Here is a 54,680-nt window from a genome sequence, read left to right as displayed (position 1 = left end):
ATCTGCAGAATCATTCACTTGGCTTGCGCCTTGTTGGTGGATATCTGAAGCAACCGTATTCCTGGTATCTGGGTCGTCACACATCCAAGCTCTCTGCTAACATTCTCTCCGAAGTCGGATATGTGATTCAGGGTGCTTTTTTCACCGCAATGGTGCTTGTGTCGAATCTTTTTGTAGCCGCATTCTTGCTGGCATTATTGCTTGTAGTGGATCCTGTTCTAGCTATTAGTATGGCTGTCATTCTGTGTGGGGTTTATCTGCTGGTGTATGTGATTGCAAGACATTATCTTGCGAGACTCGGCCATGAGCGCATGGTTGCAAACCAGGGGCGCTATCGGGCGGTAAGCGAGGCCTTTGGTGGAATCAAGGACATCAAGATCGGAGGGCACGAGCACGAATTTCTTCGGAGATTCAAAAAGCCATCGCTCGATATGGCGCGACGAAGCATCTCATCCATGATCATATCGGAGTTTCCATCATTTGCGATGCAGGGGCTTGTGTTCGGTGGCATGATCGTTGTGTTGCTTTATCTTATTTCCGTGCATGGAGGCGTAGAAGGGGCCTTGCCTTTGATTGCGCTCTACGCATTAGCTGGTTACAGGCTTATGCCTGCGCTTCAAGGTATCTATCGTGGCATTACGCAGCTCAAAGTCATGATGCCGGCCACTGAATCACTCCATTCTGATTTGCTGGAGATTCAGGATTCAAGGCGTAATTATCCGGTGACAGACAATATATCTCCGATTACTCCATTGCCGCTCAACAGCAGTATTGAGCTGCGTGATGTGCGGTTCAGTTATCCAGGGACTGACAAATTGGCGCTGGACGGCGTAACGATGCATATCCCTGCATATTCGACGATTGGGCTCGTCGGTACAACGGGCTCAGGAAAGACCACCGTTGTTGATATCATCCTTGGACTTATCAAGCCGTCAAGCGGTTCCTTGCTCGTGGATGGCTGTGTTATCAATCAGAATAATGTCGCATCCTGGCAGAAAAGCGTGGGCTATGTTCCGCAAACCATATTTCTGGCGGATGACACAATCGCAGCGAATATTGCCTTTGGGATTCCTGCTGAGAAGATTGATATTGACGCCGTTGAAAGAGCGGCAAGGATGGCTAATCTCCATGATTTTGTCGTTCATCAACTTAAATATGGATATCAGACCGAGATAGGTGAGCGTGGTGTCAGATTGTCTGGTGGACAGAGACAGAGGATTGGTATAGCCCGGGCGCTTTACCATGATCCGAATGTTCTCATATTTGACGAGGCAACCAGCGCGCTTGATAACGTAACTGAGCATGGTGTCATGGAAGCGATACATTCGCTAGCACGTAAAAAGACAATTATCATTATCGCTCATCGTCTGAGCACGGTGCGTCAATCCGATAAAATATTTGTTATGGATCAGGGATGTGTTGTCGGGTCTGGCAACTATGATGAACTTATAGAGTCTAGTCCTAAGTTTCGTGAAATGGTTGTGACCATTGAATAGGCGCAGAAAACATTTAGTATTACATACGATATTTGATGAATATGAAAATTAGTCTGATTAGCTTTACATGGCGGCCAATGTTATTTCACATTGCGCCTGGGTTGAGAGAATTAGCTGGTCAGATATCAAAGTGGAGTGAATAATCAATTTGTGCAATGGTGTGTTAGAGCTCTGGCTTAATAAAGCGCATCGGAGATGCTGAGCAAGGTAGAGTTTCAATATGGCCAGAATTGTCTTTAGAAACCGAGTTCGTTGACATGATGCAGCGCAGCGACCGTATGTGGATGTGCTGATCGTGTGGTGGAATTTTTGCTTTTAATCGCTGCTCACTTGTCCATCAACAGGAAGTGTAGAATGCGTATCGGTGTAATCATCGTAAATTACAATTCTGGTGCGTTACTGCGGAAGTGTTTAGAGCACGTTAGTCGTCAGACGGTTTCTCCAAGTCGAGTATTAGTGCTAGACAATGCAAGCCATGATGGTTCTTTGGTGGGAGTTGAAGGAATTCTGCCATCATTGCAAGTTGTGCGTATGGATCATAATGTTGGCTTCGCCAAGGCTAATAACATAGCTGCTGACATGCTGGCAGACTGTGATTGGATCGCTTTACTCAATCCTGATGCTTTCCCAGAAAAAAAATGGTTACAAACTCTCATGCGCGCGACGGTTCAATATCCTGCACATGATTCATTTGCATCGAAGATGTTAAGTGAGCAGGACGCGACTATTATTGATGGGGCAGGCGATTCATATAAAGTCGATGGCAGGGTGTGGCCGAGGTTTCAGGGTATGCCAGCAGACGTCTACGGTCTGAAGGAGGAGGAAGTATTTTCACCATGCGGGGGTGCGGCACTGATCCGAAGACGAGTATTCCTTGACCTCGGCGGCTTTGATGTAAATTATTTTTGTTATCACGAGGATGTGGATTTTGGGTTCCGGATGCGTCTACGGGGGTGCCGGTGTATGTATATTCCGAATGCCATCGTGAGGCACGTCGGATCTGCTAGCAGTGGCAAAGGTAGTGATTTTTCTGTCTATTACGCCCATCGAAACATGGTCTGGACATATGTTAAGAATATGCCTGGTCGTTATTTCTGGTACTACCTTCCTTTTCATGTATTTGTCAATTTTGCATCGATTGTATTATTTGTCATGCGCGGACGCGGGAAAGTAATACTGAAAGCGAAAACTGACGCGTTAAAATCACTTCCTGTTATGCTGAGTCAGCGTCGCAATGTTCAGTTGTGCCGATGTGTTAATGCGGCGGACATTATTCGCGCAATGTCACCTATTAAGTATCCTTGGCGCATGAATTAATACAGAGTCCAATGAAATGCCCGTGGCTAGGTTGTTACCACGGGCATTTTCTATAGTCTTGTAGAGTTTCTACCAAGTTAGTCACATTAAGATGTGAGCGAGTTGGTCACCGCAACGTTAGTGATTGCGGCGCGCTTGGTGCACTGGCGGGAGCTGTCCCGCTCAGGAGTCCAATGGATTCTGTTCCCGTAATATATGCGCCAATTGTAATTGCATCGGATGTGATACTGTTGTTATTGAGGTCCAGAACATCGATGCCTGCTCCAAATGCGGGAGAACTGGATTGGAGACGGTAATTCAACGTACTTATGTCCTGAAATCGCGGATCGCTTGTAAAGCTGCTTAGTTCTTTGCCGCCGAGTGCTGCGCGCCATGCTTCTATGCTGGTGTATCGTGTGCCGGCTATGCTCCAACCACGCGGATTGTTGTGATAGATATTGTGGTCGATATTGAAGGGGTTCGTCGAACCACATTCTCCTGCAGAAAAACCCTCTGTTTGAGAATGTGCGATGATGTTGTTTCTAAATCTCACATTACTCATGGTGTCGCCACACCATCCGATCCGGAGTCCATTTCCGTTACCAACTAGCGTGTTGTTGACCACGCTAACATTCTTGGAATTGAGTTCTATGGATATGCCGCTTCCGTTATTGATGGCAATGTTCTGATGGATGCGGTGCTCACCATCAGGATGGGTGTACATGGTGAGTATACCTTTGCCATTGTTGCGTAACAGATTATTGCGTATTGTAAAGTCTCGGTTATCACCGCCTTTTACGAAAATTCCAGCGCCAGAGTCGTAGATTTCATTGTTTTCGATCAGCGCGCCTCGGCTGAAATAAGCCATTATACCTGCGCCATTGTGGTGTACGTTGCCGAAGTTTAGGACATTGAATATGCGATTGTTCCTAAGCACGACGTTGGTGGTATTTTCCAAACGGATTCCATTGTGATTATCTCCGTTCACGCCATTGTCGTATCCATTGATGACACAATCTTCGATCGTAGAGCCAGTCGTTGACCACAACACAACTGGCCCGGTATCGGATGTTGATAGTGCATCGATTTCGTTAATCGTGAATCCTTTCCAGGAGATGTAGTCTCTGGCTCCATAATTACCGTTAGCACCAATCAGCGGTCCCCGTCCGGTTTGAGTCAAGATCACAGTGCCTTCTGCCTGGAAGACAATCGGGTTCGAGGCTGTTCCGCTATTCGCTGGATTGTAGGCAGGGTCGTAGCGGACACCTGTACCGGTAGTGGAATAGGTGCCTGCCCTGATGATAACCGTATCACCTGCGCGAGCGGCCTCGGAGGGATTTGGCGAGCTTCGATTTGTGCTTCCCCACGCCGCACGCCCAATCGTCCGCCAGGGCATTTCGGCGCTGTTGTCTTGATACGAGACATTGTCATTGCCTCTCGTGCCGTCCACGTAGAGCGTCTTTGATAGAGCGGGTGTCGAGAGAAGAAGTAGAAGAGCGATGCTGATAAGTAAGCGATACATGTCCAAGTGACCTCTTAAAATCTGCTGAATGCAGCTGCGGCGCGCAGAGTGTCTGAAGGGCTCCCTAATAAGCCTGTTCAGCTGTTCGGGATGGTTACGGCCACTTCGCATGAATAGGTGCTTCCGCAATAGTTAGAGCCGGTTGCCGAACAATAAAATCCAATGTAACCGGTGTTCACGACTGAGGCATGCGAATAGCTGCCTGAATTGCGCCCCATTTCCACGATGTAACCTTCTACGGTGGTGCATGTGCCATCCAGTGAAGTATTAGGGGCGTTCCAAGCCAGGGTGACTGTCTGACCAGGAGATAATTGGCCAGATGCCTCATTGGAAAGAGGTCCTTGTTGACCCTCTTCGTCGACCGCGCGTACTGCCATGTACCACTGGGATGTTGTCTGGCTTCCGGTGGAACTGTTCCCGCTACTGCTGCTTGTGTTTCCTGCGTCGCATCCGGAGAGAAGTGCGATGGCCAGTGCTGATGTCCCCAGTATACTCAACACGCTGCGATGCTTCATTTTCACCTGCTGACACGTATTTTGTGTCCAAAAGAGGGTGGGCTCATGCACTTTGGCTGAGCTGAAAGGCCCTGGATGAGCTGTTCCCGGGTTGCTTGTGAAATTTTGGGATGCGTCCTGCCGAGCGGGTCGTGAGTCATTGGTCGGAATGTGCTCTTGCCCGGAGCGATTCGCTCGTTGTCCGACTGACGCGCATGTTTGTTCTGTAACAATTTGTTTCATTTCGGTAACCCCGCTGTCGTGGGAAAGTCCCGTAGACCGGTAGCTTTGCGTCCCCGCCTTTCGGCTGGGTATGCCTTTGTCGAGAAACCTGGATCTCAATTGCCTTGGCTAGTGGCTTTCACGTAGGAATAGTCGCTGATCAGGCGATTGGTCTCCGTGATTCAAATCACAGCGTTAGTTGCGCTTCGTCGGGATATTCGTGCCGTTATTCTTGTCGTCGCCGAATCGATGTCGTCCGTCGGAATTATTGACGCTATCTGCGTGGCTGGACTCGGGTATTTGCTCTGAGCATGGGTGCGATTCTGGTTCGATACGTGTGTCTCATTGCTGAGAGCCAGTTCTCTGAATTTTGTGAGGTATGTCGCAAAAACTTACATTCAAATACTGCCCGCTGTTTGTGTCTGGTGGAAAAAGCCAATGTATACAATGTGATATGGATTCTGGCGCGATATTTGCTTTTATGAATACGGAAGTGTCCCTGGGTTCTGTGGTGGGTCTCCGGGGCGATAAATCCACAAAACGGAGTAGTCATGGAGAGGACAATGAAGCCACTTGCCGTATTGAGAGACCTGCTGTTTGCGTCGATTCTGATCGGCGCGATGTCAGGGACTGCCCATGCTTTTGAAATCTGGGACGAGCACCCGAGCGGTGAATTGCACCAGTACATGGTAGTGTATTTCCAGGGTACCTGGAGTGAGGCCAACGAGGCCGTTTCTCTAATCGATGGTGGTTGGCATCTGGCAACGATCACCTCTGCAGCGGAGCAGTCCTTCATCGAGAACAGCCTGTTTTCCCCTGAGGGAGATAAATATTCACGTCTCGGGAAATACTGGCTCGGCGCCTGGCAAGACGCGGATGCGGCAAACGCCTATGAGGGTTGGAACTGGGTGACCGGTGAGGCTTGGGACTACACGAACTGGGATTCCAATTTTGACAGTGATGGCCTGTCCGAGGAGCAGAGGTGGCTGTCCATGCATGAGGCTATGGTCTGGATGTGGGATGATGCACATGAGGACATGGGGAATGTGGCCCGTGTTACGGGCTACATCGCGGAGCGATCTGGCGCCTCTGTTGGTGTGCCTGAGCCCGCGTCGATCATGCTTATGGGGCTTGGTCTGGTTCTGCTCGCCGCATTCAGGCGTAGGGTCTGGAATCAAGGCTGAGGTGTCTCCTCACGACAGTTTGCGCATGTGTTACCCCTGAATCGGGCCGGCTATGCCGGCCCGATTCGTTTGGTGCGATTGTCAGATTGAGCGGGCCAGGGATTTATGGTGATCTAATGGTGCGGCGCGATGGGGTGTCGGTATTTTTGACAGGATATTGTTGTGCTTGATCTTGCTCCGACAGCGATCTTCTCAATTCATGGCAACTGTCAGATCGTATGCGGATAATCAGGGCTTAATCTCTGATCCTAATCACGCGCTCAAGTTGCTCCCGGATGGCGTCAGCGTCAAAGGCTGTTTTTACGAAGGCGCGTGCCGCCTGTCCCATTCTGCTGATCTCCTGAGGTTCCGCTGCCAGCCTGTTGAGCCGCTGAGCCATCCCGATAGCATCGTCGGCGATCATCGCATCCTTCCCATCAACAAATCCGATGCCCTGATTGCCCAGTGATGTGCTCACGATGGCCTTGCCGAGGCAGGCGAGGTGGAGATTCTTGATGCGCACGCCGCCGCCTGAGACGATCGGCGAAATGGCGATGCCGACATGGGCGAATCCGGATTCCAGGTCATCGACGAACCCGTGGCGGATAATTGTGAGGTTGCGGCTGCCCAGTTCGATATGATCGAGGGGCGCGTCCAGCCCGCAGAGGTGTAGGGTGAAACCAGGTTCAAGCCGAGGGGCCACTTCCTCGCAGAACCATTTCAGTGCATCAACATTGGGTTGGTGGAAAAAATTCCCTACAAACAACAGTTCCCTGGGCGATACAAGTGCGGTGGTCTCTGGAATGCCATCGCACTGAAAGTGCACAGGAATGGATTTCGTCCGAGACCGGAGGTGAGGATAGCAGGCATGCAGATATGCTTCATCTTCCGGGGTCAATGCGATGATGCGGTCTGCGCGAGAATAAATGGTAAGACCGATGAGGTAACAGGTAGCGATACTCAGTGCCAGCCGAATCGACTCCAGGCCATGGGATTCGTTGAAATCCATCACCAGCTTGCGAATCAGTACCTCATGATCTCTGAGTATCACGGGATAACTCGGGCGTGGCTGGAGTGAAAGGAACAGGCCGGGGCCTATGAATTCGATCAGCAGACGTTCGCAATCGTGCAGAGAGGTCGCTGCGATCGCTGGCTTGAGCAGTAATGGTCTGCACTGGTCAGGGACCGGTATGGGATAGGTCAGGAATGCGGAAACCTGCGAGCGTAGTCCAGATTCGCGGTCAAGCTTCAGGAGATCTAGCAATGTCGGGTTGAAACGCTGCTTCAATAGATCCTGCAGTCCGGCCAGTGCCTGCGCGCCACCACTGCGATTGCCTGGTTCGAACGGCGCCAATACGGTGAGATCGTTGGTGTCACCCTGATTATTTTTTTTGCGGGGTACCAGCAACAGCAGAAGTGAGGCCAGGGTCAGGGGGATCCAAGCAACGAATATGAGCAGTAGTGCGGGTAGCTTGGTGGCCTGTCTGAATTTGTGTGCTAGGCGTCTGTTGACTGCCATGGGTATCGGGTGTCCACCAGTGTCCGAGTTCCGTTCCCGGGTATTTTGAGCGAAGCTAGCGAGAACTGTTCGTTGAAGGGCAGGCTCTGCTTCCTCCTGGGATTCGTTTACGGTGATATGACTGTTAGGCGATGATTAAGGCTGAACAGGGTTATTCATCGCCCAGGCCGCAATGTCAGGCGCTGCCGGTCTTCTTCATTCCTATCGAAATAAATGTGTACTGGTGTTCGTATGGGTGCCAGCGTACCACTTTGTCCTGGCATCGCAGATCCAGATCGCTCGTCAGCCCAAGGCCGTAACCTTTCGCGATTTCTACCCCCTGTAGAATTTCATCACGATCAAAAACATGAATCGGCGCGCCATAGGCCGTGAGGCCTTGAGTGTCGGTCGGAGTTTCGAAGTAATCGGTGGATGTGATCAGTACTCCGCCAGGCTTGAGGATGCGGGACATTTCGCGGAAGTAGGCCTCCAGGTCGACACCGTGTTCTACCACGCTTAAACAGGCGATGGCATCGAAGTGTCCGTCAGGGAAACGGGTTCGGGTGATATCGCCATTTTCGAACTGGATACTGCCTTGGCGAAACGGCTTGTCAAATACCAGGTTGATGCCATGAAGATTGCGGTACCCGTAGAGGTAGAGCCACGGCAGGAATCGTGAGTAGGTTTCCGCACCAGCATCAAGTACGACCGCATCGGTGGTTGTGGCCTCCAGGACCGCTCTAAGTGCCGCCAGCGTGTCCCAGGTTTTGGGTGCGTCTTCACAAGGCGGTAATTTGAGGGAATTGGCTTCGGCCACGCTCTGCGAGACTTCCTCCTGGCTCATGAGCGCCCGGTTGATCCGGCCAGTGGAGGGCCAATCTCGCCGCGTGCCGCCCCAACGCAAGCGCATGTAAGCGTCGAAGCCCCACTGGGTGTTCAGCAGCGCCTCCCGGATTGAACTGCGAGAGCGCGATAGGGTTGAGGGCTGAGTGCTTGCTTCGGTGTCCATGGGCAAATTTCCTTGCGAGTTATCAGCAGTTTTTACCATGTTCGCGGTTACGTAGAAACCCTTGTGTGACTGTAGGCGCCTATCGCAGGTGAAGGTGCAAAAAAATGACCATCATAATCTGGTAACGCATCACCATGACGCTCTTTCCCGAGACCAATCGCGGGGCTGTCGGCCGCCAGGCGGTAATCCCCTGCGGCAGGGTTCAGGAACTTCGGGTCCAGGCCTTTGATCGTGCCTTCTTCCATGGCCAGGCGACGATCATGGTGCGGACCCCTGTAGCGTTGGCGGTCCCGGGCATACCAGAGGTTCCATCCCAGGGTGAAGGTTTCCGGGTGTGAGTTGCGGCCGGGGCTCACATAGCCCCGGGTTTCCGAGGCCTTGAACACGATCAGGTTGTTGATGAACTGCCCGTCGCGCCCGATGGCCAGCTCCGGGTGTTCCTCCAGCAGGCGCACGATGTACCCCTGGGGATCGATGAGGGTGTTGTGGGCGGCCAGACACTCGATGCAGCCTGTGAAGGCGATCGCGGTATCGCCCGAGCGATAGAAGATGTTGCTCAGGACCCGGATGCGTGCGGCCTCGAAGGGGGCGTCCAGCGGGCGGAAGTACGGGGTACCGGTGTGTCCGCCCAGGTTGACGGAACGTGCCGTGACGCCGATGAAGCGATTGCCGTGGATAAGGATGTCGCTGCTGCCGCCCTTGGTCTGGACGGCGGTGCCGGGGGTCTGCCGGAAGGTGTTGCCGGAAATGAGCCCGTGATGGCTGCCGACCATGTCGATGGCCTCGCCTTGATCGCAATTCGCGAATTCGCTTCCCAGGATCTGGAAGTGGTCCACACCGCTTAACTTGAGGCAGTCGTTGTTCTGGCCGCGGCCGACATCCTGGATCTTCAGGTGTCTGAGGATGATGGGGCCAGCGGGTGACGCATAGTCACCACCATCGTCGATGCTGATGCCGTGGGGGTAGGTGTTGCGAATGTGCAGGCCTTCAATGACCACGTAGCGTGGATTGCTCAGGTGAAGCCCGGCGATCACCTCTTCGGTCTGACTGCCGTCGATGATGGCATTGCCCTGGCCGAGGATGGCGATGGGGGCTGACGCCAGACCCTGGAGTTCCGGGAGTGTGCCCAGGGGTGGGTACACGCCTTCGCCAAGGTGGATGCGGGTGCCAGGCGTCGCGTCTCTGGCGGCCCGACTGAGCGTGGCGAAGGGGGCGTCGGGGCTGCCATCGCCGCTGGTATCGTCACCGCTCGTGGCCACGTAGAGGTCTCTCGTGTACTGCGCATCCCGATCAAAGGCCTCCGGGAGTCCGGGGATGGTTTCGGTTGCGCGCCTGGGCGCCATGGGCTCCGCATAAACGGCGTCGGCGCTTCTGCGCGCCTCGAAGGATTCCCGTTCGCACCCCTGCAGCATCAGAATGGCCAGGGGCAGGAGGAGCAGGGCGGGGATCAGTGTCGGGTGGGGCCTCATTGGGGGCTCATGATTCTGGGTCCGGTGTCGGGGCAGGATTGTGCCAGGCTTGCCTGGGCAGGGCTTTGATCCTGACATCTGGCGGGTGTCGGGTCTACCCCGGTTCCAGGCTGGTGCGAAGGTTTGATCTGAGGCGGTCTGCATGGGGCGGCCCATGGCCGCCCTGTGTGATAGCCGGGCTTGCCGAATCACTGGTACCCTCTGTTTTGCGCTGAGTCCTGCGGGATGACAGCGCTGCAGCACCGCGGGGTATCGGCAGCGGCCTGGTCTTGATGCGGTGCGTGGGTATGGGTTTTGCTGTTTGAGGGCGTCCGGTGGATCGTGACCGGGTCTTTATAATGCGGCTGTTTCTCGGCATTGACCCGGATATTTCACCATGGCGTTTCTGGATGAACTATCCGGTTTGTGGCGATGCCCGTGAACACATGGCCAGGGTTAGCTTGATGGACACAAGGATTGAGGGATGAGGCATTCATTACAACCGAGGTGCCTGGTGGATTTGTGCCGGTTTGACGGCGGGAGGGTTTAATGGCCGAGGCTGACACGCGTCCGACTTTGCTGGTTGTTGAAGATGATCCAGGGTTGCTGGGGCAGCTTCGCTGGTGTTTCGAGGATTTCGAGGTGGCGACGGCGACCACGCGCGACGAGGCCATTGCCCAACTGCGTCGATCGGAGCCGTCTGTGGTGACCCTTGATCTGGGGCTGCCGCCCGACCCCGGAGGCGCCAGTGAAGGGATCGCCACGCTGGAGCAGATTCTGACGCTTGCTCCAGATACCAAGGTCATCGTGGTCACCGGCAACAGTGATCGGGAGAACGCGGTCAAGGCCGTGGGTCTGGGGGCCTATGATTTCTATCAGAAGCCGGTCGATGCGGATCTTCTGAACCTGATCGTCAAGCGCGCCCAGCGCCTGTACGAGTTGGAGCGCGAGAATCGCAGGCTTCGGGAGAACCAGGGGGTGTCGCCTCTGCCGGGGCTGATTGCGGCAAGCCCGGAGATGCTCAGGGTGTGTCGGGTTACCGAAAAGGTGGCACCGACAGATGTGACGACGCTGTTGCTCGGCGAAAGCGGCACCGGCAAGGAAGTGATCGCCCGTGCGATTCATGCCCTGAGTCCCCGGAGCGATTTCCGCTTCGTGGCCATCAATTGTGCGGCGATCCCGGACAATCTGCTGGAGTCCGAGTTGTTCGGCTACGAGAAGGGGGCCTTCACCGGCGCGGTCAAGCAGACCCGGGGCAAGATTGAATACGCCGATGGCGGCACCCTGTTCCTGGACGAGGTGGGCGATCTGCCGCTGCCCTTGCAGGCCAAGCTGCTGAGATTTCTCCAGGAGCGGGTGGTTGAGCGGGTGGGTGGCCGGGAGGAGATTCCCGTGGATGTGCGCGTGGTCTGCGCGACCCACCAGGATCTCTCGGCGCTGATCCAGGAGGGGCGTTTCAGGGAAGATCTGTATTACCGCATCAGTGAGATGACCATCAGTATTCCACCCATCCGGGACCGGAGTGGGGACACCCATCTCCTGGCCCGTGCCCTGCTGGAGCGCTACGCAAGAGAGCAGGGGCGGCCTTTGAAGGGTTTCACGCCCGAGGCGCTCAAGGCCATGGAGCGCCATACCTGGCCCGGCAACGTGCGCGAACTGGAGAACCGCGTGAAGCGGGCGGTGATCATGGCGGAGGGTAATCAGATCAATGTCGAGGACCTGGAGCTTTCGCCCGAGGGTGAGGATCCGTTGATGCTCAACCTGCGCCAGGTGCGCGACGAGGCCGAGGCTCGCGCTCTGCGCCGCACGCTGCAGATCGTGGACGGCAATATCTCCCGGGCCGCCGAGCTGTTGGGGGTGAGCCGACCGACGCTGTATGACCTGTTGAAGAAGCATGATCTGAATCGGTAGGGCGTGTGGTGGGTGTTCTGGCGAACGGGTTAAGCCCAGAAATTCTAAAGGCTTTTACTCTCGCGGAGGCGCAGAGACGCGGAGAAGTCGCCATAGGGCGGGCCGTGCCCGCCGCAAAGCCTAAAGCTTGTTCTCTCGCAGAGGCGCGGGGACGCGAGGGTGATCAAGCAACAACAGATATCCTCTCACGGGGCCACAGAGCCACGGAGGAAAGAAGTTGATTGAAAGGTTTACCTACCCCTGAGCGCGTAGGGATGCCCAAGGATGGGGATATGAACCAAGGCAAATCGAAGAGTCCCCTCATCCCTCGGGGAGAAAAAAACGTAGGATGGGTGAAGCGCAGCGCACCCATCAGGCCTTGCCAGCATGGGCACGCGTTGCTTAGCCCATCCTACAGAACTTGGCCTCGTCTAAGAGCGTAGGGATTGCCCAAGGATGGGATGATGAACAAAAGCAAATCGATGGCTCCCCTCTCCCTCGGGGAGAGGGACAGGGTGAGGGAAGCTCGGCGCGACAGCCTGCTGAAAAATGCACGTCTGCTGCGAAAGCAGTCAACTGATGCCGAGCAATTGTTGTGGTTTCACCTGCGAGGCCGCCGCCTGGCCGGCTACAAGTTCCGGCGCCAGGTGGTTATCGAGACCTACATCGTCGATTTCTTGTGCGTTGAGGGCAGGTTAATCGTTGAGGCCGACGGTGGGCAACATGCGGAGCAGAGGCGATACGATGCCCGTCGGAGTGCAGAGCTGGAAACCTTGGGGTATCGGGTCATTCGGTTCTGGAATCATGAGATTTTGGCGGATATCGAGCCTGTGCTGGATGAGATATTCCGTGCTTTGAGGAAACCACCCTCACCCCGGCCCTCTCCCTGAGGGAGAGGGAGAAACCGGTACAGACCGGTAACATCGTTTACAGAATAACCTGGTCACATGGTTTACAGAGTAGACCGGTCATACACAGGGTTATTGCTATACGCTGAGCGCGTAAATAAACTAAGTCTGGTTAGCTAAGTCCTTATTGAGGATCGCATTGCCGCCATGGAAACAGTCAACATTCACGAAGCCAAAACCCAGCTCTCGAAGCTGCTCGACGGTGTCAGCAAGGGCAAGCCTTTCATCATCGCGAAGGCCGGCAAGCCCATCGCACGGGTGGTCAGTATCGATGCGCCTGAAGCGGGGCAAGCGAGGAGGCTTGGCTTCCTGACGGGCCAGGTCCAGGTCCCGGATGACTTTGATCGCATGGGGGAAGAGGAGATCCTCGCCCAGTTCGGGGTGGACGATGCACCTGCTGCTTGATACGCATCTGTTGCTCTGGGCCGCCGCTATGCCGGACAGGCTCTCGCAGGAGGCCGTGGCGCTGATCGAAAACCCGGATAACCGACTGGTGTTCAGCGCGGCCAGTCTCTGGGAGATCACGATCAAGCGTAGCCTGGGTCGTACCGATTTCCATGTGGATCCTGCGCTGTTGCGCCGTGGTTTGGTTGAGAACGGTTACGAGGAGTTGCCCATCACGAGCACCCATGCCATCGCCGTCGGTCATCTTCCACCGATCCACAAGGACCCGTTCGACAGGATCCTCGTTGCCCAGGCTGAATCCGAAGGGATGCTCCTGTTGACCGGCGATGATCAGGTCGCCGCTTATCCTGGTCCGATCCAGCGGGTTTGAATCCGCGCCACGCTGGAGCTTGCTGACAGGTAGTGTGACAACCCGATGCTTGATGTTGTCTTGTCGCAGAGACTGCGGTTAGGTTGGTTTCGTGAAGCTGCGAAAACATCAAAGGCTTGTTCTCTCGCAGAGGCGCTGGGGCGCGGAGAAAAAGCATCCTGATCAAAACAGCCCTCCCCGTGCCTCCGTTATAGGGGAGGATTTCGGTTGTTCATTCCCTGCGTCTCCGCGTCTCCGCGAGAGGATGGGTTTAGGGTGGAGGGCATGGTCCGCCCTATGTTTCTGAGCTCTGTGTCCCCGTGAGAGAATAAAACATTGAGCTTGCCATTCTCGGCCCCAGACCACGGCATCACAGGCCCTTGAACCTCATCCCCACACGTATCTGGCGATATGCGGCCCTGGCCTGGCTGGGGGTCGTGCTGTACCTGACCCTACTGCCCTTTACCTTCGGCGACATGAGTCTTGCTGAGGCCTGGGCGCGGTATCAGAACATCCGCTTCGACGGCAGCGGTCCCCGGGCGCGCCAGCAGTGGGTCTCCAACGTGCTGATGTTCGTGCCCCTGGGATTCCTGTGGGCGGGCTGGTGGCTGCATCGCGTGCGCAGTCCCTGGCTGCAGGGGGGCGGCGCCGTGCTGGTGGCGGGCTTCTGCCTGCTGGTGACCGCCAGCGTGGAGTTCCTGCAGTTCTGGATCCCCAATCGTGGCCCCTCCCTGACGGATATCAGTGCCAATGCCACCGGCGGCGTCATCGGGGTGCTGGCCTGGCTGGTGTCGCGCGTGCCGGTTGTGCGCCAGGCTGCCAGAGGCCTGATCCAGCGTCAGCATGGTCCGGGTGCCTGGCTGCTGGTGTATGTGGCCGCCTACGTGTTTGTGAGTCTGCTGCCCCTGGATCTGGTGATCTCGGCGAGGGAGTGGTCCACCAAGCTGGCCTCCGGCCAGTGGGGGCTGTTCGTGGCCGAGCAGGGCTGCTGGTGGGGCGTGCGATGCGTGACCCTGCATGTGCTCGAGGTGCTGCTGATGCTGCCGCTCGGGCTCTGGGTGGCCTGGAGGATGGATGTGCCCGGTTACTGGTCCCTGCTGTGGGCGGGGGCCCTGGGGGTCTTGCTGGGCCTGCTCGTGGAACTGGGACTGCTGGTCACGGTATCGGGGGTTTCCGAGGGGGCCTCGGTACTGCTGCACGGGCTGGGTGCGGTGCTGGGGGCGATGCTGTGGGCTTGGCGGGAGAGGCTGCCGTGGCAGTGGCTGTCTGCCAACCTGCGCAGTCTGCTGCTGGCGATGCTGCCGGTGTACCTGCTGGTGGCGTCGCTGGTGGTGCTCGCGGGGAGTGATGGCTGGGCGACGCTTGAGGCTGCCATGGCGCAGTTGCAGTCCTTGCGCTGGCTGCCCCTTTACTACCACTACTTCATCGCCGAGGGGCAGGCCATCCGCAGTGTGTTCATGAACCTGGGTGTCTATGCCTTCCTGGGGCTCGGACTGTGGCTCTGGGATCTGCGCCGGCCGGCTGGTGCCGTGGCGCACCGGGGGGCATGGGCTGCGTTGTTTGCCTTTTGTCTGGCCAGCGCGCTGGAAATGAGCAAGCTGTTTCTGCTGGGGCTGCGGCCTGACACGGCGGCGCCGATCCTGGGAGTGGTCTCGGCGGCCGGGGTCTATCTGGCCTTGTGGTGGATGCTGGATGGGTTGCGGTGGCGGCGTTAACCGGATATTGCGCCAGAGCGTCGGGTTCCATGCGTTGAATGAGTCCGTGGCCGCGGCCGCTTGATTCAGGACAGGGGCGGCCTGGAATGTTCCATTCGAGCGCGCCAATGAGTGCCGTGATGGCCAAGCCGCTCACGGATAGCTGACTTGTCCAGCACGGTGTAGGCGGGCCTGCTGGCAGGTGTGGGGTAGTCCCGGGTCGGTATGGGAGAAACACGACAGGTCGCGACATCCAGTCCGGTGGAGATGGCCATCTCCTGAATGGCGATGGCGAAGTCGTACCAGCTTGCAACACCGGCATCCGTCCAGTGGTATGTGCCGGTCAGATCTTGCGAGATCGATCGTAATATCACCTCGGCCAGGCTGGCTGCATGTGTCGGTGTTCCAACCTGATCTTCCACCACCCTGAGTTCATCCCGTTCCTGCAGCAGCCGCAGCATGGTGGTGAGGAAATTCCGTCCATGGGGAGCGTAGACCCAGGCGGTGCGCAGGATCAGGAGGTTATCGCCGAGGATATCCCGGGTGGCGATTTCTCCTGCCAGTTTGCTCTCGCCATAGACATTGATGGGGTTCGGAAGGTCGTCGGGGGTGTACGGGCATGATTTCCGTCCATCGAATACATAGTCGGTGGAGATGTGCACCATCCGAGCCCGCACCGATTGGGCAGCACGGGCGAGGTTGGCCGCACCGTCGCGGTTGATCGCAAAGGCAAGATCCGGTTCATGTTCAGCCTTGTCTACGGCGGTGTAGGCGGCGGCATTGATGACCCAGTGAGGTCTGAAGTGAGCCACGGTTTCTGTCACTCTGTCAGCATCACTGATATCCAGCGTGCTTCGCTCCAGGGCCAGGAGTTCAACGCCTTCGGGCATGAGGTCCCGCAGCGCCACGCCCACCTGGCCTGCTGCACCGGAGAGGAGGACTCTTGTGCCTTCCAGGGCGCGCGAAAAAGTCTCTCCACTCATGATGTGGTCTCTGACATATAGGCAGGAAGCTGGTCCGGGGCTATGTCGGCCAGAAACAGGCCTGCCTGGTCCTTCTGGGACAGAGCCGGTGCATCAACAGGCCATTGAATGCCGATGGCCGGATCGTCCCAGCGGATGCTGATCTCGGTCTGTGGCGAATAGAGGCGGGTGCATTTGTAGGCGAACAGGGCCTCATCACTGGTGACGCAGAATCCGTGGGCGAAACCCTCGGGCACCCAGAGCTGGCGTTTGTTTGTTTCGGAGAGGTATTCCCCCACCCATTGCCCGAACGTGGGTGAATCTGTACGTACGTCGACGGCCACGTCGAACACTTCGCCCTTCAGGACTGAAACGAGTTTCCCCTGAGCACCCGGATGTTGCAGGTGAAGGCCTCTGAGAATGCCGTGTCTGGACAGTGACAGATTGTCCTGGACAAAGGGACCCGCTATACCGGCTTCGGCGTAACGGGATGCCTGATAGGTTTCCATGAAAAAACCGCGTTCGTCCCCGAATACCCGGGGCTCGATCAACAGGACGCCCGGTAGTGTTGTCTCTATGACGTTCATAGGTCGGTGGGGGTTACATGAACACCCTGTCCTCGAGTATTTGCAACAGATACTGGCCGTAGCCATTTTTGCCCAGCGGTTCGGCCAGTCTGCGCACCTGTTCCGCATCGATGTAGCCCTTTCGGTAGGCGATTTCTTCGGGGCAGGCCACCTTGAGGCCCTGGCGTTTCTCGATGGTTTCGATGTAGGTGGAGGCCTCCAGCAGGGATTCGTGGGTTCCCGTATCAAGCCAGGCCATGCCGCGTCCCATGACCTGTACGTGCAGGGCGTGCTGTGCCAGATACCAGAGATTGATGTCCGTGATCTCCAGTTCCCCGCGGCCCGACGGCTTGAGTCCGGATGCCGCCTCGACCACCCGGTTGTCGTAACAGTACAGTCCCGTTACGGCGTACCTGGAACGTGGTCTGGCCGGTTTCTCTTCAAGCCCGATGGCTCGACCTTCCGTGTCGAACTCCACTACGCCATAGCGCTCCGGATCCTTGACGGGGTAGGCGTAAACGGTGGCGCCTTCTGTCCTGGCGCTGGCTTCCCTGAGCAGTCGCTGAAGGTCGTGGCCGTAGAAGATGTTATCTCCCAGAATCAATGTGCAGGCGTCGGTTCCGATGAATTCACGGCCGATCAGGAACGCCTGGGCAATACCCTGGGGCTGCGGTTGCACGGCATACTGAATGGATATCCCCCACTGGCTGCCGTCACCAAGCAACTGTTCGAAACGGGGCGTGTCCTGGGGTGTTGAAATCAGCAGGATATCCCGAATGCCCGCCAGCATGAGCGTGCTGAGTGGGTAATACACCATGGGTTTGTCATAGATGGGCAACAGCTGCTTGGAGACTGCCTGTGTCACCGGGTACAGTCGTGTGCCCGAGCCTCCGGCCAGGATGATCCCTTTCATGTTTGTGGTTCCTCGAGTCCGATTCGCTGCAACCGGTAGCTGCCGTCGAGTACGTGCTGCCACCAGTCCCGGTTTTGAAGATACCACTGTACGGTACTGCGCAGGCCGGTCTCAAAGGTTTCGTCCGGCACCCAGCCAAGCTCCTTCTCGATCTTGCCTGCGTCTATGGCATAGCGCTGGTCATGACCGGGTCGGTCCTTGACGAAGGTCATCAGATTCTTGTGGGGCGGTGGGGGGAGTCGGGCAGCAGGTCGTCCAGCAGATCGCACAGGGTGGTGACCACCTCAAGGTTCGTGCGTTCATTGTGACCGCCCACGTTATAGGTCTCCCCCGTCCGGCCCTGCTCCAGGATACGCACCAGGGCGCGCACATGATCATCCACATACAGCCAGTCCCGGATGTTGCTGCCGTCACCATAGATGGGCAGGGCCTTACCCTCCAGGGCGTTAAGAATCATGTGGGGGATGAGCTTTTCCGGAAACTGGTAGGGTCCGTAGTTGTTGGAGCAGTTGCTGGTCACCACGGGAAGGCCGTAAGTGTGGTGCCATGCACGTACGAGATGGTCTGAAGCTGCCTTGCTGGCTGAATAGGGCGAGTTGGGCTGGTAGGGCGTGTCCTCGGTGAAAAGGCCTGTTTGGCCCAGGCTGCCATAGACCTCATCGGTGGATACGTGATGGAAGCGGAAAGTTGATTTCGACTCGCCGGCTAGTGCGTTCCAGTAGGCGCGGGCGGCTTCCAGAAGTGTGTAGGTGCCCACGATGTTGGTGTCGATGAACTCGGCAGGACCCTCGATGGAACGGTCCACGTGGGATTCCGCTGCGAGATGCATGACACCACTGGGCTGGTATTTGCGAAATACCCGATCCAACCCGCTCCGGTCCCGGATGTCCAGCTGTTCGAATTTGTAGCGCTCATCGCCGGCAACTTCGGCCAGGGATTCTAGATTCCCGGCATAGGTGAGCCGGTCCAGATTCACGACATGGTAGTCGGTATGCCTGATGAGGTGGCGGATGACTGCCGAGCCGATGAAGCCGGCGCCGCCGGTGACAAGAAGTGTTCGTATCATTGCTCACGGGGTCCTTGCGCAAGAACTGGTGATAAGGTTCGCCACAAGATCATGATAGGCCCTGGTCGGTGAACCGGACACTACTGGACTACCAGCTTACGCTCCCAGGCCAGGGCGGTCTCCACGATGCGGTCCAGGTCATCCAGTTCGGGGCTCCAGTCCAGGGTCTGGCGGATGGCGTCGGTGACGGCGATCAGCTGGGGCGGGTCGCCGGCACGGCGTTCGGCCTCGCGCACGGGCAGGGGGGCGCCGTGGGCGCGTTCCACGGCCTCGATCACCTCGCGCACGCTGTAGCCGTGGCCGTAGCCCACGTTCAGCGTACAGGACTCGCCGCCGTCTCTGAGGTAATCCAGGGCGCGGACGTGGGCGCTGGCCAGGTCGGTGACGTGGATGTAGTCACGCACGCCGGTGCCGTCGGGGGTGGGGTAGTCGGTGCCGAAGATGATCAGTTCCTTGCGCTTGCCGAGCGCCGCCTCGCAGGCCACCTTGGTGAGCAGGGTGGCGTTCTTCGTGGACTGGCCGATGCGCCCGGCCGGATCGGAGCCGGCCACGTTGAAGTAGCGCAGGGCCACGTGGCGCAGGTTCGAGGCGGCGGACAGGTCCCGCAGCATCCATTCGCTCATGAGCTTGGAGGTGCCGTAGGGGTTGATGGGGGCGGTGGGGGTGTCTTCCCGGGCGAGCCCGCCTTCGGGGATGCCGTAGACGGCCGCCGTGGAGGAGAATACGAAGTGCTTCACCCCGGCGTCCCGGCAGGATTCCAGCAGGTTGCGGGTGGCGCAGGTGTTGTTGCGGTAGTACTTGAGCGGGTCGGAGACCGACTCCGGCACGATGGTGTGGGCCGCGAAGTGCATCACCGTGTCGATGTCGTGGGTCTTCAGGGTCTCGGCCACCAGGTCCCGGTCGGCTACGTCACCCTGCACGAAGGTGCCATGCAGCACCGCCTCCCGAAAGCCGGTGGAGAGGTTGTCCAGCACCACCACCCGCTCGCCGGCCTCCGCCAGCATGAGCGCCACGTGGCTGCCAATATAACCGGCGCCGCCGGTGACCAGGATCCCTTTGTCTGACATGGTGCTGACTCCCTGAATGATAAAACCTTAAAGGCTTGTTCTCTCGCGGAGGCGCGGAGGCGCTGAGAAAGACAAAAAACCATATCTCTCGCGAAGACGCCAAGAAGAGCTTTTGAAACTGTTCGATTTTTTTCTTCGCGTCTTTGCGAAAAACCAGTTTTTGATCTTCCCAGCGTCTCCGCGCCTCCGCGAGAGTACAGGCCCTTGAATTTACGCCGTCTTGCCGCGGCCGATGGCGTAGTAGTCGAAGCCCATGGAGGCCATGTGCTCTGGATCGTAGAGGTTGCGGCCGTCGAAGATCGCGGGCTGCTTGAGGGCCTGGCGGATCTGGTCGAAGTCGGGGCTGCGGAACACGTTCCACTCGGTGACGATGGCCAGGGCATCGGCGCCCTCCAGGGCCTGTTCAGGGCTCTCGCACAGGGTGAGGTCGTCGCGCTTGCCGTAGATCCGCTCGCATTCCTCCTCGGCCACCGGGTCGAAGGCCCGCACCTTGGCGCCGGCGGCCCAGAGGGCCTCCATGAGCACCCGGCTGGAGGCCTCGCGCATGTCGTCGGTGTTGGGCTTGAAGGCCAGGCCCCAGAGGGCGAAGGTGCGGCCGGAGAGGTCCTCGCCGAAGTGGCGGGTGATCTTCTGGAACAGGCGCTCCTTCTGGCGGTCGTTGACCGCCTCCACGGCCTCCAGCAGGCTGGCCTGGTAGCCCACCTGGCGGGCGGTGCGCTCCAGGGCCTTGACGTCCTTGGGGAAACAGGAGCCGCCGTAGCCGCAACCGGGATAGATGAAGTGGTAGCCGATGCGGGGGTCGGAGCCGATGCCCTGGCGCACCTGCTCGATGTCGGCACCGAGCTTCTCGGCCAGGTTGGCCAGCTCGTTCATGAAGCTGATCTTGGTGGCCAGCATGGCGTTGGCGGCGTACTTGGTCAGCTCTGCGGAACGCACATCCATGACGATGACCCGGTCATGGCTGCGGTTGAAGGGGGCGTACAGGGCCCGCATCAGCTCGGCGGTGCGGGGGTTGTCGGTACCCACCACCACCCGGTCGGGCTTCATGAAGTCCTCGATGGCGGCGCCTTCCTTGAGGAATTCCGGGTTGGAGACCACGTCGAATTCGCCCCCGTTGCCGCGCTCCGCCAGGACCTTCTGGATGGTCTCGCGCACCCGGTCGGCGGTGCCCACCGGGACCGTGGACTTGTTCACCACGATGCGGTACTCGGAGAGGTTCTCGGCGATGCTGCGGGCCACGGTGAGCACGTGGGAGAGGTCGGCGGAGCCGTCCTCGTCCGGGGGGGTGCCCACGGCGATGAACTGGAACAGGCCGTGACGGACGCCCTCGGCGGGGTCCAGGGTGAAGGTCAGGCGCCCGGCACGGATGTTGTCCAGGACCATGTCCTCCAGGCCCGGCTCGTAGATGGGGATCTGGCCCTGCTTGAGGCCCTCGATCTTGGCGGGATCGATATCCACACACATGACATGGTTACCGACCTGGGCCAGGCAGGCGCCAGTGACCAGTCCCACGTAACCGGAACCGTAGATGGTGACTTTCATGGGGGGTATGTCTCCTGGGTGTCAAAAATCCGGGCATCCGTGTTCCGGTTGCCGTATGATTCGCGCTCTTCAGATGGCGCGCATCCTAGCAGATGCCCGTGTCCGCTTCATTAAATGGCTGCAGGGGGCGTCGCAGGGCCGCCCGGGAGCGACGCCCTGGGGTGGATTTGCGGTTGACAGGCCGGGGTCCCTGGCCCACAATTAGCGGCTTTCGTTTTGGAGGGGTTCCCGAGCGGTCAAAGGGGACAGACTGTAAATCTGTTGGCACTGCCTTCGAAGGTTCGAATCCTTCCCCCTCCACCAATGTATTCAGGGCCTCCGGACGGGCCGCGACAGCAGGGCCATCCGGGAGCCATCTTCCCCTGGGGGAAGGATTCGAGCCGAAACAGGGTTCGACGGCATCGCCGGGAGCGATGCCGAACGCCGCGACTAAGCGCGGCAGCCCGTGGCGCATGAATCCCGCGCCGGGCGCCGCCGGTCCGGCGGGTCGTGCAAGACGCGGGTGTAGTTCAATGGTAGAACCTCAGCCTTCCAAGCTGATGGTGTGGGTTCGATTCCCATCACCCGCTCCACTGAACTGATGGCCGCAATGCGGTCCATTAAAGTGTTGTAGAGAGTTCGGCCCATATAGCTCAGTCGGTAGAGCACTTCCTTGGTAAGGAAGAGGTCACCGGTTCAAATCCGGTTATGGGCTCCATGTTTGAGTAGTCTCGGGTACTGGCCACAATCTTCTTAAAGAACGTCAACTGGGGTGTTAGACCATGTCCAAGGAAAAATTTGAGCGTAAGAAGCCGCATGTAAACGTGGGCACCATTGGTCACGTGGACCATGGCAAGACGACGCTGACGGCGGCGCTGACGGTGTGTCAGGCGAAGAAGTTTGGTGGTGAGGCCCGTGCCTACGACCAGATTGACAACGCCCCTGAAGAGCGCGCCCGCGGCATCACGATCGCCACCGCGCACGTGGAGTACGAGTCCGCCAACCGCCACTACGCACACGTGGACTGCCCCGGCCACGCCGACTACGTGAAGAACATGATCACCGGTGCTGCCCAGATGGATGGCGCGATCCTGGTGTGCTCGGCCGCTGACGGCCCGATGCCCCAGACCCGCGAGCACATCCTGCTGGCCCGTCAGGTGGGCGTGCCCTACATCGTCGTGTTCCTGAACAAGGCCGACATGGTGGACGACCCCGAGCTGTTGGAGTTGGTGGAGATGGAGGTCCGTGACCTGCTGTCCTCCTACGACTTCCCTGGCGACGACACCCCGATCATCGTGGGTTCCGCGCTGAAGGCGCTGGAAGGCGACGAGTCCGAGATCGGCGTGCCGGCCATCGACAAGCTGATCGAGGCGCTGGACACCTACATTCCTGAGCCCGAGCGTGCCATCGACGGTGCGTTCCTGATGCCGGTGGAAGACGTGTTCTCCATCTCTGGTCGCGGCACCGTGGTGACCGGCCGAATCGAGCGCGGCATTGTGAAGGTGGGTGACGAAATCGAGATCGTGGGTATCCGCGACACCGTCAAGACCACCGTGACCGGCGTGGAGATGTTCCGCAAGCTGCTGGACCAGGGTCAGGCGGGCGACAACGTGGGCGTGCTGCTGCGCGGCACCAAGCGTGACGACGTGGAGCGTGGCCAGGTGCTGTGCAAGCCCGGTTCGATCACCCCGCACACCAAGTTCGAGGCTGAGGTGTACGTGCTGTCGAAGGAAGAGGGTGGTCGTCACACCCCGTTCTTCAACGGCTACCGTCCGCAGTTCTACTTCCGGACCACCGACGTGACCGGATCCTGCGACCTGCCGGAGGGTGTGGAGATGGTGATGCCTGGTGACAACGTGAAGATCACGGTGTCGCTGATCAACCCGATCGCCATGGAAGACGGTCTGCGCTTCGCCATCCGCGAAGGCGGCCGCACCGTGGGCGCCGGCGTCGTATCGAAGATCATTGAGTAGTAAAGAGCTAGAGACAAGAGGCAAGATACAAGATGCAAGAGGTGGGGTGGCGGGCCACGATGGGCGACACGTCACCTCTTGTCTCTTGTATCTGTTCACTTGTCTCTAGCGCATTTCTAGGCCAGTAGCTCAATTGGCAGAGCAGCGGTCTCCAAAACCGCAGGTTGGGGGTTCGAGTCCCTCCTGGCCTGCCACTTCATCGGGCAGTGCGCTCAACGAAACAGGTCCTTTCACGATCCATGGCTAAGGCGGAAGAAACGCAGGGTTCCGGGTTCGATACCATCAAGCTGGCAGTGGCCGTTGGTCTGCTGGTGGTGGGCGTGCTCGGGTTCTACTGGTACGCCGACGAGTCGCTGCTGTTCCGCGTGCTCGGCCTGCTGGCGGTGGCCCTGGTGGCGATCGGGATCGTGTTCACCACGGCCCTGGGGCAGTCCCTGGCGGGCTTCCTCAAGGAGTCGCGCACCGAGGTGCGCAAGATGGTGTGGCCTACCCGTGCCGAGGCCACCCAGACCACGTTGATCGTGATCGTGGTGGTGATCCTGGTGGGCATCTTCCTCTGGCTGCTGGATATGCTCCTGGCCTGGGGTGTGCGCATGTTCATCGGTACCGGAGGGTAAGGAATACACATGGCTTTGCGTTGGTATGTCGTGCACGCCTACTCGGGCTTCGAGAATCATGTCAAGCGTTCCCTTGAGGAGCGCATTGAGCGTTATGGCATGCAGGACAAGTTCGGCGAGATCCTGGTGCCCACCGAGGAAGTCGTGGAGATGCGCGACGGCCAGAAGCGCAAGAGTGAGCGCAAGTTCTTCCCCGGCTATGTGCTGGTGCAGATGGAACTGGACGACGACACCTGGCACCTGGTGAAGGACGTGCCCAAGGTGCTCGGCTTCATCGGCGCCTCCGCCGACAAGCCCACGCCCATCAGCGACAAGGAAGCCCAGAACATCCTGCAGCGCATGCAGGAAGGCGCCGAGAAGCCCCGTCCGAAGGTGCTGTTCGAGGCGGGCGAGGTGGTCCGGGTCATCGATGGCCCGTTCAACGATTTCAATGGCGTGGTTGAGGAAGTCAACTACGACAAGAACCGCCTGCTGGTGGCGGTACAGATTTTCGGCCGATCCACGCCGGTGGAGCTCGAGTTCCACCAGGTGGAGAAGGCTTAAGAGCAGTGGCAAGTGGCTAGTGGCTAGTCTCAAGGATTTTCCTTGCCACTAGCCACTTGCCACTAGCCACTGAATTACCGGGGAGCCTCGCGGCGCTTGTACCCGCTTAGGAGTAAGTAATGGCTAAGAAAATCGACGCTTATATCAAGCTGCAGGTGAAGGCCGGTCAGGCCAATCCCAGCCCGCCGGTCGGTCCGGCGCTGGGTCAGCGCGGCGTGAACATCATGGAGTTCTGCAAGGCCTTCAACGCCCAGACCCAGGGTCTGGAGCCGGGTCTGCCGATCCCCGTGGTGATCACTGTCTACTCCGATCGCAGCTTCACCTTCATCACCAAGACCCCGCCGGCCTCCATTCTGCTGAAGAAGGCCGCCGGCATCACTTCCGGCTCCGCGACCCCCAACACCAACAAGGTGGGCAAGGTGACCCGTGCGCAGCTGGAAGAGATCGCCAAGACCAAGATGCCCGACCTGACCGCGGCTGACCTGGACGCAGCGGTGCGTTCCATCGCCGGCAGCGCCCGCAGCATGGGCCTTGAAGTGGAGGGTGTCTGAGATGGCAAAGTTGACCAAGCGTATGCGGGCGATCCGCGAGAAGATCGAAGCCGGCAAGCTGTACCCCGCCAACGAGGCCTTCGCGCTGCTGAAGGAGATCTCCTCGGTGAAGTTCGCGGAGTCCGTGGACGTGAGCGTGAACCTGGGCGTCGATCCCCGTAAGTCCGACCAGGTGGTGCGCGGTTCCACCGTGCTGCCCAACGGCACCGGCAAGACCGTGCGTGTGGCCGTGTTCACCCAGGGCGCCAACGCCGAGGCCGCCAAGGCCGCCGGTGCCGATATCGTCGGCATGGACGATCTGGCCGCCGAGGTGAAGAAAGGCAACATGGACTTCGACGTTGTCATCGCGACCCCCGACGCCATGCGCGTGGTGGGCCAGCTGGGCCAGATCCTTGGTCCCCGCGGCCTGATGCCTAACCCCAAGGTTGGCACCGTGACCACCGATGTGGCCACCGCGGTGAAGAATGCCAAGGGCGGTCAGGTGCGCTACCGCACCGACAAGGCCGGCATCATTCATTGCTCCATCGGCAAGGTGGGTTTCGAGCCCGACGCGCTGAAGGAAAACCTCAATGCCCTGCTGGCTGACCTGCAGAAGGCCAAGCCTTCCGCCGCCAAGGGTGTTTACATGAAGAAGGTGACCGTCTCCACCACCATGGGGCCGGGCATCGCCGTGGATCAGGCCAGCCTGTCTGCCTGATCCTGATGTGCGCGGGCGCCACCAGGGGCCCGCGAAAATTTGGGTAGGACTGCCGGTGCCGGGGCTCGCCCCGGCCCGGTATCCGTCCAAGACCGCAGGTGCCGAGGGAGCAGGTGGCCCGAGGCTTAATCGCACTGTCAGCCTGCGCAGACGGTGTCACCCGATTCAGGACTTCCTGCTGAGGGGCGCCGTAAAGGTGATCGGACCGATTCCGGTCCGGTTGTATGACTCAGCGACGGTGGTGTGAAAACCCCGTCGTCAAACAGGAGGTAGGTATCGTGCCACTGAATCTCGAAGACAAGAAAGCAATTGTCTCCGAAGTGGCTGCGGTGGCTGCGAGTGCTCATTCCGCGGTGGCAGCAGAATACCGCGGTCTGACCGTCACAGAGATGACCGAGCTGCGTGCCAAGGCACGTCAGTCCAACGTCTATCTGCGGGTGGTCAAGAACTCTCTGGCCCGTCGCGCGGTTGAAGGTACCGATTTCGCCTGCATGCAGGAAGGCCTCGTGGGACCCCTGGTCCTGGCCTTCTCGCAGGATGATCCCGGTGCCGCCGCCCGTCTGGTCAAGGATTTCGCCAAGGAGCACAAAAAGCTCGAGGTCAAGCTGGTGTCCGTGGGTGGACAGCTGCTCGGCCCCGGTGAGCTTGAGCGGCTGGCCAGCATGCCCACCCGCGACCAGGCGATCAGCTTGCTGATGGCCGTGATGAAGGCGCCGCTCGACAAGTTCGCGCGCACCCTCAACGAGGTCCCGGGCAAGCTGGTTCGCACCGTCGCCGCCATTCGCGACCAGAAACAGGCTAGCGCCTGATCGCTACCGTAGTTTATTGAATCGGGTAACACCGTTTAGGAGAACATCATGGCTGTTTCGAAAGAAGACATTCTGGAAACCATTTCCAACATGACCGTGCTGGAGATCGTCGACCTGATCTCCGCCATGGAAGAGAAGTTCGGCGTGTCCGCCGCTGCTGCCGTCGCCGCTGCCCCCGTGGCCGCTGCCGGTGGTGAGGCCGCTGCCGAGGTCAAGGACGAGTTCGACGTGGTGATGACCAGCTTCGGCGCCAACAAGGTGGGCGTGATCAAGGTGATCCGCGCCATCACCGGTCTGGGTCTGAAGGAGGCCAAGGACATGGTCGAAGGTGCTCCCTCCACCGTGAAGGAAGGCGCCAACAAGGACGAAGCCGAGAAGATCAAGAAGGAGCTGGAGGAAGCCGGGGCCAGCGTCGAACTCAAGTAATAGATTGGTTAGTAATTGTTTCGCGACAGTTTCGCGTGACGTTTGGAGGCTGGCGGTGTCCACACCGCCGGCCTCTTCCTGCTTGCACCGGCGCTCGTTCCGACGAGTGGCTGGTCACCGGATTCTAGTGTGAGGAATCACAATGGCCTACAGCTACACCGAAAAGAAACGCATCCGCAAGGATTTCGGCAAACGCCCCCAGATCCTCGATGTCCCCTACCTGTTGACCACGCAGCTGGATTCATACCGCCAGTTTCTGCAGGCCGACCGCAGCGAGGATAATCGACAGGACGTGGGCCTGCACGCGGCGTTCAAGACGGTGTTCCCCATTGTGAGTTACTCGGGCACCGTTGAACTCGAATACGTGAGCTACCGCCTCGGCAAGCCGGTGTTCGACGTCAAGGAGTGCCAGCTGCGCGGCATGACCTATGCCGCTCCCCTGCGCGTGCTGCTGCGCCTGGTGATCTATGACAAGGACGCCCCTGCGGGCTCCCGCGTGGTCAAGGACATCAAGGAGCAGGAAGTCTACATGGGCGAACTGCCGCTCATGACCGAGAACGGCACCTTCGTGATCAACGGTACCGAGCGGGTGATCGTCTCCCAGCTGCACCGTTCGCCGGGCGTGTTCTTCGACCACGACAAGGGCAAGACACACAGCTCGGGCAAGCTGCTGTTCAATGCCCGCGTGATCCCCTACCGCGGTTCCTGGCTGGACTTCGAGTTCGATCCCAAGGACAGCGTGTTCGTGCGCATCGACCGCCGCCGCAAGCTGCCGGCCACGGTGCTGCTGCGCGCCCTGGGCATGGAGACCGAGGAGATCCTCGCCACCTTCTTCGAGACCAACACCGTCAGCATCACCAAGGACGGTTTCGACATGGAGCTGATCCCCGAGCGTCTGCGCGGTGAAGTGGCAGCCTTCGACTTCAAGGTGAAGAACAAGGTGCTGGTGGAAAGCGGGCGTCGCATCACCGCCCGTCACGTGCGCGAGCTGGAGGCCGCCGGGATCAAGTCCCTGGAAGTGCCCGCCGAGTACCTGGTGGGCAAGGTGCTGGCCCACGCGGTCATCGACGAGGACAGCGGCGAGCTGGTGGCCAACGCCAACGACGAGATCACCGATGAGCTGCTGAAGAAGCTGCGCGCCGCCGGCATCAAGTCGTTCAAGACCCTGTACACCAACGACCTGGACCACGGTCCGTATATCTCCACCACCCTGAACATCGACACCTGCCGCTCCCAGCTGGAGGCGCAGGTGGAGATCTACCGCATGATGCGTCCCGGCGAGCCCCCCACCAAGGAGGCCGCGGAGAACCTGTTCAACAACCTGTTCTTCACCGAGGAGCGCTACGACCTCTCCGCCGTGGGCCGCATGAAGTTCAACCGTCGCGTGGGCCGCGAGGAGATCACCGGTCCCGGCGTGCTGGACAAGGACGACATCCTGGCGGTGCTCAAGACCCTGATCGACATCCGCAACGGCAACGGCCAGGTGGATGACATCGACCACCTGGGCAACCGCCGCGTGCGTTCCGTGGGCGAGATGGCGGAGAACGTCTTCCGTGTCGGCCTGGTGCGCGTCGAGCGCGCCGTGAAGGAGCGCCTGAGCGTCGCCGAGAGCGAAGGCCTCATGCCCCAGGAACTGATCAACGCCAAGCCCGTGGCGGCGGCGGTGAAGGAGTTCTTCGGCTCCAGCCAGCTGTCCCAGTTCATGGACCAGAACAACCCGCTCTCCGAGGTGACCCACAAGCGCCGCATCTCGGCCCTGGGCCCCGGCGGCCTGACCCGCGAGCGTGCCGGCTTCGAGGTGCGCGACGTGCACCCGACCCATTACGGCCGCGTGTGCCCGATCGAGACCCCTGAAGGTCCGAACATCGGTCTGATCAACTCCCTCGCCGTGTATGCACGTACCAACGATTACGGTTTCCTGGAGACCCCCTACCGCAAGGTGGAAAACGGCAAGGTGACCAACGAGATCGTGTACCTGTCCGCCATCGAGGAAGGCCAGTACGTGATCGCCCAGGCCAACGCCAGTCTGGATGCCAAGGGCAACCTGGTGGACGAACTGGTGTCCTGCCGCCACGCCAATGAATTCACCATGTCCACCCCGGACAAGATCGAGTTCATGGACATCTCGCCCAAGCAGATCGTGTCCGTGGCCGCCGCGCTGATCCCGTTCCTGGAGCACGACGACGCCAACCGCGCGCTGATGGGCTCCAACATGCAGCGCCAGGCCGTGCCCTGCCTGCGTGCCGAGACCGCCGTGGTGGGGACCGGCATCGAGCGCACCGTGGCCATCGACTCCGGTTCCTCCATCGTCGCCCGCCGTGGCGGCGTGGTGGACTCCGTGGACGCCGCCCGCATCGTGGTGCGCGTCAATGACGATGAGACCGAGGCTGGCGAGCCGGGCGTGGACATCTACAACCTGACCAAGTACACCCGCTCCAACCAGAACACCTGCATCAACCAGCGTCCGCTGGTGAACGTGGGGGACGTGCTGGCCCGGGGCGACGTGCTGGCCGACGGTTCCTCCACGGATCTGGGCGAGATGGCCCTGGGGCAGAACATGATGGTCGCCTTCATGCCCTGGAACGGCTACAACTTCGAGGACTCCATCCTCATCTCCGAACGCGTGGTGCAGGAGGATCGTTTCACCTCCATCCACATCGAGGAGCTGACCTGCGTGGCCCGCGACACCAAGCTCGGGCCGGAGGAGATCAGCGCGGACATCCCGAACGTGTCCGAGAGCCTGCTCTCCAAGCTGGATGAGTCCGGCATCGTGTACGTGGGCGCCGAGGTCAAGCCCAACGACATCCTGGTGGGCAAGGTCACGCCCAAGGGCGAGACCCAGCTGACCCCGGAAGAGAAGCTGCTGCGCGCCATCTTCGGTGAGAAGGCCTCCGACGTGAAGGACACCTCCCTGCGCGTGCCCTCCGGCATGGAAGGCACTGTGATCGACGTGCGCGTGTTCACCCGCGACGGCGTCGACAAGGACAAGCGTGCCCTGCAGATCGAGGAGGCGGCGCTGGCCGCCGTGCGCAAGGATCTCAAGGACCAGCTGCGCATCTACGAGGACGACATCTACGACCGCGTCGAGAAGCTGCTGGTGGGCAAGCTGGCCGCCGGTGGCCCCAACAAGCTCAAGGACGGCACCAAGGTCACCAAGACCTACCTTACCGAGGTGCCCCGCGAGAAGTGGTTCGAGGTGCGCATGCGCACCGAAGAGGTCAACGAGCAGCTGGAGAAGATGGCTGCATCCCTGAAGGAGCAGCACGAGGCCTTCGAGACCCGCTTCAAGGAGCAGAAGGAAAAGCTCACTCAGGGTGACGATCTCGCCCCCGGCGTGCTGAAGATGGTCAAGGTCTACCTGGCCGTGAAGCGCCGCATGCAGCCCGGCGACAAGATGGCCGGCCGCCACGGTAACAAGGGTGTGGTCTCCATGATCGTGCCCGTGGAAGACATGCCGTATCTGGAAGACGGCACCCCCGTGGACATCGTGCTCAACCCGCTCGGCGTGCCTTCCCGTATGAACGTGGGTCAGGTGCTCGAGACCCATCTGGGCTGGGCCGCCAAGGGTCTGGGCCAGAAGATCGGCCGCATGGTCGAGGCCAAGGCCAAGATCGACGAACTGCGCAAGTTCCTCGACAAGATCTACAACCACAGTGCCAAGAAGGTGGATCTGTCCGATTTCAGCGACGAGGAGATCCTCAAGCTGTGCGCCAACCTGAAGAAGGGCGTGCCCATGGCGACCCCGGTGTTCGACGGTGCCGAGGAAGAAGAGATCAAGGCCATGCTGAAGCTGGCCGATCTGCCCGAGAGCGGTCAGACCACCCTGTTCGACGGTCGTACCGGCGAGTCCTTCGACCGTCCCGTGACCGTGGGTTACATGCACATGCTCAAGCTCAACCACCTGGTGGATGACAAGATGCATGCCCGTTCCACCGGTCCGTACAGCCTGGTGACCCAGCAGCCGCTGGGTGGTAAGGCGCAGTTCGGTGGTCAGCGCTTCGGCGAGATGGAGGTCTGGGCGCTGGAGGCCTATGGCGCCGCCTACACCCTGCAGGAGATGCTCACGGTGAAGTCCGACGACGTTCAGGGCCGCAACAAGATGTACAAGAACATCGTCGACGGCGACCACCGGATGGAGGCGAACATTCCGGAGTCCTTCAACGTGCTGATGAAGGAAATCCGTTCGCTGGCCATCAACATCGAGCTGGAACAGGACTAACTGTAGATGCAGTACGCGGGCCGGCGATCCCGGCCCTGTTCCAATACCGTACCGCAGCTACCGAATTGAGGTGACACCATGAAAGACCTTCTCAATCTGTTGAAACAGCAGGGCCACGTGGAAGAGTTCGATGCCATCCGCATCGGCCTGTCCTCGCCCGAGCTGATCCGTTCCTGGTCCTTCGGTGAAGTGAAGAAGCCCGAAACCATCAACTACCGGACCTTCAAGCCGGAGCGTGATGGCCTGTTCTGTGCCAAGATCTTCGGACCCATCAAGGACTACGAGTGCCTGTGCGGCAAGTACAAGCGCCTCAAGCACCGCGGCGTCGTGTGCGAGAAGTGCGGCGTCGAGGTGACCCAGACCAAGGTGCGCCGCGAGCGCATGGGCCACATCGAGCTGGCCAGCCCCGTGGCCCACATCTGGTTCCTGAAGAGCCTGCCGTCCCGCATCGGCCTGCTCATGGACATGACCCTGCGCGACATCGAGCGCGTGCTGTACTTCGAGGCCTTCGTGGTCATCGACCCGGGTCTGACCACCCTGGAGCGTGGCCAGCTGCTCACCGACGAGCAGTATCTGGAGGCCATCGAGGAGCACGGTGACGAGTTCGACGCCCGCATGGGCGCCGAGGCGGTCTACGAGCTGCTCAAGTCCATCGACCTGCAGAGCGAGGCGGCCAAGCTGCGCGCCGAGGTCAACGAGACCAGTTCCGACACCAAGATCAAGCGCATCGCCAAGCGCCTGAAGCTGATCGAGTCCTTCCTGGATTCCGGCAACAAGCCCGAGTGGATGATCCTCAAGGTCCTGCCCGTGCTGCCCCCGGACCTGCGTCCGCTGGTGCCCCTGGACGGCGGCCGTTTCGCCACCTCGGACCTGAACGACCTGTACCGCAGGGTGATCAACCGCAACAACCGCCTCAAGCGCCTGCTGGAGCTCAACGCCCCGGACATCATCGTGCGCAACGAAAAGCGCATGCTGCAGGAGTCCGTGGACGCGCTGCTCGACAACGGCCGCCGCGGCCGTGCCATCACCGGCACCAACAAGCGCCCGCTGAAGTCCCTGGCCGACATGATCAAGGGCAAGCAGGGCCGTTTCCGCCAGAACCTGCTGGGCAAGCGCGTGGACTACTCCGGTCGTTCCGTGATCGTGGTGGGCCCGACCCTGCGCCTGCACCAGTGCGGTCTGCCCAAGAAGATGGCCCTGGAGCTGTTCAAGCCCTTCATCTTCGGCAAGCTGCATCGCCGTGGCCTGGCCACCACCATCAAGGCGGCCAAGAAGCTGGTGGAGCGCGAAGGGCCGGAGGTCTGGGACATCCTGGAAGAGGTGATCCGCGAGCATCCCGTGATGCTCAACCGTGCGCCCACCCTGCATCGCCTGGGTATCCAGGCCTTCGAGCCGGTGCTCATCGAGGGCAAGGCCATTCAGCTGCACCCGCTGGTGTGCGCCGCGTTCAACGCCGACTTCGACGGCGACCAGATGGCCGTGCACGTGCCCCTGTCCCTGGAGGCGCAGCTGGAAGCCCGCGCCCTGATGATGTCCACCAACAACATCCTGTCGCCGGCCCATGGTGATCCCATCATCGTGCCGTCCCAGGACATCGTGCTGGGCCTCTACTACATGTCCCGCGACCGGGTGAACGCCAGGGGCGAGGGCATGCTGTTCACCGACGTGGACGAGGTGCACCGCGCCTACGAGACCGGCCAGGCCGAGCTGCATGCCCGCGTCGAGGTGCGTATCCGCGAGGTGGTGCCCAATGACAAGGGCGAGCTCGAGGCGCGCTTCAACCGCGTCAAGACCACCGTGGGCCGCGCGCTGCTGTCGCGCATCCTGCCCGAGGGCCTGCCCTTCGAGCTGGTCAACCGCGATCTGAACAAGAAGGCCATCTCCGGGCTGATCAACGCCTGCTACCGCCGCGTGGGTCTGAAGGAGACGGTGATCTTCGCCGACCAGCTCATGTACACGGGCTTCAAGTACTCCACCCGTGCCGGCGTGTCCTTCGGCATCAACGACATGGTCATCCCCGACGAGAAGACCGGGATCCTGGCCCATGCCGAGTCCCAGGTGAAGGAGATCGAGGACCAGTACTCCTCCGGTCTGGTCACCAAGGGCGAGCGCTACAACAAGGTGGTGGACATCTGGTCGCACACCAACGATCAGGTGGCCAAGGCCATGATGGAGAAGCTCGGCAAGGAGGAGGTCACCGACGCCGAGGGCAAGACCGTCAAGCAGCCGTCCTTCAACTCCATCTTCATGATGGCCGACTCCGGTGCCCGAGGCTCCGCCGCCCAGATCCGCCAGCTGGCGGGCATGCGCGGCCTGATGGCCAAGCCGGACGGCTCCATCATCGAGACCCCCATCACGGCGAACTTCCGTGAGGGTCTGAACGTGTTGCAGTACTTCATCTCCACCCACGGCGCCCGTAAGGGTCTGGCGGATACCGCGCTCAAGACCGCCAACTCCGGTTACCTGACCCGCCGTCTGGTGGACGTGGCCCAGGACCTGGTGGTCACCGAGGTGGATTGCGGTACCGATCAGGGCATCGTCCTCAAGCCCATCATCGAGGGTGGCGACGTGGTCGAGCCCCTGCGCGAGCGGGTGCTGGGCCGTGTGCTGGCCCAGGACATCGAGATGGCCGACGGTTCCACCCTGCTGCCCGCCGGCACCCTGCTGGACGAGGACGCCGTGGACCTCATGGAGGCCTCCGGCGTGGACGAGGTGGTGGTGCGGTCCGCCATCTCCTGCCAGACCCGTCACGGCATTTGCGCCATGTGCTACGGCCGCGACCTGGCCCGTGGCCATCAGGTCAACGAGGGCGAGGCGGTGGGCGTCATTGCCGCCCAGTCCATCGGTGAGCCCGGCACCCAGCTGACCATGCGTACCTTCCACATCGGTGGTGCGGCCAGCCGTTCCGTGGCCATCAGCGCCATCTCCGTGAAGGCCAAGGGCACGATCCGTCTGCACAACATCAAGACGGTGACCAACAAGCAGGGCAACCTGGTGGCCGTGTCCCGTTCCGGTGAGCTGGGCGTGATCGACGAGCAGGGCCGCGAGCGCGAGCGTTACAAGGTGCCCTACGGCGCGGTGATCTCGGTCAACGAGGGCGATGCCGTCGAGGCCGGCCAGGAAGTGGCCACCTGGGATCCGCACACCCACCCGATCATCACCGAGGTGGCGGGCCGCATCCAGCTGCACGACTTCATCGAGGGTGTGACCGTCAACAAGCAGGTGGACGAGATCACCGGCCTGTCCTCCACCGTGGTCATGGATCCCAAGTCCCGCGGCTCCGCCGGCAAGGACCTGCGTCCCATGGTCAAGCTGCTGGACGAGAAGGGCAAGGACCTGATGCTGGCGGGTACCGAGATCCCGGCCCACTACGTGCTGCCCACCGGGGCGATCATGAGCCTCGAGGACGGCTCCACCGTGGCGGTGGGCGACGTGGTTGCCCGTATCCCCCAGGAGTCCTCCAAGACCCGCGACATCACGGGTGGTCTGCCCCGCGTGGCCGACCTGTTCGAGGCCCGCAAGCCCAAGGAGCCTGCGATCCTCGCGGAGCGCACCGGTACCGTCAGCTTCGGCAAGGACACCAAGGGCAAGCAGCGCCTGATCATCACCGACGAGAACGGTGACACCCACGAGGAGCTGATTCCGAAGTGGCGCCACGTGAACGTCTTCGAGGGCGAGCACGTGGAGCGGGGCGAAGTGATCGCCGATGGCGAACCGAACCCCCACGACATCCTGCGTCTGCTGGGCGTCACCGCCCTGGCCGAGTACATGGTCAAGGAGATCCAGGACGTCTACCGCCTGCAGGGTGTGAAGATCAACGACAAGCACATCGAGGTGATCGTGCGCCAGATGCTGCGCAAGGTGGAGATCACCGATGCCGGCGAGACCCGCTTCCTCACCGGGGAGCAGGTGGACCGTGCCCGGGTCCTGGAAGAGCACGAGCGCCTGGGTCCCGACAAGGAACGGGCCAAGTACGAGCGGGTGCTGCTGGGCATCACCAAGGCCTCCCTGGTGACCGAGTCGTTCATCTCGGCGGCCTCCTTCCAGGAGACCACCCGGGTGCTCACCGAGTCGGCCACCCGGGGCGCCCGTGACGACCTGCGGGGCCTGAAGGAGAACGTGATCGTGGGCCGGCTGATCCCGGCCGGTACCGGTCTGGCGTACCACAAGGACCGCCGCCGCAAGCGCCATGCCGGGGGCCTGTCCCTGATGGTGCCGGAGGCCCCGGAGGCAGTCGAGACCGATTCGGGTATGGAGACCCAGACCCCCGCGGAGTGATTCCCGGGGGTGGCGGGCCGTTCCCTGCTTGACAGGGGGCGGCCCTGTTCCCTAAACTTTCGCACCCTCGACAGACCGGTAATGGTTCGGTCTGTCGTTGTTTTTGGGTAGGAGAAAATCTTTCATGGCGACAATCAATCAGTTGGTGCGTAAACCGCGCAAGCGGAAAGTGGAAAAGAGCGCTGTGCCTGCGCTCCAGGCCTGTCCGCAGCGGCGGGGCGTGTGCACTCGCGTGTACACCACGACCCCGAAAAAGCCCAACTCGGCACTTCGTAAGGTGGCCCGTGTGCGCCTGACCAACGGCTACGAGGTCAGCAGCTACATCGGTGGTGAAGGCCACAACCTGCAGGAGCACTCGGTGGTGCTGATCCGCGGCGGTCGCGTGAAGGACCTTCCCGGTGTGCGTTACCACACGGTGCGCGGCAGCCTGGATACCCAGGGTGTGCAGAACCGCAAGCAGGCCCGCTCCAAGTACGGTGCCAAGCGCCCCAAGAAGGCCTAACGGCCCGATATTGAGTACATAGACCATGTCCAGAAGAAGCGAAGCCCCCAAGCGTCAGATCCTGCCCGATCCGAAGTACAAGAGTGATCTGCTCGCCAAGTTCATCAACACCGTCATGAAGGACGGCAAGAAGTCCGTGGCCGAACGGGTCCTGTACGGTGCCCTGACCCAGATCGAGGGCAAGAAGGGTGATGGCATCCAGGTGCTGGAGCAGGCCCTGGACAACGTGCGCCCCCGGGTGGAGGTGAAGTCCCGCCGCGTGGGTGGTGCCACCTACCAGGTGCCCGTGGAAGTGCGCCCGGTGCGCCAGAACGCCCTGGCCATGCGCTGGATCGTGGACGCCGCCCGCAAGCGCGGCGAGAAGTCCATGGCCCTGAAGCTGGCCGGTGAGCTGATGGACGCTGCCGACAGCAAGGGTTCTGCCGTGAAGAAGCGGGAAGACACCCATCGCATGGCGGAGGCCAACAAGGCCTTCTCCCATTACCGCTGGTAAGCGGTCCGCTTCAGACACAGAGTTACCGAGGAACTGCCCGTGGCACGCAAAACCCCCATCGAGCGTTATCGCAACATCGGCATCAGTGCGCACATTGATGCCGGCAAGACCACCACCACCGAGCGCGTCCTGTTCTACACCGGCGTGTCCCACAAGGTGGGCGAGGTGCACGAGGGCGCGGCCACCATGGACTGGATGGAGCAGGAGCAGGAGCGTGGTATCACCATCACCTCCGCGGCCACCACCTGCTTCTGGTCCGGCATGGACAAGCAGTTCCCGGAACACCGCATCAACATCATCGACACCCCCGGGCACGTGGACTTCACCATCGAGGTGGAGCGTTCCATGCGCGTGCTGGACGGTGCCTGCATGGTGTACTGCGCCGTGGGCGGCGTGCAGCCCCAGTCCGAGACCGTGTGGCGCCAGGCCACCAAGTACGGCGTGCCGCGTCTGGCCTTCGTCAACAAGATGGACCGCTCCGGCGCCAACTTCTTCAATGTTCACAAGCAGATGCGTGAGCGTCTGCACGCCAATCCCGTGCCCGTGCAGATCCCCATCGGCGCCGAGGACAACTTCAAGGGCGTCGTCGACCTGGTGAAGATGAAGGCCATCTACTGGAGCGAGGCCGACATGGGCGTGACCTTCGAGCTGGCCGACATCCCGGCCGAGCTCCAGGCTCTGGCCGAGGAGTGGCGCGAGAAGATGGTCGAGGCCGCCGCCGAGTCCAGCGAAGAGCTGATGAACAAGTACCTGGAAGAGGGTGAGCTCTCCGAGGCCGAGATCAAGCAGGGTCTGCGCCAGCGCACCATCGCCCTGGAGATCGTCCCCATGCTGTGCGGCACCGCCTTCAAGAACAAGGGTGTGCAGGCCATGCTGGACGCGGTGATCGACTACCTGCCGTCGCCCACCGAGGTGGCAGCCATCAAGGGTCTGGATGCCAACACCGAGCAGCCCATCGAGCGCAAGTCCAGCGACGACGAGCCCTTTGCGGCCCTGGCGTTCAAGATCGCCACCGACCCCTTCGTCGGCACACTGACCTTTGTGCGCGTCTATTCCGGCGTGCTGAACTCCGGCGACAGCGTGTACAACTCCCAGAGCACGAACAAGGAGCGCGTGGGTCGAATCCTGCAGATGCACGCCAACAACCGCGAAGAGATCAAGGAACTGCGTGCCGGCGACATCGGTGCCTGCGTGGGCCTGAAGGACGTCACCACCGGTACCACCCTGTCCTCCCTGGACAAGCCTGTGATCCTGGAGCGCATGGAGTTCCCGGATCCCGTGATCTCCGTTGCCGTGGAGCCCAAGACCAAGGGCGACCAGGAAAAGATGGGTCTGGCCCTGAACAAGCTGGCCCAGGAAGACCCCTCGTTCCGCGTCCACACCGACGAGGAGTCCGGCCAGACCATCATCTCCGGCATGGGCGAGCTGCACCTGGAGATCATCGTCGACCGCATGAAGCGCGAGTTCAAGGTCGAGGCCAACGTGGGCAAGCCCCAGGTGGCCTACCGCGAGACCATCCGCAAGACCATCGAACAGGAAGGCAAGTTCGTGCGTCAGTCCGGTGGTCGCGGTCAGTTCGGTCACGTCTGGATCCGCATCGAGCCCAAGGAAGCCGGTACCGGCTATGAGTTCGAGAACGCCGTCGTCGGCGGCGTGGTGCCCAAGGAGTACATCCCGGCCGTGGATAAGGGCATCCAGGAGCAGATGAAGAACGGCGTGCTGGCCGGTTTCCCGGTGGTGGACGTCAAGGTCACCCTGTATGACGGTTCCTACCACGACGTGGACTCCTCGGAAATGGCGTTCAAGATCGCCGGTTCTATGGCCTTCAAGGAAGGTGCCCTGAAGGCCGGCGCTGTGCTGCTCGAGCCCATCATGAAGGTGGAAGTGGAAACGCCCGAGGATTACATGGGTGACGTGATGGGCGACCTGAACCGTCGCCGTGGTCTGATCCAGGGCATGGATGACGCTCATGGCCTGAAGATCCTGCGCGCCGAGGTGCCGCTGTCCGAGATGTTCGGCTACTCCACCTCGCTGCGTTCCATGAGCCAGGGTCGTGCGACCTACTCCATGGAGTTCGCCAAGTATGCCGAGGCTCCGTCCACCGTGGTCGAAGCCGTCAAGAAGGCTTCCTGATTCAACAGATTGATTTAGAAGGGGTTACATCGTGTCCAAGGAAAAATTTGAGCGTAAGAAGCCGCATGTAAACGTGGGCACCATTGGTCACGTGGACCATGGCAAGACGACGCTGACGGCGGCGCTGACGGTGTGTCAGGCGAAGAAGTTTGGTGGTGAGGCCCGTGCCTACGACCAGATTGACAACGCCCCTGAAGAGCGCGCCCGCGGCATCACGATCGCCACCGCGCACGTGGAGTACGAGTCCGCCAACCGCCACTACGCACACGTGGACTGCCCCGGCCACGCCGACTACGTGAAGAACATGATCACCGGTGCTGCCCAGATGGATGGCGCGATCCTGGTGTGCTCGGCCGCTGACGGCCCGATGCCCCAGACCCGCGAGCACATCCTGCTGGCCCGTCAGGTGGGCGTGCCCTACATCGTCGTGTTCCTGAACAAGGCCGACATGGTGGACGACCCCGAGCTGTTGGAGTTGGTGGAGATGGAGGTCCGTGACCTGCTGTCCTCCTACGACTTCCCTGGCGACGACACCCCGATCATCGTGGGTTCCGCGCTGAAGGCGCTGGAAGGCGACGAGTCCGAGATCGGCGTGCCGGCCATCGACAAGCTGATCGAGGCGCTGGACACCTACATTCCTGAGCCCGAGCGTGCCATCGACGGTGCGTTCCTGATGCCGGTGGAAGACGTGTTCTCCATCTCTGGTCGCGGCACCGTGGTGACCGGCCGAATCGAGCGCGGCATTGTGAAGGTGGGTGACGAAATCGAGATCGTGGGTATCCGCGACACCGTCAAGACCACCGTGACCGGCGTGGAGATGTTCCGCAAGCTGCTGGACCAGGGTCAGGCGGGCGACAACGTGGGCGTGCTGCTGCGCGGCACCAAGCGTGACGACGTGGAGCGTGGCCAGGTGCTGTGCAAGCCCGGTTCGATCACCCCGCACACCAAGTTCGAGGCTGAGGTGTACGTGCTGTCGAAGGAAGAGGGTGGTCGTCACACCCCGTTCTTCAACGGCTACCGTCCGCAGTTCTACTTCCGGACCACCGACGTGACCGGTTCCTGCGACCTGCCGGAGGGTGTGGAGATGGTGATGCCTGGTGACAACGTGAAGATCACGGTGTCGCTGATCAACCCGATCGCCATGGAAGACGGTCTGCGCTTCGCCATCCGCGAAGGCGGCCGCACCGTGGGCGCCGGCGTGGTGTCCAAGATCATCGAGTAACGATGTGAGGGGTGAGGGGTGAGGGGTGAGGTCCACAAGCCGCACCTCACGCCTCCCGCCTTACTCCTAACCTGAGAATTAGAGACATGTCCAAGCAGAGAATCCGTATCCGGCTCAAGGCCTTCGATCACCGTCTGATCGATCGCTCCGCCAGTGAGATCGTCGAAACCGCCAAGCGCACCGGCGCCCGGGTCAAGGGTCCCATCCCCCTGCCCACCAAGATGGAGCGCTTCACGGTCCTGATCTCGCCCCACGTGAACAAGGACGCCCGTGATCAGTATGAGATCCGCACCCACAAGCGGCTCATGGACATCATGGACCCCACGGACAAGACCGTGGACGCCCTGATGAAGCTGGATCTGGCCGCCGGTGTGGACGTGCAAATTAAGCTTAACTAACGACAATTTTTCTGACATAATTGTCTGCTTTCCGTGGCCCGGTACAGGCTGGCTTGTGCCGGGCCACGATTTTGGGACTTTCAAGAATAACCGCGCGCCCGCTCCCGGGCGGGCGTGGATAACGAGGTAGTGTCATGGCAATCGGATTGGTCGGTCGCAAGCTGGGCATGACCCGCGTCTTCACGGAAGACGGTGCCTCCCTGCCGGTAACGGTGATCGAGGTGGACCCGAACCGCGTGACCCAGGTCAAGACCGAGGAGCGCGACGGGTATCGCGCCCTGCAGGTGACCACGGGTGCCCGCAAGGCCTCCCGGGTGACGAAGCCCCGCGCCGGGCATTTCGCCAAGGCGGGCGTGGAAGCCGGTCGTGGCCTGTGGGAATTCCGTCTGGATGGTGACCAGGGTGCCGAGATCGAGACGGGTGCCGAGCTGAAGGTGGATATCTTCGAGGCCGGCCAGATCGTCGACGTAACGGGCATCAGCAAGGGTAAGGGCTTCCAGGGTGTGATCAAGCGTCACAACTTCAGCATGCAGGATGCCACCCACGGTAACTCCCTGTCCCATCGTGCCCCCGGCTCCATCGGCCAGAACCAGACCCCGGGTCGCGTGTTCAAGGGCAAGAAGATGGCCGGTCACATGGGTAACGAGCGTTGCACCGTGCAGAACCTGGAGGTGGTCCGGGTCGACGTGGAGCGCAATCTTCTGCTCATCAAGGGCGCGGTGCCCGGTTCCACCGGCGGCAACGTCCTGGTGCGTCCCGGCGTCAAGGCTAAGGGTTAAGTGTCATGAAGCTTCAGGTACAAGACACCAAGAAGGATCTGGAGGTCTCTGATCAGACCTTCGGTCGTGAATTCAACGAGGACCTGGTGCACCAGGCCGTGGTCGCCTACATGGCGGGCGGTCGTGCCGGCACCAAGGCCCAGAAGGGTCGCTCCGATGTCAGCGGCGGCGGCGCCAAGCCCTGGAAGCAGAAGGGCAGTGGTCGTGCCCGCGCCGGTACCATCCGCAGCCCCATCTGGCGTACCGGTGGCAAGGTCTTCGCGGCCCGTCCTCGGGACTACTCCCAGAAGCTGAACCGCAAGATGTACCGCGCTGCCATGCGCTCCATCTTCTCCGAGCTGGTGCGCCAGGAGCGCCTGGTGGTGGTCGACAGCTTCGCGGTCGACGCGCCCAAGACCAAGGGCCTGTTGGAGAAGCTCGGCGGCCTGGGTGTGAGCAATGCGCTGATCGTCACCGATCAGGCCGATGCCAACCTGTACCTGTCCGCCCGCAATCTGCCGGGTGTCGACGTGTCCGAGGTGGGCGGTCTGGACCCGGTGAGCCTGGTGGGTTTTGAGAAGGTCCTCATCACCGTGCCGGCGCTGAAGCAGGTTGAGGAGTGGCTGGCATGAATGAAGAAAGGCTCTTGAAGGTCCTGGTGGGCCCCCACGTGTCCGAGAAGGCCACGGTGCTCGCCGACGCGGCCAATCAGCATGTGTTCAAGGTGGCCCCTGACGCCACGCGCGGCGAGATCAAGGCCGCCGTGGAGAAGTTTTTCGAGGTTCAGGTGTCTTCCGTGCGTGTCGTCAACATGAAGGGCAAGCGCAAGCGCTTCGGCCGCTTCGAGGGGCGCCGCAACAACTGGAAAAAGGCCTATGTGACCCTGGCAGCCGGCCAGGACATCGCGCTGGCCGGAAGCGAGTAAAGGGTACGCATCATGCCGATCGTGAAATCCAAGCCCACGTCAGCAGGCCGCCGTTTCGTGGTCAGCGTGGTCAGCCCGGATCTCCATAAGGGAGAGCCGTACGCCCCGCTGGTCGAGAAAAAGGTCCGCTCCGGTGGTCGTAACAACCAGGGTCGTATCACCACCCGTCATGTGGGTGGTGGTCACAAGCAGCGCTACCGCATCATCGACTTCAAGCGCGACAAGGACGGTATCCCCGGCCGTGTCGAGCGCCTGGAGTACGATCCGAACCGCAGCGCGCACATCGCCCTGGTGCTGTACGCTGACGGCGAGCGCCGTTACGTGATCGCGCCCAAGGGTGTGCAGGCCGGTGACCAGCTGCTGTCCGGTACCAACGCACCGATCCGCGCCGGCAACACGCTGCCGCTGCGCAACATCCCGGTGGGTACCGTGGTGCACTGCATCGAGATGAAGCCCGGCAAGGGCGCGCAGATGGCCCGCAGCGCCGGTGCCGCCGTGCAGCTGGTGGCCCGCGAAGGTCAGCACGCCACCCTGCGTCTGCGCTCCGGCGAGATGCGCAAGGTGCCTGCCGACTGCCGTGCCACCATCGGCGAGGTCAGCAACAGCGAACACAGCCTGCGCAAGTTCGGCAAGGCCGGTGCCAAGCGTTGGCTGGGCATTCGTCCGACGGTTCGTGGTACCGCCATGAACCCGGTTGACCATCCGCATGGTGGTGGTGAAGGCCGTAATTTCGGCAAGCACCCCGTCACGCCCTGGGGCGTGCCCACCAAGGGTTACAAGACCCGCAAGAACAAGCGCACCGATAATATGATCGTGCGTCGTCGGAACAAGAAGTAACGAGGGATAGGCCAGTGCCACGCTCACTCAAGAAGGGCCCGTTTATCGACCACCACCTGCTCCAGAAAGTGGATGCCGCGGTGGCGAACAACGAGAGACGTCCGATCAAGACCTGGTCGCGCCGCTCCATGATCATGCCGCAGATGGTCGGTCTGACCATCGCCGTGCACAACGGTCGTCAGCACGTCCCCGTGCTGGTGAACGAGAACATGGTCGGTCACAAGCTCGGTGAATTTGCCGCCACCCGGACCTTCAAGGGTCACGTGGCGAACAAGAAGGCGAGGTAAGTCGAGATGGCAACCGAAACGTTTGCGCGTCTGCGCTTTGCCCGCATCTCTCCCCAGAAGTGCCGCCTGGTCGCCGACCAGATTCGTGGCATGCCGGTGGAGCGTGCGCTGCAGGAGCTGACCTTCAGCCCCAAGAAGGGTGCTGCCATCGTCAAGAAGGTGCTTGAGTCCGCCATCGCCAACGCCGAGCACAACGAAGGCGCCGATGTGGATGAGCTCAAGGTCTCCCAGATCTATATTGACCAGGGGCCGACCCTCAAGCGCATCCACGCCCGTGCCAAGGGTCGGGCCAATCGCATTCTGAAGCGCACCAGCCACATCACCGTGGCGGTGGGCGAAAAGGTAAAGGGGTAAGTCCATGGGTCAGAAAGTACATCCGGTCGGCTTCCGCCTCGGTGTCTCCAGTGAGTGGAATTCCACCTGGTACGCCGATGGTCGTGACTACGCCAACGTGCTGGCCAAGGATCTGGAGATCCGCGAATTCCTGAAGGAGCGTCTGTCCCAGGCCTCCGTCAGCCGAATCGAGATCGCCCGCCCCGCGCGCCAGGCCTTCATCACCATCCACACCGCCCGTCCCGGTATCGTGATCGGCAAGAAGGGTGAGGACATCGAGGCCCTGCGCAAGGAAGCCGCTGCGAAGCTGGGTCTGGACGTGAACAGCGTCAAGATCAACATCGAAGAGATCCGCAAGCCCGAGGTGGATGCGCAGCTGGTGGCCGAGGGCATTGCCCAGCAGCTCGAGCGCCGCATCATGTTCCGTCGCGCCATGAAGCGCGCCGTGGGCAACGCCATGCGCCTCGGCGCCCTGGGCGTGAAGGTGCACGTCGCCGGTCGTCTGAACGGCGCCGAGATTGCCCGCAGCGAGTGGTACCGCGAAGGCCGTGTGCCCCTGCACACCCTGCGTGCCGACATTGACTACGGCTTTGCCGAGGCCCGTACCACCTATGGCGTGATTGGCGTCAAGGTGTGGGTGTTCAAGGGCGAAGTTTTCGATTTCGAACAGAAGACCGATGGCGGCCAGGAAGGCAAGGCCGCGGTGAACTAAGGAGTTTGCGAGATGTTGCAGCCCAAGAGGACCAAGTTCCGGAAGCAGTTCACGGGCAAGAACCGTGGCCTGGCGTTCTCGGGCGGCAAGGTCAGCTTCGGTGAGTACGCCCTGCGTGCTCAGGATCGCGGCCGACTCACTGCCCGTCAGATCGAGGCCGCCCGACGCGCCATGACCCGCCACATCAAGCGTGGCGGCAAGATCTGGATTCGTGTGTTCCCAGACGTGCCTGTCACCAAGAAGCCCCTGGAAGTGCGTATGGGTAAGGGTAAGGGCAACGTGGAGTACTGGGTCTGCAAGGTCCAGCCCGGCCGAATCCTGTATGAGATGGAAGGTGTCAGCGAGGAGATCGCCCGCGAGGCGTTCAAGCTTGCCGCTGCCAAGCTGCCCATCAAGACCCAGTTTGTGACCCGGACGGTGATGTGATGAAGGCTTCTGAACTGCGAGAGAAGAACAACGAGGAGCTCAAGAAGGAGCTGCTTGAACTGCTGCGCGAACAGTTCGGTCTGCGCATGCAGCGTGGTGCCGGCCAGCTGGCCCGCCCGGATCGGTTCAGCAAGATCCGCAAGGATATTGCCCGTATCAAGACCGTCATGAACGAGCGTTCGGTGGCAGGTGAATGAACATGAGTGAAGAAGCAAAAGTACAGCGTGCGGTCATCGGTCGCGTCGTCAGCGACAAGATGGACAAGACCCGTACCATCCTCATCGAGCGCAAGGTGCGTCACCCGCTGTACGGCAAGTACATCCGGCGTTCCACCAAGCTGCACGTTCACGATGAGGGCAACGAGGCCCGCATGGGTGACAAGGTGATGGTGCAGGAGTGCCGCCCCATGTCCAAGACCAAGACCTTCCGCCTGGTGAAGGTGCTGGAGAAGGCCGCCGGCTGACCGGTCGCCCATGTAACGGATAGGTGAGATAAGACCATGATTCAGATGCAGACGGTTCTGGATGCCGCCGATAACAGCGGGGCCCGCAAGGTTCAGTGCATCAAGGTGCTGGGTGGATCCCATCGCCGGTATGCCAGCGTGGGTGACATCATCAAGGTGAGCGTCAAGGACGCCATCCCGCGCGGCAAGGTGAAGAAGGGCGAGGTGTACAACGCCGTGGTGGTGCGTACCGCCAAGGGTGTGCGCCGTCCCGACGGTTCCGTCGTGCGCTTCGACCGCAACGCTGCCGTGCTGCTGAACAACCAGCTGCAGCCCATCGGTACCCGTATCTTCGGGCCCGTGACCCGCGAGCTGCGTGGCGAGAAGTTCATGAAGATCATCTCCCTGGCACCCGAAGTGCTCTGACGTCGAGGTATTGAGAGATGCAAAGGATCAAACAGGGTGACGACGTCATCGTCACCGCAGGCAAAGACAAGGGGCGCCGCGGCACCGTGGTGAAGGTTCTCACCGACGATCGCGTCGTGGTGCAGAACATCAACATGGTGAAGAAGCACCAGAAGCCGAACCCGACTGCCGGTCAGCCCGGTGGCATCATCGACAAGGAGATGCCGATTCACGTCTCCAACGTGATGCTGTTCAACCCGGCCAAGGGCAAGGGTGATCGCGTCGGTTTCAAGACTCTGGAAGACGGTCGCAAGGTGCGTTACTTCAAGTCCGACAACGAAGTTGTGGACGCTTGATAGGTGGCTGAGATGGCAAGGCTGAAAGAATTCTACCGGGACACCGTGATGAAGCAGCTGATGGAGAAATTCCAGTACAGCAACGTCATGGAAGTCCCCCGCATCACCAAGATCACCCTCAACATGGGTCTGGGTGAGGCGGTCGGTGACAAAAAGATCATCGAGCACGCCGTGTCGGACATGACCGCCATTGCGGGTCAGAAGCCCGTGGTGACCAAGGCTCGCAAGTCCATCGCCGGGTTCAAGATCCGCGACGACTATCCGATCGGCTGCATGGTGACCCTGCGCCGCGAAGCGATGTACGAGTTCCTGGATCGCCTGGTGAACGTCGCGCTGCCCCGCGTGCGTGACTTCCGTGGCCTGAACCCGAAGGGTTTCGATGGCCGCGGAAACTACAACATGGGTATCAAGGAACAGATCATCTTCCCTGAAGTTGATTACGACAAGATCGATGCCTTGCGTGGTATGAACATCAGCATTACCACCACGGCTAAGAATGATGAGGAAGCCCGTGCGCTGCTGTCAGCGTTCAGCTTCCCTTTCAAGCACTGAGAGGTTTGATTAATGGCCAAGACGTCCATGTTGGAGCGTGAGCTCAAGCGCAGCAAGCTGGTCAAGAAGTACGCCAACAAGCGCGCCGAGCTCAAGGCAACGATCAGCAATCCGGAAACGGAATATGAGACCCGTATGCAGGCGGTTATCGCCCTGCAGAAGCTGCCGCGCGATTCTTCCAAGTCGCGTCAGCGTAACCGTTGCCACCTGACTGGGCGTCCGAAGGGTTACTACCGCAAGTTCGGTCTTGGCCGTAACAAGCTGCGTGAAGCCGCCATGCGTGGGGACGTCCCCGGCCTGGTCAAGGCGAGCTGGTAAGAGGATAAATACAGATGAGCATGACCGATCCAGTGGCCGATATGCTGACCCGCATCCGCAATGGTCAGCGCGCCAGCAAGAACGAGGTGAGCATGCCTGCCTCGAAGCTCAAGGAGTCCATCGCGAAGGTGCTGAAGGACGAGGGCTACATTGCCGATTACGGCGTCGATGCCGCTGACGGCAAGCCCGTCCTGAACATCAAGCTGAAGTATTTCCAGGGCAAGCCCGTGATCGAGACGATCAAGCGTGTGAGCCGTCCCGGCCTGCGTATCTACCGCAGCAAGGACGAGCTTCCCAAGGTGATCGGCGGTCTGGGTGTTGCCATCGTCTCCACGTCCAATGGTGTGATGACTGACCGTGCCGCACGTGCCCTCGGGCAGGGTGGCGAAGTCCTTTGCATCGTTGCCTAAGGGATTCAGACCATGTCCCGTGTAGCAAAAAAACCGATCGCGTTGCCCAGTGGCGTAAACGTCACTATCAATGGCAACAACGTTGCTCTGAAGGGCCCCAAGGGCCAGCTGAGCTATGACCTGCATGCCGATGTGGAAGTCAGCCAGGAGGGTAACACCCTGCAGCTGGCCCCCCGCAATGGCGATGCCAGCAAGTACGCCATGGCCGGTACCATGCGCGCGCTGGTGAACAACATGGTGGTGGGTGTCAGCCAGGGTTTTGAGCGCAAGCTGGAGCTCGTCGGCGTGGGTTACCGCGCCCAGGCCCAGGGCAAGACGCTCAACCTGACGCTGGGTTTCTCGCACCCCGTTGCATACCCGGTGCCCGAAGGCATCACCATCGAGACCCCGTCCCAGACCGAGATCCTGGTCAAGGGCGTGGACAAGCAGGTGGTGGGCCAGGTGGCCGCAGAGATCCGTGCTTTCAGGCCCCCTGAGCCGTACAAGGGCAAGGGCGTCAAGTATGCGAATGAGCAGATCATTCGTAAGGAAGCCAAGAAGAAGTAAGGTGACTCGGAATGGATAAGAAATCAGCTCGTCTGCGTCGTGCCGCCCGCACCCGCCATCAGATCCGCCACAACGGCGTTCATCGGCTGTGCGTGCATCGTACTCCGCGTCACATCTATGCCCAGGTGATCGCGCCCAACGGCTCCGAGGTGGTGGCTGCTGCCTCCACGGTGGAAGTCGAACTGGCCAAGGATCTCAAGGGCACCGGCAATGTGGACGCCGCCGTAGCCATTGGCAAGGTGATCGCTGAGCGCGCCAAGGCCAAGGGCGTGAGCGAAGTGGCGTTTGATCGCTCCGGCTTCAAATATCATGGCCGCGTGAAGGCGCTGGCCGATGCCGCCCGTGAAGGCGGACTGCAATTCTAAAAGGGTGATCCCATGGCAAGTTTTCAGAGCAACGAGACCGACGGCCTGCAGGAAAAGCTGATTACCGTCAACCGTGTGGCCAAGGTGGTCAAGGGTGGCCGCCAGTTCCGCTTCACCGCGCTGAGCGTGGTGGGTGACGGCAACGGCAAGGTGGGCGTGGGTTACGGCAAGGCGCGTGAAGTGCCGCTGGCCATCGCCAAGGCCATGGAGTCCGCGCGCAAGAACATGCGTACCGTGCCGCTCAACGAGGGTACGCTGCACTATGCCGTGAGCGCTCGCCATGGTGCCGCCAAGGTGTTCATGCAGCCTGCTTCCGAGGGTACTGGCATCATCGCCGGCGGCGCCATGCGCGCCGTGCTCGAAGTGGCCGGTGTGCGTAACGTGCTGGCCAAGTGCATCGGCTCGCGCAACCCGATCAACGTCGTTCAGGCCACCCTCAACGGTCTGGGCGCTGTTCACGCTCCCGAGCTGGTTGCCTCCAAGCGCGGCAAGAAGCTCGAAGAGATCCTGGGGTAATTGATCATGGCGAATGCAAAAGATCTCAAGGTTACGCTGGTGCGCAGCCTCAACGGTCGCCTCAAGGCCCATATCGCCTGCGTGCGTGGCCTGGGTGTGCGCCGTATTCATAGCCCGGTGGTGGTGAAAGACACCCCGGAGAACCGCGGGATGATCAACAAGGTCTCCTACATGCTCAAGGTGGAGGAAGCCTGACATGCGTCTGAATTCCATTGCGCCCGCCCCGGGCAGCCGTCCCAGCGCCAAGCGCGTGGGCCGCGGCATCGGTTCCGGCCTGGGCAAGACCGCTGGTCGCGGTCACAAGGGTCAGAAGGCCCGTGCCGGCGGCTACCACAAGGTGGGCTTTGAAGGCGGCCAGATGCCCCTGCAGCGCCGTCTTCCGAAGGTGGGCTTCAACTCCCGCAAGTCCCTGCGTGTCGCCGAGGTCCGCCTGCATGAGCTGGCCGGCCTGGAAGGCACCATTGACCTGGCTGCGCTGATCAAGGCGAGCGTCGTGCCTGCCCAGACCCTGCGCGCCAAGGTGATCGCTTCCGGCAAGCTGGAAAAGGCCGTGACCCTGAAGGGTGTCGCCGTGACCAAGGGTGCCCGTGAGGCCATCGAGGCCGCCGGCGGCAAGATCGAGGAGTAAGTAAGTGGCGAACCCGCGCGCAGGCATGGCTGGCTCGCTGGGCGGGATCGGCAAGCTGACTGAACTCCGGCAGCGTCTGGTCTTCGTGCTGCTGGCCCTGGTGGTGTACCGGATCGGGACCTTCATCCCGGTGCCGGGCATCAACCCTGTGGCCATGGCGCAGTTTTTCGACCAGCACAGCGGCACCATCCTGGACATGTTCAACATGTTCTCCGGTGGCGCCCTGGAGCGGCTGAGCATCTTCGCCCTGGGCGTGATGCCCTACATCTCCGCTGCCATTATCATGCAGCTGCTCAGCGCCACGGTGCCGAGCCTGCAGCAGTTGAAGAAGGAAGGCGAGGCCGGCCGCCGCAAGATCACCCAGTACACCCGTTACGGGACTGTGGCCCTTGCGCTGTTCCAGAGTATCGGTATTGCCATCGCCCTGAACGGCCAGCAGATCGGCGGCATGAGCATGGCCATCGCACCGGGGCCCGGTTTTATCTTCACCACGGTGGTGACCCTGGTGACGGGTACCATGTTCCTGATGTGGCTGGGTGAGCAGATCACCGAGCGGGGTATCGGCAACGGTATCTCCATCATCATCTTTGCGGGCATCGTGGCGGGCCTGCCGGCCGCCATTGGTGGCACCCTGGAACTGGCCCGCACCGGCGAGCTGTCCCCGGCCTTCGTGATGCTGCTCATCATCATGGCCCTGGCAGTGACGGCCTTCGTGGTGTTCGTGGAGCGTGGCCAGCGGCGCATTACCGTGAACTACGCCAAGCGCCAGGTGGGCCGCAAGGTGTATGGCGGGCAGAGCAGCCATCTGCCCCTGAAGCTGAACATGGCGGGTGTGATTCCCCCCATCTTCGCTTCGAGTATTATCCTGTTCCCGGCGACGCTGGGAACCTGGTTCGGCCAGGCCGAAGGGATGACCTGGCTGCGTGACATCTCGACCACGCTGGCCCCGGGTCAGCCGCTGTACGTGATGTTCTATGCGGCTGCGATCATCTTCTTCTGCTTTTTCTACACCGCGCTGGTGTTCAATTCGCGGGAGACGGCCGACAACCTGAAAAAGTCCGGGGCGTTCATCCCCGGCATCCGTCCAGGGATGCAGACGGAGCGTTACATCGATGGTGTCATGACCCGGTTGACCGCGGTGGGTGCGATCTACATCACCGCCGTGTGTCTGCTCCCCGAGTTCATGATCCTGTACTGGAATGTGCCATTCTACTTCGGCGGCACGTCCCTGCTGATCATCGTGATTGTGGTCATGGATTTCATGGCCCAGCTTCAGGCCCACCTGATGTCCCATCAGTACGAAGGGCTCATGAAGAAGGCGAACCTGAAGGGTTATGGTAAATCGGGCATGCTGCGCTGAAGCAGCTGTCCAGACTGAGGATAGAGCAATGAAAGTACGTGCCTCTGTTAAGACGATCTGCCGCAATTGCAAGGTCATCCGGCGCAATGGTGTGGTTCGCGTGATCTGCAAGGATCCGCGCCACAAGCAGCGCCAGGGCTAAGAATTGATTCGGCAGGACTAACTGGATACAATACCGCGCTTTTCCGCCGGTTCGTGGAGATTTACGAATGGCTCGTGTTGCAGGCGTCAACATCCCCGACAACAAGCACACCGTGATTGCGTTGACCGCGATCTACGGCATTGGCCGCACCCGTGCGCAGAAGATCTGCGAGGCGACGGGCGTGAAGCCGGACATGAAGATCCGCGACCTCACTGAAGAGGAAGTGGAAAAGCTTCGTGCCGCGGTGGGCCAGTTCCCGGTGGAAGGTGACCTCCGACGCGAGGTTTCCATGAATATCAAGCGCTTGATGGACCTCGGTTGCTACCGTGGACTCCGTCATCGCCGCGGACTGCCCCTGCGTGGGCAGCGCACCCGGACCAATGCCCGTACCCGCAAGGGTCCGCGCCGTCCGATTCGCAAGTAATACTGCTTTCTGACAGGACATTTTATATATGGCACAGGCTCCGACCCGCACCCGGAAGAAGGTCAAGAAGACCGTATCCGACGGCATTGCGCACATTTACGCCACTTTCAACAACACGATCGTGACCATCACCGATCGCCAGGGCAACACCCTGTCCTGGGCGACCTCCGGTGGTTCCGGCTTCCGTGGCTCCCGCAAGAGCACCCCGTTCGCCGCCCAGGTGGCTGCCGAGCGTGCCGGCACGGCTGCCCAGGAATACGGCCTGAAGAACCTGGAAGTCCTGGTTCGTGGCCCCGGCCCCGGTCGTGAATCCGCCGTGCGTGCGCTGAACAACGCGGGTTTCAAGATCCTGAACATCAGCGACATCACCCCGATTCCTCATAACGGCTGCCGTCCGCCCAAAAAGCGCCGCGTCTAGTCCGGAGTTCCCCAGATGGCAAGATACATTGGTCCCAAGTGCAAACTGAGCCGCCGGGAAGGCACCGACCTTTTTCTGAAAGGCCGCGGCCGCTCCCTCGACACCAAGTGCAAGCTGGACAAGGCCCCTGGCCAGCACGGCGATCGCCGTGCCCGCCTGTCCGACTACGGCCTGCAGCTGCGCGAGAAGCAGAAGCTGCGCCGCATCTATGGTGTGCTGGAGCGCCAGTTCCGCAACTACTACAAGACTGCCTCCCGCATGAAGGGCTCCACGGGTGAGAACCTGCTGCAGCTGCTGGAGCGTCGTCTGGACAACGTGGTCTACCGCATGGGCTTTGGCGCCACCCGCGCCGAGGCACGCCAGCTGGTCAGCCACAAGGCCATCCAGGTCAACGGCCAGGCGGTGAACATCGCCTCCTACCAGGTCCAGCCCTCCGACGTGGTGGCTGTCCGCGAGAAGGCCAAGAAGCAGGTGCGCATCCAGGATTCCCTGACGCTCGCCGAGCAGTTCGGCTTCCCCGAGTGGGTCGAAGTGGACACCAAGAAAATGGAAGGCGTCTTCAAGAGCATTCCGGAACGTAGCGAACTGCCAGCCGAGATCAATGAGTCTCTGGTGGTGGAGCTCTACTCCAAGTAAACGAATACGGGGTCTTCAATGCAGACCAAAGTCAACGAACTCCTCAAGCCTCGCCACATCGAGGTCACCAGTGTCAGCGATCGGCAGGCCAAGGTGGTGCTCGAGCCTCTGGAGCGCGGTTTCGGCCATACCCTGGGCAATGCCCTGCGCCGTATCCTGCTGTCTTCCATTCCGGGCGCCGCGGTGGTGGAAGCGGAGATCGAGGGTGTGCTCCACGAGTACACCTCCATCGAGGGTGTGCAGGAGGACGTGGTCGATATCCTGCTGAACCTCAAGGGCATCGCCCTGCGCATGCACAACCGCGATGAGGCCACCCTGACCCTGAAGAAGAAGGGCCCGGGCGTGGTCACCGCCGGCGACATCACCCTGGATCATGACGTGGAAATCGTCAATCCGGAGCACGTGATCGCCCACCTGACCAAGAACGGCGAGCTGTCCATGAGCCTGAAGCTGGGCCGCGGCCGTGGCTACCAGCCCGTGACCGCCCGTCGCAGCTCCGAGTCCGAGGACCGTCCCATCGGTCGCCTGATGCTGGATGCCAGCTTCAGCCCCATCCGTCGCGTGGCCTACAAGGTCGAGAGCGCCCGTGTGGAGCAGCGTACCGACATGGACCGTCTGGTCATCGAGCTGGAGACCAACGGCACCGTGGAGGCCGATGACGCCATCCGCCAGGCCGCCGGCATCCTGCAGAGCCAGCTGGCCGCGTTTGTCGAACTGCAGGGCGACGAGAGCACCGTCACCGAGAGCAAGCAGATGGAGATCGACCCCATCCTGCTGCGTCCCGTAGATGACCTGGAGCTGACCGTGCGCTCCGCCAACTGCCTGAAGGCCGAGAACATCTACTACATCGGTGACCTGATCCAGCGCACCGAGGTGGAGCTGCTCAAGACCCCGAATCTGGGCAAGAAGTCCCTGACCGAGATCAAGGACGTGCTGGCCTCCCATGGCCTTTCCATGGGCATGCGCCTTGAGAACTGGCCCCCGCCGGGTCTCAAGGATCAGGACAAGAAGGCCTCCGGCTGACGTCCCCCAAGTTTGAACGACAGGAATTACACCCATGCGCCATCGTAATAGTGGGCGGCAGCTGAGCCGCAACAGTGCTCACCGCAAGGCGACGCTCCAGAACATGACCGCCTCCCTGTTCCGTCACGAGGTGATCAAGACCACCCTGCCCAAGGCCAAGGAACTGCGCCGCGTGGCCGAGCCCCTGATCACCCTGGCCAAGGTGGACAACGTGCACAAGCGCCGCGTCGCCTTCGCCCGTCTGCGTGACAAGGAAATGGTCGGCAAGCTGTTCCAGGAACTGGGTCCCCGCTACCAGACCCGTCCTGGCGGCTACATGCGCATCCTGAAGTGCGGCAACCGTCCTGGTGATAATGCCCCCATGGCCTTTGTCGAGCTGGTGGATCGTCCCGAGCTCACCGAGGAAGCCCCTGCCGTGGAGTCCGCCAAGGAGGAGTGATCTTCCCGGGCGCGACAGCCAGACACAAGAAAGCCGGCCATTAGCCGGCTTTTTTGTGCACAAGCGTCAAGCAGGCGTGCATGTCCTATGCTTTCCCTTGCCACTTGCCACTTGCCACTTGCCACTTGCCCCATGTTCGTCCTGTTCACCGACTTCGGCATTGCCGGGCCTTACCTTGGCCAGGTCCGCGCCGTGCTCCAGGCTGCTTATCCTGCGCGTCCTGTCGTGGACGCCTGCGCTGATGCGCCCGCTTTCGACGCCCGGGCCTCGGCCTACCTGCTCGCCTCCCTGGTGTCCTTCTATCCCACCGACAGCATCTGGCTTGCCGTGGTGGATCCCGGAGTGGGCACCGAGCGTGACGGCCTGATCCTTGAGGCCGACGGTCGCTGGTTCGTAGGGCCCGACAATGGCCTTCTCAGTCGGGTTGCCAACAATGCCCGGGAGGTGCGCCTGTGGCGCATCCAGTGGCGTCCTGAATGGCTCTCATCGAGCTTCCATGGCAGGGACTGGTTCGCGCCCGTGGCGGCCGGGCTGGCGCAGGGCAGGCTGCCCGAATGCATTGCCATGGACCCTGCCGGGATGCAGGGGTATGGCTGGGTGCGTGATCTTGCCGAGGTCATCTACGTGGATCACTACGGCAACATCATGACCGGCCTGCGGGCCGAACAGCTGGACAAGAATACGCTGCTGCGGGTGGGATCTCAGCGCGTCGCCAATGCGAGGACCTTCGGTGCAGTCCCAGCGGGGGCGGCCTTCTGGTACGAGAACGCCTTCGGGCTGGTGGAGATCGCGGTCAACCAGGGCCGTGCCGATCTGCAGCTGAGTGTCGGCGTGGGTGACGAGGTGCGGTGTGTGGCATGACCCGGGCTGGAGTTGCCTGAGTGTCTGGTAGCTTACTGCCGCCGGGCAGGGGATAAAAAGAACACGGGGCCCGAAGGCCCCGTGCGGGTACAGCTGCTGATGGGTCAGATGATCAGATCAGTTGTTTCGGCGGCGGCGGGCTGCCATGGTCATGGCCAGGAGACCGATACCAAGCAGGGCCAGCGGGCCAGGCTCGGGTACACCGACGGGC

At 60.8% G+C, this 54,680-nt stretch carries 60 protein-coding genes, 4 tRNA genes, 1 pseudogene and 1 riboswitch (2 of these 66 only partly in view); of the genes and pseudogenes, 54 read left to right on the top strand and 11 right to left on the bottom strand.

Features of this window, described 5'->3' with window-relative positions; all coding sequences use genetic code 11:
• Nucleotides 1-1,496, top strand: the 3' portion of a protein-coding gene (locus TGR7_RS11805) for an ABC transporter ATP-binding protein (protein WP_012638910.1). 256 nt of this gene lie to the left of the window's left edge; only the last 1,496 of its 1,752 coding nucleotides appear in the window; its start codon lies off the left edge, out of view; its stop codon occupies nt 1,494-1,496.
• Nucleotides 1,497-1,850: 354 nt separating this feature from the next.
• A complete protein-coding gene (locus tag TGR7_RS17215) occupies nt 1,851-2,813 on the top strand; it encodes a glycosyltransferase family 2 protein (RefSeq protein ID WP_012638909.1) in 963 nt (320 codons plus the stop codon).
• Between the two features lie 106 nt (nt 2,814-2,919).
• Here TGR7_RS17215 and TGR7_RS17210 read toward each other — a convergent pair whose 3' ends face one another.
• Complete coding sequence (locus TGR7_RS17210; RefSeq protein WP_012638908.1) at nt 2,920-4,314, bottom strand: right-handed parallel beta-helix repeat-containing protein; 1,395 nt, start codon at nt 4,312-4,314, stop codon at nt 2,920-2,922.
• 737 nt (nt 4,315-5,051) lie between these two features.
• Nucleotides 5,052-5,136: riboswitch (cyclic di-GMP riboswitch) on the bottom strand.
• Nucleotides 5,137-5,593: 457 nt separating this feature from the next.
• Between TGR7_RS17210 and TGR7_RS11800 the strand changes: the two genes are divergently transcribed.
• Nucleotides 5,594-6,214 (top strand): PEP-CTERM sorting domain-containing protein, encoded by a 621-nt coding sequence (locus TGR7_RS11800; protein WP_012638907.1) that lies wholly within the window; start codon nt 5,594-5,596, stop codon nt 6,212-6,214.
• Between the two features lie 235 nt (nt 6,215-6,449).
• Here the strand turns inward: TGR7_RS11800 and TGR7_RS11795 are convergent, their stop codons facing one another.
• The 3 genes from TGR7_RS11795 to TGR7_RS11785 form a co-directional block, all read right to left on the bottom strand.
• On the bottom strand, nt 6,450-7,712 hold the full coding sequence (locus TGR7_RS11795) for a glycosyltransferase family 4 protein (protein ID WP_012638906.1): 1,263 nt from the start codon (nt 7,710-7,712) through the stop codon (nt 6,450-6,452).
• Nucleotides 7,713-7,887: 175 nt separating this feature from the next.
• Complete coding sequence (locus TGR7_RS11790; RefSeq protein WP_012638905.1) at nt 7,888-8,700, bottom strand: class I SAM-dependent methyltransferase; 813 nt, start codon at nt 8,698-8,700, stop codon at nt 7,888-7,890.
• A gap of 47 nt (nt 8,701-8,747) precedes the next feature.
• Nucleotides 8,748-10,169: a right-handed parallel beta-helix repeat-containing protein gene (locus TGR7_RS11785; protein WP_012638904.1), complete on the bottom strand. Its 1,422-nt coding sequence runs from the start codon at nt 10,167-10,169 to the stop codon at nt 8,748-8,750.
• Nucleotides 10,170-10,697: 528 nt separating this feature from the next.
• On the opposite strand from TGR7_RS11785, the gene prsR reads away from it, so the two are divergent.
• The 5 genes from prsR to TGR7_RS11760 all read left to right on the top strand — a co-directional run bounded on the left by prsR (nt 10,698) and on the right by TGR7_RS11760 (nt 15,415).
• Nucleotides 10,698-12,059: a PEP-CTERM-box response regulator transcription factor gene (prsR, locus tag TGR7_RS11780; RefSeq protein WP_012638903.1), complete on the top strand. Its 1,362-nt coding sequence runs from the start codon at nt 10,698-10,700 to the stop codon at nt 12,057-12,059.
• A gap of 443 nt (nt 12,060-12,502) precedes the next feature.
• Entirely contained in the window at nt 12,503-12,928 is a 426-nt protein-coding gene (locus TGR7_RS11775) for an endonuclease domain-containing protein (protein WP_012638902.1), read from the top strand.
• 165 nt (nt 12,929-13,093) lie between these two features.
• Nucleotides 13,094-13,351, top strand: a complete 258-nt coding sequence (locus TGR7_RS11770; protein WP_012638901.1) for a type II toxin-antitoxin system Phd/YefM family antitoxin — start codon at nt 13,094-13,096, stop codon at nt 13,349-13,351.
• Nucleotides 13,335-13,721, top strand: a complete 387-nt coding sequence (locus TGR7_RS11765; RefSeq protein ID WP_012638900.1) for a type II toxin-antitoxin system VapC family toxin — start codon at nt 13,335-13,337, stop codon at nt 13,719-13,721. Before TGR7_RS11770 ends, TGR7_RS11765 begins: the two co-directional genes overlap by 17 nt.
• Before the next feature lie 359 nt (nt 13,722-14,080).
• Complete coding sequence (locus TGR7_RS11760; RefSeq protein WP_012638899.1) at nt 14,081-15,415, top strand: VanZ family protein; 1,335 nt, start codon at nt 14,081-14,083, stop codon at nt 15,413-15,415.
• A gap of 65 nt (nt 15,416-15,480) precedes the next feature.
• Here TGR7_RS11760 and rfbD read toward each other — a convergent pair whose 3' ends face one another.
• The 6 genes and pseudogenes from rfbD to TGR7_RS11730 all read right to left on the bottom strand — a co-directional run bounded on the left by rfbD (nt 15,481) and on the right by TGR7_RS11730 (nt 21,510).
• A complete protein-coding gene (gene rfbD, locus TGR7_RS11755) occupies nt 15,481-16,377 on the bottom strand; it encodes a dTDP-4-dehydrorhamnose reductase (RefSeq protein ID WP_012638898.1) in 897 nt (298 codons plus the stop codon).
• Complete coding sequence (rfbC, locus tag TGR7_RS11750; RefSeq protein ID WP_012638897.1) at nt 16,374-16,943, bottom strand: dTDP-4-dehydrorhamnose 3,5-epimerase; 570 nt, start codon at nt 16,941-16,943, stop codon at nt 16,374-16,376. The genes rfbD and rfbC overlap by 4 nt, the downstream gene beginning before the upstream one ends.
• 13 nt (nt 16,944-16,956) lie before the next feature.
• Nucleotides 16,957-17,835, bottom strand: coding sequence for a glucose-1-phosphate thymidylyltransferase RfbA (gene rfbA, locus TGR7_RS11745; protein WP_012638896.1), 879 nt, complete (start codon nt 17,833-17,835; stop codon nt 16,957-16,959).
• A pseudogene (gene rfbB, locus TGR7_RS11740) lies at nt 17,832-18,901 on the bottom strand (dTDP-glucose 4,6-dehydratase). The gene rfbA and the pseudogene rfbB overlap by 4 nt, the downstream one beginning before the upstream one ends.
• 80 nt (nt 18,902-18,981) lie before the next feature.
• Complete coding sequence (galE, locus tag TGR7_RS11735) at nt 18,982-19,968, bottom strand: UDP-glucose 4-epimerase GalE (protein WP_012638895.1); 987 nt, start codon at nt 19,966-19,968, stop codon at nt 18,982-18,984.
• A gap of 210 nt (nt 19,969-20,178) precedes the next feature.
• Nucleotides 20,179-21,510 carry a UDP-glucose dehydrogenase family protein gene (locus tag TGR7_RS11730; protein ID WP_012638894.1) on the bottom strand — a complete coding sequence of 444 codons (1,332 nt, stop codon included), beginning with the start codon at nt 21,508-21,510 and terminating at the stop codon, nt 20,179-20,181.
• 218 nt (nt 21,511-21,728) lie between these two features.
• Between TGR7_RS11730 and TGR7_RS11725 the strand changes: the two genes are divergently transcribed.
• The 46 genes from TGR7_RS11725 to TGR7_RS11505 all read left to right on the top strand — a co-directional run bounded on the left by TGR7_RS11725 (nt 21,729) and on the right by TGR7_RS11505 (nt 54,469).
• Nucleotides 21,729-21,813: transfer RNA gene (locus tag TGR7_RS11725), tRNA-Tyr, on the top strand.
• 195 nt (nt 21,814-22,008) lie between these two features.
• Nucleotides 22,009-22,082 (top strand) — tRNA-Gly (locus tag TGR7_RS11720).
• Nucleotides 22,083-22,131: 49 nt separating this feature from the next.
• A tRNA-Thr gene (locus TGR7_RS11715) sits at nt 22,132-22,207 on the top strand.
• Between the two features lie 64 nt (nt 22,208-22,271).
• Nucleotides 22,272-23,462 carry an elongation factor Tu gene (gene tuf, locus TGR7_RS11710; protein WP_012638882.1) on the top strand — a complete coding sequence of 397 codons (1,191 nt, stop codon included), beginning with the start codon at nt 22,272-22,274 and terminating at the stop codon, nt 23,460-23,462.
• A gap of 118 nt (nt 23,463-23,580) precedes the next feature.
• A tRNA-Trp gene (locus tag TGR7_RS11705) sits at nt 23,581-23,656 on the top strand.
• A gap of 45 nt (nt 23,657-23,701) precedes the next feature.
• The gene (gene secE / locus TGR7_RS11700) at nt 23,702-24,079 is read left to right on the top strand and encodes a preprotein translocase subunit SecE (RefSeq protein ID WP_012638893.1); all 378 of its coding nucleotides are present in this window, start codon (nt 23,702-23,704) and stop codon (nt 24,077-24,079) included.
• 9 nt (nt 24,080-24,088) lie between these two features.
• Nucleotides 24,089-24,622 carry a transcription termination/antitermination protein NusG gene (gene nusG, locus TGR7_RS11695; RefSeq protein ID WP_012638892.1) on the top strand — a complete coding sequence of 178 codons (534 nt, stop codon included), beginning with the start codon at nt 24,089-24,091 and terminating at the stop codon, nt 24,620-24,622.
• A gap of 119 nt (nt 24,623-24,741) precedes the next feature.
• Entirely contained in the window at nt 24,742-25,173 is a 432-nt protein-coding gene (gene rplK / locus TGR7_RS11690) for a 50S ribosomal protein L11 (RefSeq protein ID WP_012638891.1), read from the top strand.
• A 1-nt stretch (nt 25,174) separates the two neighbouring features.
• Nucleotides 25,175-25,870 carry a 50S ribosomal protein L1 gene (gene rplA / locus TGR7_RS11685; protein WP_012638890.1) on the top strand — a complete coding sequence of 232 codons (696 nt, stop codon included), beginning with the start codon at nt 25,175-25,177 and terminating at the stop codon, nt 25,868-25,870.
• A 284-nt stretch (nt 25,871-26,154) separates the two neighbouring features.
• A complete protein-coding gene (rplJ, locus tag TGR7_RS11680; RefSeq protein WP_049764733.1) occupies nt 26,155-26,679 on the top strand; it encodes a 50S ribosomal protein L10 in 525 nt (174 codons plus the stop codon).
• Nucleotides 26,680-26,727: 48 nt separating this feature from the next.
• Nucleotides 26,728-27,105, top strand: coding sequence for a 50S ribosomal protein L7/L12 (rplL, locus tag TGR7_RS11675; protein WP_012638888.1), 378 nt, complete (start codon nt 26,728-26,730; stop codon nt 27,103-27,105).
• 142 nt (nt 27,106-27,247) lie between these two features.
• Nucleotides 27,248-31,324, top strand: a complete 4,077-nt coding sequence (rpoB, locus tag TGR7_RS11670; RefSeq protein ID WP_012638887.1) for a DNA-directed RNA polymerase subunit beta — start codon at nt 27,248-27,250, stop codon at nt 31,322-31,324.
• A gap of 78 nt (nt 31,325-31,402) precedes the next feature.
• Nucleotides 31,403-35,602, top strand: coding sequence for a DNA-directed RNA polymerase subunit beta' (gene rpoC / locus TGR7_RS11665; RefSeq protein WP_012638886.1), 4,200 nt, complete (start codon nt 31,403-31,405; stop codon nt 35,600-35,602).
• Between the two features lie 124 nt (nt 35,603-35,726).
• The gene (gene rpsL, locus TGR7_RS11660; protein WP_012638885.1) at nt 35,727-36,104 is read left to right on the top strand and encodes a 30S ribosomal protein S12; all 378 of its coding nucleotides are present in this window, start codon (nt 35,727-35,729) and stop codon (nt 36,102-36,104) included.
• Between the two features lie 25 nt (nt 36,105-36,129).
• Nucleotides 36,130-36,597, top strand: coding sequence for a 30S ribosomal protein S7 (gene rpsG / locus TGR7_RS11655; protein WP_012638884.1), 468 nt, complete (start codon nt 36,130-36,132; stop codon nt 36,595-36,597).
• Between the two features lie 39 nt (nt 36,598-36,636).
• Entirely contained in the window at nt 36,637-38,730 is a 2,094-nt protein-coding gene (gene fusA / locus TGR7_RS11650; protein ID WP_012638883.1) for an elongation factor G, read from the top strand.
• Nucleotides 38,731-38,761: 31 nt separating this feature from the next.
• Nucleotides 38,762-39,952: an elongation factor Tu gene (gene tuf, locus TGR7_RS11645; protein WP_012638882.1), complete on the top strand. Its 1,191-nt coding sequence runs from the start codon at nt 38,762-38,764 to the stop codon at nt 39,950-39,952.
• A gap of 86 nt (nt 39,953-40,038) precedes the next feature.
• Entirely contained in the window at nt 40,039-40,350 is a 312-nt protein-coding gene (gene rpsJ, locus TGR7_RS11640; protein ID WP_012638881.1) for a 30S ribosomal protein S10, read from the top strand.
• Between the two features lie 134 nt (nt 40,351-40,484).
• Nucleotides 40,485-41,129 carry a 50S ribosomal protein L3 gene (gene rplC, locus TGR7_RS11635; RefSeq protein ID WP_012638880.1) on the top strand — a complete coding sequence of 215 codons (645 nt, stop codon included), beginning with the start codon at nt 40,485-40,487 and terminating at the stop codon, nt 41,127-41,129.
• Between the two features lie 5 nt (nt 41,130-41,134).
• A complete protein-coding gene (gene rplD / locus TGR7_RS11630; RefSeq protein ID WP_012638879.1) occupies nt 41,135-41,740 on the top strand; it encodes a 50S ribosomal protein L4 in 606 nt (201 codons plus the stop codon).
• Nucleotides 41,737-42,033, top strand: a complete 297-nt coding sequence (gene rplW, locus TGR7_RS11625; RefSeq protein ID WP_012638878.1) for a 50S ribosomal protein L23 — start codon at nt 41,737-41,739, stop codon at nt 42,031-42,033. The genes rplD and rplW overlap by 4 nt, the downstream gene beginning before the upstream one ends.
• A gap of 12 nt (nt 42,034-42,045) precedes the next feature.
• On the top strand, nt 42,046-42,870 hold the full coding sequence (gene rplB, locus TGR7_RS11620) for a 50S ribosomal protein L2 (protein ID WP_012638877.1): 825 nt from the start codon (nt 42,046-42,048) through the stop codon (nt 42,868-42,870).
• Nucleotides 42,871-42,884: 14 nt separating this feature from the next.
• A complete protein-coding gene (gene rpsS / locus TGR7_RS11615; RefSeq protein ID WP_012638876.1) occupies nt 42,885-43,157 on the top strand; it encodes a 30S ribosomal protein S19 in 273 nt (90 codons plus the stop codon).
• A gap of 6 nt (nt 43,158-43,163) precedes the next feature.
• On the top strand, nt 43,164-43,511 hold the full coding sequence (gene rplV, locus TGR7_RS11610) for a 50S ribosomal protein L22 (RefSeq protein ID WP_012638875.1): 348 nt from the start codon (nt 43,164-43,166) through the stop codon (nt 43,509-43,511).
• Between the two features lie 4 nt (nt 43,512-43,515).
• The gene (rpsC, locus tag TGR7_RS11605) at nt 43,516-44,202 is read left to right on the top strand and encodes a 30S ribosomal protein S3 (RefSeq protein ID WP_012638874.1); all 687 of its coding nucleotides are present in this window, start codon (nt 43,516-43,518) and stop codon (nt 44,200-44,202) included.
• Between the two features lie 12 nt (nt 44,203-44,214).
• A complete protein-coding gene (gene rplP / locus TGR7_RS11600; protein ID WP_012638873.1) occupies nt 44,215-44,628 on the top strand; it encodes a 50S ribosomal protein L16 in 414 nt (137 codons plus the stop codon).
• Nucleotides 44,628-44,825 (top strand): 50S ribosomal protein L29, encoded by a 198-nt coding sequence (rpmC, locus tag TGR7_RS11595; RefSeq protein WP_012638872.1) that lies wholly within the window; start codon nt 44,628-44,630, stop codon nt 44,823-44,825. The genes rplP and rpmC overlap by 1 nt, the downstream gene beginning before the upstream one ends.
• Nucleotides 44,826-44,827: 2 nt before the next feature.
• Nucleotides 44,828-45,091 (top strand): 30S ribosomal protein S17, encoded by a 264-nt coding sequence (gene rpsQ, locus TGR7_RS11590; protein ID WP_012638871.1) that lies wholly within the window; start codon nt 44,828-44,830, stop codon nt 45,089-45,091.
• Between the two features lie 36 nt (nt 45,092-45,127).
• Nucleotides 45,128-45,496: a 50S ribosomal protein L14 gene (gene rplN, locus TGR7_RS11585; RefSeq protein ID WP_012638870.1), complete on the top strand. Its 369-nt coding sequence runs from the start codon at nt 45,128-45,130 to the stop codon at nt 45,494-45,496.
• 17 nt (nt 45,497-45,513) lie between these two features.
• Nucleotides 45,514-45,831 carry a 50S ribosomal protein L24 gene (gene rplX, locus TGR7_RS11580; RefSeq protein WP_012638869.1) on the top strand — a complete coding sequence of 106 codons (318 nt, stop codon included), beginning with the start codon at nt 45,514-45,516 and terminating at the stop codon, nt 45,829-45,831.
• Nucleotides 45,832-45,843: 12 nt separating this feature from the next.
• Complete coding sequence (gene rplE / locus TGR7_RS11575; RefSeq protein ID WP_012638868.1) at nt 45,844-46,383, top strand: 50S ribosomal protein L5; 540 nt, start codon at nt 45,844-45,846, stop codon at nt 46,381-46,383.
• A 12-nt stretch (nt 46,384-46,395) separates the two neighbouring features.
• On the top strand, nt 46,396-46,701 hold the full coding sequence (gene rpsN / locus TGR7_RS11570) for a 30S ribosomal protein S14 (RefSeq protein ID WP_012638867.1): 306 nt from the start codon (nt 46,396-46,398) through the stop codon (nt 46,699-46,701).
• A gap of 14 nt (nt 46,702-46,715) precedes the next feature.
• A complete protein-coding gene (gene rpsH / locus TGR7_RS11565; RefSeq protein WP_012638866.1) occupies nt 46,716-47,111 on the top strand; it encodes a 30S ribosomal protein S8 in 396 nt (131 codons plus the stop codon).
• A gap of 12 nt (nt 47,112-47,123) precedes the next feature.
• Nucleotides 47,124-47,657: a 50S ribosomal protein L6 gene (gene rplF, locus TGR7_RS11560; protein ID WP_012638865.1), complete on the top strand. Its 534-nt coding sequence runs from the start codon at nt 47,124-47,126 to the stop codon at nt 47,655-47,657.
• Nucleotides 47,658-47,668: 11 nt separating this feature from the next.
• Nucleotides 47,669-48,022 (top strand): 50S ribosomal protein L18, encoded by a 354-nt coding sequence (gene rplR, locus TGR7_RS11555; RefSeq protein WP_012638864.1) that lies wholly within the window; start codon nt 47,669-47,671, stop codon nt 48,020-48,022.
• Nucleotides 48,023-48,034: 12 nt separating this feature from the next.
• Nucleotides 48,035-48,538, top strand: coding sequence for a 30S ribosomal protein S5 (gene rpsE / locus TGR7_RS11550; RefSeq protein WP_012638863.1), 504 nt, complete (start codon nt 48,035-48,037; stop codon nt 48,536-48,538).
• A gap of 6 nt (nt 48,539-48,544) precedes the next feature.
• Nucleotides 48,545-48,733, top strand: a complete 189-nt coding sequence (gene rpmD, locus TGR7_RS11545) for a 50S ribosomal protein L30 (protein ID WP_012638862.1) — start codon at nt 48,545-48,547, stop codon at nt 48,731-48,733.
• A 1-nt stretch (nt 48,734) separates the two neighbouring features.
• Nucleotides 48,735-49,166: a 50S ribosomal protein L15 gene (gene rplO / locus TGR7_RS11540; protein ID WP_012638861.1), complete on the top strand. Its 432-nt coding sequence runs from the start codon at nt 48,735-48,737 to the stop codon at nt 49,164-49,166.
• A gap of 25 nt (nt 49,167-49,191) precedes the next feature.
• Complete coding sequence (gene secY / locus TGR7_RS11535; RefSeq protein ID WP_018953714.1) at nt 49,192-50,526, top strand: preprotein translocase subunit SecY; 1,335 nt, start codon at nt 49,192-49,194, stop codon at nt 50,524-50,526.
• A 28-nt stretch (nt 50,527-50,554) separates the two neighbouring features.
• Nucleotides 50,555-50,668: a 50S ribosomal protein L36 gene (gene rpmJ / locus TGR7_RS17205; RefSeq protein ID WP_012638859.1), complete on the top strand. Its 114-nt coding sequence runs from the start codon at nt 50,555-50,557 to the stop codon at nt 50,666-50,668.
• Nucleotides 50,669-50,735: 67 nt separating this feature from the next.
• Nucleotides 50,736-51,092 (top strand): 30S ribosomal protein S13, encoded by a 357-nt coding sequence (rpsM, locus tag TGR7_RS11530; protein ID WP_012638858.1) that lies wholly within the window; start codon nt 50,736-50,738, stop codon nt 51,090-51,092.
• Between the two features lie 28 nt (nt 51,093-51,120).
• Complete coding sequence (gene rpsK / locus TGR7_RS11525) at nt 51,121-51,510, top strand: 30S ribosomal protein S11 (RefSeq protein WP_012638857.1); 390 nt, start codon at nt 51,121-51,123, stop codon at nt 51,508-51,510.
• A gap of 15 nt (nt 51,511-51,525) precedes the next feature.
• On the top strand, nt 51,526-52,146 hold the full coding sequence (rpsD, locus tag TGR7_RS11520; protein WP_012638856.1) for a 30S ribosomal protein S4: 621 nt from the start codon (nt 51,526-51,528) through the stop codon (nt 52,144-52,146).
• 18 nt (nt 52,147-52,164) lie between these two features.
• Nucleotides 52,165-53,169: a DNA-directed RNA polymerase subunit alpha gene (locus tag TGR7_RS11515; protein ID WP_012638855.1), complete on the top strand. Its 1,005-nt coding sequence runs from the start codon at nt 52,165-52,167 to the stop codon at nt 53,167-53,169.
• A gap of 34 nt (nt 53,170-53,203) precedes the next feature.
• On the top strand, nt 53,204-53,608 hold the full coding sequence (gene rplQ / locus TGR7_RS11510; protein ID WP_012638854.1) for a 50S ribosomal protein L17: 405 nt from the start codon (nt 53,204-53,206) through the stop codon (nt 53,606-53,608).
• A gap of 132 nt (nt 53,609-53,740) precedes the next feature.
• Nucleotides 53,741-54,469, top strand: a complete 729-nt coding sequence (locus TGR7_RS11505) for an SAM hydrolase/SAM-dependent halogenase family protein (protein WP_012638853.1) — start codon at nt 53,741-53,743, stop codon at nt 54,467-54,469.
• A 117-nt stretch (nt 54,470-54,586) separates the two neighbouring features.
• On the opposite strand, the gene TGR7_RS11500 is transcribed toward TGR7_RS11505, so the two are convergent.
• Nucleotides 54,587-54,680, bottom strand: partial view of a PEP-CTERM sorting domain-containing protein gene (locus TGR7_RS11500; protein ID WP_222702406.1) — the 3' portion only. 545 nt of this gene lie beyond the right edge of the window; the window shows 94 of its 639 coding nt (coding positions 546-639); the start codon falls outside the window, past its right edge; the stop codon is at nt 54,587-54,589.

It is taken from the genome of Thioalkalivibrio sulfidiphilus HL-EbGr7, from assembly GCF_000021985.1.
Lineage (GTDB): Bacteria > Pseudomonadota > Gammaproteobacteria > Ectothiorhodospirales > Ectothiorhodospiraceae > Thioalkalivibrio_A > Thioalkalivibrio_A sulfidiphilus.
This window is presented reverse-complemented; position numbering and strand designations above follow the sequence as displayed.

What these genes read in the sequence shown, in the direction of transcription:
- TGR7_RS17215 (WP_012638909.1), top strand. Translation starts at nt 1,851, where the DNA reads ATGCGTATCGGTGTAATCATCGTAAATTACAATTCTGGTGCGTTACTG.
- TGR7_RS17210 (WP_012638908.1), bottom strand. Translation starts at nt 4,314, where the DNA reads ATGTATCGCTTACTTATCAGCATCGCTCTTCTACTTCTTCTCTCGACA.
- TGR7_RS11800 (WP_012638907.1), top strand. Translation starts at nt 5,594, where the DNA reads ATGAAGCCACTTGCCGTATTGAGAGACCTGCTGTTTGCGTCGATTCTG.
- TGR7_RS11795 (WP_012638906.1), bottom strand. Translation starts at nt 7,712, where the DNA reads ATGGCAGTCAACAGACGCCTAGCACACAAATTCAGACAGGCCACCAAG.
- TGR7_RS11790 (WP_012638905.1), bottom strand. Translation starts at nt 8,700, where the DNA reads ATGGACACCGAAGCAAGCACTCAGCCCTCAACCCTATCGCGCTCTCGC.
- TGR7_RS11785 (WP_012638904.1), bottom strand. Translation starts at nt 10,169, where the DNA reads ATGAGGCCCCACCCGACACTGATCCCCGCCCTGCTCCTCCTGCCCCTG.
- prsR (WP_012638903.1), top strand. Translation starts at nt 10,698, where the DNA reads ATGGCCGAGGCTGACACGCGTCCGACTTTGCTGGTTGTTGAAGATGAT.
- TGR7_RS11775 (WP_012638902.1), top strand. Translation starts at nt 12,503, where the DNA reads ATGAACAAAAGCAAATCGATGGCTCCCCTCTCCCTCGGGGAGAGGGAC.
- TGR7_RS11770 (WP_012638901.1), top strand. Translation starts at nt 13,094, where the DNA reads ATGGAAACAGTCAACATTCACGAAGCCAAAACCCAGCTCTCGAAGCTG.
- TGR7_RS11765 (WP_012638900.1), top strand. Translation starts at nt 13,335, where the DNA reads ATGCACCTGCTGCTTGATACGCATCTGTTGCTCTGGGCCGCCGCTATG.
- rfbD (WP_012638898.1), bottom strand. Translation starts at nt 16,377, where the DNA reads ATGAGTGGAGAGACTTTTTCGCGCGCCCTGGAAGGCACAAGAGTCCTC.
- rfbC (WP_012638897.1), bottom strand. Translation starts at nt 16,943, where the DNA reads ATGAACGTCATAGAGACAACACTACCGGGCGTCCTGTTGATCGAGCCC.
- rfbA (WP_012638896.1), bottom strand. Translation starts at nt 17,835, where the DNA reads ATGAAAGGGATCATCCTGGCCGGAGGCTCGGGCACACGACTGTACCCG.
- galE (WP_012638895.1), bottom strand. Translation starts at nt 19,968, where the DNA reads ATGTCAGACAAAGGGATCCTGGTCACCGGCGGCGCCGGTTATATTGGC.
- TGR7_RS11730 (WP_012638894.1), bottom strand. Translation starts at nt 21,510, where the DNA reads ATGAAAGTCACCATCTACGGTTCCGGTTACGTGGGACTGGTCACTGGC.
- tuf (WP_012638882.1), top strand. Translation starts at nt 22,272, where the DNA reads ATGTCCAAGGAAAAATTTGAGCGTAAGAAGCCGCATGTAAACGTGGGC.
- secE (WP_012638893.1), top strand. Translation starts at nt 23,702, where the DNA reads ATGGCTAAGGCGGAAGAAACGCAGGGTTCCGGGTTCGATACCATCAAG.
- nusG (WP_012638892.1), top strand. Translation starts at nt 24,089, where the DNA reads ATGGCTTTGCGTTGGTATGTCGTGCACGCCTACTCGGGCTTCGAGAAT.
- rplK (WP_012638891.1), top strand. Translation starts at nt 24,742, where the DNA reads ATGGCTAAGAAAATCGACGCTTATATCAAGCTGCAGGTGAAGGCCGGT.
- rplA (WP_012638890.1), top strand. Translation starts at nt 25,175, where the DNA reads ATGGCAAAGTTGACCAAGCGTATGCGGGCGATCCGCGAGAAGATCGAA.
- rplL (WP_012638888.1), top strand. Translation starts at nt 26,728, where the DNA reads ATGGCTGTTTCGAAAGAAGACATTCTGGAAACCATTTCCAACATGACC.
- rpoB (WP_012638887.1), top strand. Translation starts at nt 27,248, where the DNA reads ATGGCCTACAGCTACACCGAAAAGAAACGCATCCGCAAGGATTTCGGC.
- rpoC (WP_012638886.1), top strand. Translation starts at nt 31,403, where the DNA reads ATGAAAGACCTTCTCAATCTGTTGAAACAGCAGGGCCACGTGGAAGAG.
- rpsL (WP_012638885.1), top strand. Translation starts at nt 35,727, where the DNA reads ATGGCGACAATCAATCAGTTGGTGCGTAAACCGCGCAAGCGGAAAGTG.
- rpsG (WP_012638884.1), top strand. Translation starts at nt 36,130, where the DNA reads ATGTCCAGAAGAAGCGAAGCCCCCAAGCGTCAGATCCTGCCCGATCCG.
- rpsJ (WP_012638881.1), top strand. Translation starts at nt 40,039, where the DNA reads ATGTCCAAGCAGAGAATCCGTATCCGGCTCAAGGCCTTCGATCACCGT.
- rplC (WP_012638880.1), top strand. Translation starts at nt 40,485, where the DNA reads ATGGCAATCGGATTGGTCGGTCGCAAGCTGGGCATGACCCGCGTCTTC.
- rplD (WP_012638879.1), top strand. Translation starts at nt 41,135, where the DNA reads ATGAAGCTTCAGGTACAAGACACCAAGAAGGATCTGGAGGTCTCTGAT.
- rplW (WP_012638878.1), top strand. Translation starts at nt 41,737, where the DNA reads ATGAATGAAGAAAGGCTCTTGAAGGTCCTGGTGGGCCCCCACGTGTCC.
- rplB (WP_012638877.1), top strand. Translation starts at nt 42,046, where the DNA reads ATGCCGATCGTGAAATCCAAGCCCACGTCAGCAGGCCGCCGTTTCGTG.
- rplV (WP_012638875.1), top strand. Translation starts at nt 43,164, where the DNA reads ATGGCAACCGAAACGTTTGCGCGTCTGCGCTTTGCCCGCATCTCTCCC.
- rpsC (WP_012638874.1), top strand. Translation starts at nt 43,516, where the DNA reads ATGGGTCAGAAAGTACATCCGGTCGGCTTCCGCCTCGGTGTCTCCAGT.
- rplP (WP_012638873.1), top strand. Translation starts at nt 44,215, where the DNA reads ATGTTGCAGCCCAAGAGGACCAAGTTCCGGAAGCAGTTCACGGGCAAG.
- rpmC (WP_012638872.1), top strand. Translation starts at nt 44,628, where the DNA reads ATGAAGGCTTCTGAACTGCGAGAGAAGAACAACGAGGAGCTCAAGAAG.
- rpsQ (WP_012638871.1), top strand. Translation starts at nt 44,828, where the DNA reads ATGAGTGAAGAAGCAAAAGTACAGCGTGCGGTCATCGGTCGCGTCGTC.
- rplN (WP_012638870.1), top strand. Translation starts at nt 45,128, where the DNA reads ATGATTCAGATGCAGACGGTTCTGGATGCCGCCGATAACAGCGGGGCC.
- rplX (WP_012638869.1), top strand. Translation starts at nt 45,514, where the DNA reads ATGCAAAGGATCAAACAGGGTGACGACGTCATCGTCACCGCAGGCAAA.
- rplE (WP_012638868.1), top strand. Translation starts at nt 45,844, where the DNA reads ATGGCAAGGCTGAAAGAATTCTACCGGGACACCGTGATGAAGCAGCTG.
- rpsN (WP_012638867.1), top strand. Translation starts at nt 46,396, where the DNA reads ATGGCCAAGACGTCCATGTTGGAGCGTGAGCTCAAGCGCAGCAAGCTG.
- rpsH (WP_012638866.1), top strand. Translation starts at nt 46,716, where the DNA reads ATGAGCATGACCGATCCAGTGGCCGATATGCTGACCCGCATCCGCAAT.
- rplF (WP_012638865.1), top strand. Translation starts at nt 47,124, where the DNA reads ATGTCCCGTGTAGCAAAAAAACCGATCGCGTTGCCCAGTGGCGTAAAC.
- rplR (WP_012638864.1), top strand. Translation starts at nt 47,669, where the DNA reads ATGGATAAGAAATCAGCTCGTCTGCGTCGTGCCGCCCGCACCCGCCAT.
- rpsE (WP_012638863.1), top strand. Translation starts at nt 48,035, where the DNA reads ATGGCAAGTTTTCAGAGCAACGAGACCGACGGCCTGCAGGAAAAGCTG.
- rpmD (WP_012638862.1), top strand. Translation starts at nt 48,545, where the DNA reads ATGGCGAATGCAAAAGATCTCAAGGTTACGCTGGTGCGCAGCCTCAAC.
- rplO (WP_012638861.1), top strand. Translation starts at nt 48,735, where the DNA reads ATGCGTCTGAATTCCATTGCGCCCGCCCCGGGCAGCCGTCCCAGCGCC.
- secY (WP_018953714.1), top strand. Translation starts at nt 49,192, where the DNA reads ATGGCTGGCTCGCTGGGCGGGATCGGCAAGCTGACTGAACTCCGGCAG.
- rpmJ (WP_012638859.1), top strand. Translation starts at nt 50,555, where the DNA reads ATGAAAGTACGTGCCTCTGTTAAGACGATCTGCCGCAATTGCAAGGTC.
- rpsM (WP_012638858.1), top strand. Translation starts at nt 50,736, where the DNA reads ATGGCTCGTGTTGCAGGCGTCAACATCCCCGACAACAAGCACACCGTG.
- rpsK (WP_012638857.1), top strand. Translation starts at nt 51,121, where the DNA reads ATGGCACAGGCTCCGACCCGCACCCGGAAGAAGGTCAAGAAGACCGTA.
- rpsD (WP_012638856.1), top strand. Translation starts at nt 51,526, where the DNA reads ATGGCAAGATACATTGGTCCCAAGTGCAAACTGAGCCGCCGGGAAGGC.
- TGR7_RS11515 (WP_012638855.1), top strand. Translation starts at nt 52,165, where the DNA reads ATGCAGACCAAAGTCAACGAACTCCTCAAGCCTCGCCACATCGAGGTC.
- rplQ (WP_012638854.1), top strand. Translation starts at nt 53,204, where the DNA reads ATGCGCCATCGTAATAGTGGGCGGCAGCTGAGCCGCAACAGTGCTCAC.
- TGR7_RS11505 (WP_012638853.1), top strand. Translation starts at nt 53,741, where the DNA reads ATGTTCGTCCTGTTCACCGACTTCGGCATTGCCGGGCCTTACCTTGGC.